The organism is Allorhizobium borbori, from assembly GCF_014196535.1.
Taxonomy (GTDB): domain Bacteria; phylum Pseudomonadota; class Alphaproteobacteria; order Rhizobiales; family Rhizobiaceae; genus Ectorhizobium; species Ectorhizobium borbori.
Genome location: NZ_JACIDU010000013.1, coordinates 56491 through 114161, shown reverse-complemented (window position 1 = coordinate 114161; position 57671 = coordinate 56491). Strand labels below are relative to the sequence as shown.

The 57671-nt window shown below is 61.2% G+C and carries 47 protein-coding genes, 1 tRNA gene and 1 pseudogene (2 of these 49 only partly in view); 15 read left to right on the top strand and 34 right to left on the bottom strand.

Annotated elements, in window-relative coordinates; genetic code table 11:
• Positions 1-52, bottom strand: the 5' end (the start) of a protein-coding gene (gene rirA / locus GGQ66_RS15950; protein ID WP_183793728.1) for an iron-responsive transcriptional regulator RirA. The gene continues 410 nt to the left of window position 1, outside the view; only the first 52 of its 462 coding nucleotides appear in the window; its start codon is at positions 50-52; its stop codon lies off the left edge, out of view.
• 219 nt (positions 53-271) lie between these two features.
• On the bottom strand, positions 272-1768 hold the full coding sequence (locus tag GGQ66_RS15945; protein ID WP_183793727.1) for a CoA-acylating methylmalonate-semialdehyde dehydrogenase: 1497 nt from the start codon (positions 1766-1768) through the stop codon (positions 272-274).
• A gap of 119 nt (positions 1769-1887) precedes the next feature.
• On the opposite strand from GGQ66_RS15945, the gene GGQ66_RS15940 reads away from it, so the two are divergent.
• Positions 1888-2769 (top strand): LysR family transcriptional regulator, encoded by an 882-nt coding sequence (locus GGQ66_RS15940; protein ID WP_183793726.1) that lies wholly within the window; start codon positions 1888-1890, stop codon positions 2767-2769.
• Between the two features lie 3 nt (positions 2770-2772).
• Here the strand turns inward: GGQ66_RS15940 and bcsN are convergent, their stop codons facing one another.
• The 5 genes from bcsN to GGQ66_RS15915 all read right to left on the bottom strand — a co-directional run bounded on the left by bcsN (position 2773) and on the right by GGQ66_RS15915 (position 11052).
• On the bottom strand, positions 2773-3822 hold the full coding sequence (gene bcsN, locus GGQ66_RS15935) for a cellulose biosynthesis protein BcsN (protein WP_183793725.1): 1050 nt from the start codon (positions 3820-3822) through the stop codon (positions 2773-2775).
• A 47-nt stretch (positions 3823-3869) separates the two neighbouring features.
• The gene (locus GGQ66_RS15930; protein ID WP_183793724.1) at positions 3870-6041 is read right to left on the bottom strand and encodes a tetratricopeptide repeat protein; all 2172 of its coding nucleotides are present in this window, start codon (positions 6039-6041) and stop codon (positions 3870-3872) included.
• Positions 6038-8392, bottom strand: coding sequence for a cellulose biosynthesis cyclic di-GMP-binding regulatory protein BcsB (locus GGQ66_RS15925; RefSeq protein ID WP_183793723.1), 2355 nt, complete (start codon positions 8390-8392; stop codon positions 6038-6040). Before GGQ66_RS15925 ends, GGQ66_RS15930 begins: the two co-directional genes overlap by 4 nt.
• Positions 8385-10643: a UDP-forming cellulose synthase catalytic subunit gene (bcsA, locus tag GGQ66_RS15920; RefSeq protein WP_183793722.1), complete on the bottom strand. Its 2259-nt coding sequence runs from the start codon at positions 10641-10643 to the stop codon at positions 8385-8387. The genes GGQ66_RS15925 and bcsA overlap by 8 nt, the downstream gene beginning before the upstream one ends.
• 332 nt (positions 10644-10975) lie before the next feature.
• Positions 10976-11052 (bottom strand) — tRNA-His (locus GGQ66_RS15915).
• 223 nt (positions 11053-11275) lie between these two features.
• Between GGQ66_RS15915 and GGQ66_RS15910 the strand changes: the two genes are divergently transcribed.
• From GGQ66_RS15910 to GGQ66_RS15900, 3 genes are all read left to right on the top strand, one after another.
• On the top strand, positions 11276-14887 hold the full coding sequence (locus GGQ66_RS15910) for an ATP-binding protein (RefSeq protein ID WP_183793721.1): 3612 nt from the start codon (positions 11276-11278) through the stop codon (positions 14885-14887).
• A 390-nt stretch (positions 14888-15277) separates the two neighbouring features.
• Positions 15278-17089, top strand: coding sequence for an AsmA family protein (locus tag GGQ66_RS15905; protein WP_183793720.1), 1812 nt, complete (start codon positions 15278-15280; stop codon positions 17087-17089).
• Positions 17090-17202: 113 nt separating this feature from the next.
• Positions 17203-17451: a DUF6460 domain-containing protein gene (locus GGQ66_RS15900; RefSeq protein ID WP_183793719.1), complete on the top strand. Its 249-nt coding sequence runs from the start codon at positions 17203-17205 to the stop codon at positions 17449-17451.
• Positions 17452-17483: 32 nt separating this feature from the next.
• Here the strand turns inward: GGQ66_RS15900 and GGQ66_RS15895 are convergent, their stop codons facing one another.
• From GGQ66_RS15895 to GGQ66_RS15875, 5 genes are all read right to left on the bottom strand, one after another.
• Positions 17484-18302 (bottom strand): ABC transporter permease, encoded by an 819-nt coding sequence (locus GGQ66_RS15895; RefSeq protein ID WP_183793718.1) that lies wholly within the window; start codon positions 18300-18302, stop codon positions 17484-17486.
• A 10-nt stretch (positions 18303-18312) separates the two neighbouring features.
• On the bottom strand, positions 18313-19224 hold the full coding sequence (locus GGQ66_RS15890; protein WP_183793717.1) for an ABC transporter permease subunit: 912 nt from the start codon (positions 19222-19224) through the stop codon (positions 18313-18315).
• Positions 19225-19236: 12 nt separating this feature from the next.
• Positions 19237-20379 (bottom strand): ABC transporter ATP-binding protein, encoded by a 1143-nt coding sequence (locus tag GGQ66_RS15885; RefSeq protein ID WP_183793716.1) that lies wholly within the window; start codon positions 20377-20379, stop codon positions 19237-19239.
• A gap of 61 nt (positions 20380-20440) precedes the next feature.
• Positions 20441-21535 (bottom strand): polyamine ABC transporter substrate-binding protein, encoded by a 1095-nt coding sequence (locus GGQ66_RS15880; RefSeq protein WP_183793715.1) that lies wholly within the window; start codon positions 21533-21535, stop codon positions 20441-20443.
• A 121-nt stretch (positions 21536-21656) separates the two neighbouring features.
• A complete protein-coding gene (locus GGQ66_RS15875) occupies positions 21657-23066 on the bottom strand; it encodes a helix-turn-helix domain-containing protein (protein WP_183793714.1) in 1410 nt (469 codons plus the stop codon).
• Positions 23067-23371: 305 nt separating this feature from the next.
• Here GGQ66_RS15875 and GGQ66_RS15870 point away from each other — a divergent pair, with 305 nt between their 5' ends.
• Positions 23372-23623 carry an SMc00767 family acetate metabolism repressor gene (locus GGQ66_RS15870; protein ID WP_183793713.1) on the top strand — a complete coding sequence of 84 codons (252 nt, stop codon included), beginning with the start codon at positions 23372-23374 and terminating at the stop codon, positions 23621-23623.
• 310 nt (positions 23624-23933) lie between these two features.
• Here GGQ66_RS15870 and GGQ66_RS15865 read toward each other — a convergent pair whose 3' ends face one another.
• Both GGQ66_RS15865 and GGQ66_RS15860 read right to left on the bottom strand, forming a co-directional pair.
• A complete protein-coding gene (locus tag GGQ66_RS15865) occupies positions 23934-24077 on the bottom strand; it encodes a hypothetical protein (protein WP_183793712.1) in 144 nt (47 codons plus the stop codon).
• 200 nt (positions 24078-24277) lie between these two features.
• Complete coding sequence (locus GGQ66_RS15860; RefSeq protein ID WP_210287293.1) at positions 24278-25411, bottom strand: BaiN/RdsA family NAD(P)/FAD-dependent oxidoreductase; 1134 nt, start codon at positions 25409-25411, stop codon at positions 24278-24280.
• Positions 25412-25559: 148 nt separating this feature from the next.
• Between GGQ66_RS15860 and GGQ66_RS15855 the strand changes: the two genes are divergently transcribed.
• The 5 genes from GGQ66_RS15855 to edd all read left to right on the top strand — a co-directional run bounded on the left by GGQ66_RS15855 (position 25560) and on the right by edd (position 32639).
• The gene (locus tag GGQ66_RS15855; RefSeq protein ID WP_183793710.1) at positions 25560-26999 is read left to right on the top strand and encodes a glutamine synthetase family protein; all 1440 of its coding nucleotides are present in this window, start codon (positions 25560-25562) and stop codon (positions 26997-26999) included.
• Between the two features lie 9 nt (positions 27000-27008).
• Positions 27009-28295, top strand: a complete 1287-nt coding sequence (locus GGQ66_RS15850) for an NAD(P)/FAD-dependent oxidoreductase (protein WP_183793709.1) — start codon at positions 27009-27011, stop codon at positions 28293-28295.
• A 234-nt stretch (positions 28296-28529) separates the two neighbouring features.
• Complete coding sequence (gene zwf / locus GGQ66_RS15845; RefSeq protein ID WP_183793708.1) at positions 28530-30005, top strand: glucose-6-phosphate dehydrogenase; 1476 nt, start codon at positions 28530-28532, stop codon at positions 30003-30005.
• A 23-nt stretch (positions 30006-30028) separates the two neighbouring features.
• A complete protein-coding gene (gene pgl, locus GGQ66_RS15840; RefSeq protein WP_183793707.1) occupies positions 30029-30724 on the top strand; it encodes a 6-phosphogluconolactonase in 696 nt (231 codons plus the stop codon).
• Positions 30725-30818: 94 nt separating this feature from the next.
• On the top strand, positions 30819-32639 hold the full coding sequence (gene edd / locus GGQ66_RS15835) for a phosphogluconate dehydratase (protein ID WP_183793706.1): 1821 nt from the start codon (positions 30819-30821) through the stop codon (positions 32637-32639).
• A gap of 72 nt (positions 32640-32711) precedes the next feature.
• Here edd and GGQ66_RS15830 read toward each other — a convergent pair whose 3' ends face one another.
• Together GGQ66_RS15830 and GGQ66_RS15825 are read right to left on the bottom strand one after the other, a co-directional pair.
• The gene (locus GGQ66_RS15830) at positions 32712-33125 is read right to left on the bottom strand and encodes a hypothetical protein (RefSeq protein WP_183793705.1); all 414 of its coding nucleotides are present in this window, start codon (positions 33123-33125) and stop codon (positions 32712-32714) included.
• An 82-nt stretch (positions 33126-33207) separates the two neighbouring features.
• Entirely contained in the window at positions 33208-34230 is a 1023-nt protein-coding gene (locus tag GGQ66_RS15825; RefSeq protein ID WP_183793704.1) for a LacI family DNA-binding transcriptional regulator, read from the bottom strand.
• Positions 34231-34515: 285 nt separating this feature from the next.
• Between GGQ66_RS15825 and GGQ66_RS15820 the strand changes: the two genes are divergently transcribed.
• The 5 genes from GGQ66_RS15820 (at position 34516) to GGQ66_RS15800 (ending at position 40903) form a co-directional block, all read left to right on the top strand.
• Entirely contained in the window at positions 34516-35877 is a 1362-nt protein-coding gene (locus tag GGQ66_RS15820) for an ABC transporter substrate-binding protein (RefSeq protein WP_183793703.1), read from the top strand.
• Between the two features lie 63 nt (positions 35878-35940).
• Positions 35941-36951 (top strand): carbohydrate ABC transporter permease, encoded by a 1011-nt coding sequence (locus GGQ66_RS15815; RefSeq protein ID WP_183793702.1) that lies wholly within the window; start codon positions 35941-35943, stop codon positions 36949-36951.
• Between the two features lies 1 nt (position 36952).
• On the top strand, positions 36953-38107 hold the full coding sequence (locus GGQ66_RS15810) for a carbohydrate ABC transporter permease (protein ID WP_183793701.1): 1155 nt from the start codon (positions 36953-36955) through the stop codon (positions 38105-38107).
• Positions 38108-38131: 24 nt separating this feature from the next.
• Positions 38132-39778 (top strand): beta-galactosidase BglA, encoded by a 1647-nt coding sequence (bglA, locus tag GGQ66_RS15805; protein WP_183793700.1) that lies wholly within the window; start codon positions 38132-38134, stop codon positions 39776-39778.
• A 21-nt stretch (positions 39779-39799) separates the two neighbouring features.
• Complete coding sequence (locus GGQ66_RS15800; protein ID WP_183793699.1) at positions 39800-40903, top strand: ABC transporter ATP-binding protein; 1104 nt, start codon at positions 39800-39802, stop codon at positions 40901-40903.
• Positions 40904-40959: 56 nt separating this feature from the next.
• Here GGQ66_RS15800 and GGQ66_RS15795 read toward each other — a convergent pair whose 3' ends face one another.
• From GGQ66_RS15795 to rem, 18 genes and pseudogenes are all read right to left on the bottom strand, one after another.
• On the bottom strand, positions 40960-42063 hold the full coding sequence (locus tag GGQ66_RS15795; protein ID WP_183793698.1) for a metallophosphoesterase: 1104 nt from the start codon (positions 42061-42063) through the stop codon (positions 40960-40962).
• Positions 42064-42116: 53 nt separating this feature from the next.
• Positions 42117-43016, bottom strand: coding sequence for a bifunctional methylenetetrahydrofolate dehydrogenase/methenyltetrahydrofolate cyclohydrolase FolD (gene folD / locus GGQ66_RS15790; RefSeq protein ID WP_183793697.1), 900 nt, complete (start codon positions 43014-43016; stop codon positions 42117-42119).
• Between the two features lie 81 nt (positions 43017-43097).
• Entirely contained in the window at positions 43098-44801 is a 1704-nt protein-coding gene (locus GGQ66_RS15785; protein WP_183793696.1) for a GumC domain-containing protein, read from the bottom strand.
• A gap of 93 nt (positions 44802-44894) precedes the next feature.
• The gene (locus tag GGQ66_RS15780; protein ID WP_183793695.1) at positions 44895-45779 is read right to left on the bottom strand and encodes a WecB/TagA/CpsF family glycosyltransferase; all 885 of its coding nucleotides are present in this window, start codon (positions 45777-45779) and stop codon (positions 44895-44897) included.
• 326 nt (positions 45780-46105) lie between these two features.
• Positions 46106-46639, bottom strand: a complete 534-nt coding sequence (locus tag GGQ66_RS15775; protein WP_183793694.1) for a flagellar basal body-associated FliL family protein — start codon at positions 46637-46639, stop codon at positions 46106-46108.
• A complete protein-coding gene (locus GGQ66_RS15770) occupies positions 46639-47004 on the bottom strand; it encodes a hypothetical protein (RefSeq protein WP_183793693.1) in 366 nt (121 codons plus the stop codon). Before GGQ66_RS15770 ends, GGQ66_RS15775 begins: the two co-directional genes overlap by 1 nt.
• Before the next feature lie 109 nt (positions 47005-47113).
• Complete coding sequence (locus GGQ66_RS15765) at positions 47114-47680, bottom strand: rod-binding protein (RefSeq protein ID WP_183793692.1); 567 nt, start codon at positions 47678-47680, stop codon at positions 47114-47116.
• 120 nt (positions 47681-47800) lie between these two features.
• Positions 47801-48220: a hypothetical protein gene (locus GGQ66_RS15760; RefSeq protein WP_183793691.1), complete on the bottom strand. Its 420-nt coding sequence runs from the start codon at positions 48218-48220 to the stop codon at positions 47801-47803.
• A gap of 15 nt (positions 48221-48235) precedes the next feature.
• A complete protein-coding gene (gene fliR, locus GGQ66_RS15755; protein ID WP_183793690.1) occupies positions 48236-48991 on the bottom strand; it encodes a flagellar biosynthetic protein FliR in 756 nt (251 codons plus the stop codon).
• Positions 48988-51075: a flagellar biosynthesis protein FlhA gene (flhA, locus tag GGQ66_RS15750; protein WP_183793689.1), complete on the bottom strand. Its 2088-nt coding sequence runs from the start codon at positions 51073-51075 to the stop codon at positions 48988-48990. The genes fliR and flhA overlap by 4 nt, the downstream gene beginning before the upstream one ends.
• Positions 51076-51199: 124 nt before the next feature.
• A complete protein-coding gene (gene fliQ / locus GGQ66_RS15745) occupies positions 51200-51466 on the bottom strand; it encodes a flagellar biosynthesis protein FliQ (RefSeq protein ID WP_183793688.1) in 267 nt (88 codons plus the stop codon).
• Positions 51467-51840: 374 nt separating this feature from the next.
• Positions 51841-52287, bottom strand: a pseudogene (gene flgD / locus GGQ66_RS23105) (flagellar hook assembly protein FlgD); the annotation flags it as partial.
• Entirely contained in the window at positions 52278-52727 is a 450-nt protein-coding gene (gene flbT / locus GGQ66_RS15735) for a flagellar biosynthesis repressor FlbT (RefSeq protein ID WP_183793686.1), read from the bottom strand. The gene flbT and the pseudogene flgD, both read right to left, overlap by 10 nt.
• A complete protein-coding gene (flaF, locus tag GGQ66_RS15730; protein WP_183793685.1) occupies positions 52724-53071 on the bottom strand; it encodes a flagellar biosynthesis regulator FlaF in 348 nt (115 codons plus the stop codon). The genes flbT and flaF overlap by 4 nt, the downstream gene beginning before the upstream one ends.
• 56 nt (positions 53072-53127) lie before the next feature.
• Positions 53128-54183, bottom strand: a complete 1056-nt coding sequence (locus tag GGQ66_RS15725) for a flagellar hook-associated family protein (RefSeq protein WP_183793684.1) — start codon at positions 54181-54183, stop codon at positions 53128-53130.
• 2 nt (positions 54184-54185) lie between these two features.
• Positions 54186-55622 carry a flagellar hook-associated protein FlgK gene (flgK, locus tag GGQ66_RS15720; protein WP_183793683.1) on the bottom strand — a complete coding sequence of 479 codons (1437 nt, stop codon included), beginning with the start codon at positions 55620-55622 and terminating at the stop codon, positions 54186-54188.
• Between the two features lie 23 nt (positions 55623-55645).
• Complete coding sequence (locus GGQ66_RS15715) at positions 55646-56887, bottom strand: flagellar hook protein FlgE (RefSeq protein WP_183793682.1); 1242 nt, start codon at positions 56885-56887, stop codon at positions 55646-55648.
• 380 nt (positions 56888-57267) lie between these two features.
• Positions 57268-57671, bottom strand: partial view of a transcriptional activator Rem gene (rem, locus tag GGQ66_RS15710; RefSeq protein ID WP_183793681.1) — the 3' portion only. It continues 268 nt past the right edge of the window; only the last 404 of its 672 coding nucleotides appear in the window; the start codon falls outside the window, past its right edge; the stop codon is at positions 57268-57270.

Below are 57671 nucleotides of genomic sequence, written 5' to 3'. Positions count from 1 at the left end.
CGCAGTACATCAACATGCGAACGGCATAATTCGTCTGCTTCGTCAGGCGCATTGCGCACTCCCTTTTCAACGGTTGGGCAATATATAGTCGCTTCCCTTGTTTGGAACAATTCCAAAATACAAAAAAGCGCCATAATGCACGGGCGCATTGTCGCGGCTGGGCTAATCGAAGCCCCGCACCATCTTCCCCCGACCACCATAATCGGCAAACGGCGCATAGGAAAAGGGCCGGTCGCCCGGCCCTTTCCGCCTTTATCCACGCGGATGACGTTTATTTCATGACCGGGATGGAGAATTCAGCACCATCCTTGATACCCGAGGGCCAGCGAGCCGTGATCGTCTTGGTGCGGGTCCAGAACTTGATGGAGTCCGCGCCGTGCTGGTTCAGGTCACCGAAGGAGGAGGCCTTCCAGCCGCCGAAGGAATGGTAGGCGAGCGGAACCGGGATCGGAACGTTGATGCCGATCATGCCGATGTTGATGCGGGCGGCGAAGTCGCGGGCGGCATCGCCGTCGCGGGTGAAGATGGCGACGCCGTTGCCGTATTCATGCTTCATCGGCAGGGAGAGCGCTTCTTCATAGTTCTTGGCACGCACGACCGAGAGCACCGGCCCGAAGATTTCGGTCTTGTAGATGTCCATGTCCGGGGTCACATGGTCAAACAGCGAACCGCCGACGAAGAAGCCGTCTTCATAACCCTGAAGCTTGAAGCCGCGGCCATCGACCGCAAGCGTCGCGCCCTGGGCAACGCCCGATTCCACCAGAGCCTCGATGCGGGCCTTGGCTTCCTTGGTCACGACCGGGCCGAGATCGGCCTTCTCGTCGTTATAGGGACCGATGCGCAGGGCCTCGACCTTCGGGATGAGCTTTTCAACGAGGCGGTTGGCGGTTTCCTCACCGACCGGAACGGCCACCGAAATCGCCATGCAGCGCTCGCCAGCCGAACCGTAACCGGCACCGATGAGGGCGTTGGCAGCCTGATCGAGATCGGCATCGGGCATGATGATCATGTGGTTCTTCGCGCCGCCGAAGCACTGGGCGCGCTTGCCGTTCATGGCAGCCGTGCCATAGACGTAACGGGCGATCGGCGTCGAGCCGACGAAGGAGACAGCGCCGATATCCGGATCGGTCAGAATGGCGTCGACCGCGCTCTTGTCGCCGTTGACGACGTTGAGGATGCCTGCCGGCAGGCCGGCCTCGATCATCATTTCGGCCAGCAGAAGCGGCAGGGACGGATCGCGCTCGGAGGGTTTGAGGATGAAGGCGTTACCGCAGGCAATGGCCGGGGCGAACATCCACATCGGGATCATGCCGGGGAAGTTGAAGGGCGTGATGCCCGCGCCGACGCCAATCGGCTGGCGCATGGAATACATATCAATGGCCGGGCCTGCGCCTTCGGTGAATTCGCCCTTCTGGAGATGGGGAATGCCGCAGACGAATTCGCAGACTTCGAGGCCGCGAATGATGTCGCCCTTGGAGTCTTCGACCGTTTTGCCGTGTTCGCGCGACAGGACGTTGGCCAGTTCGTCCATACGTTCGTTAAGCAGGGCGACGAACTTGAAGAACACGCGGGCGCGGCGCTGCGGGTTCATGGCTGCCCAGGCCGGCTGGGCCGCCTTGGCGTTTTCGACGGCAGCGCGCAGTTCTGCGTCAGACGCCAGCGCGACCTTCGATTCAACTTCGCCGGTTGCCGGATTGTAAACATCCGCAAAGCGACCGCTGGTGCCGGCAACGTGCTTGCCGCCGATAAAATGACCGATTTCCCTCATGGCTCCTCACCTTCTCCGTTGGTGTTTTTTAAACTGGAGGGAAGGTGCACTTCAATTTGCGCCAAATCAATGACCTGCTATAAGCAACCATTGTGTAAATTTCGACATTTGAGGGCGCCATGAACTGGGATGACGTTCGCCTGTTTCTGGCTGTGGCGCGCAGCGGCCAGTTTCTGGCCGCCGCCCGGCGACTGGGTGTCAACCATGCCACGCTGGCGCGGCGGGTTTCGGCACTGGAAGCCGCGCTCGGCACCCGGCTTTTCGTACGCCGGCCGCAGGGCTGCGAGATGACCGAGGAAGGCGAACGGTTTCTGGCCGCCGCCGAGCGCATGGAAACGGAAATGCTGGCAGCGCAGGCGAGCCTCGGGCGCACGGACGCCGCCATTTCCGGCACCGTCCGCATCGGCGCGCCGGACGGGTTCGGCGTGTCGTTTCTGGCGCCGCGCCTCGGCAAGCTCTCCGAACGCCACCCGGAACTGAAGCTGCAACTCGTGCCGGTGCCGCGCTCCTTCTCGCTGTCGCGGCGCGAAGCCGATATAGCGATCACCATCGACCGGCCCGATCAAGGGCGGCTCGTTTCCTCAAAGCTCACGGATTATTCGCTCGGGCTTTATGCCGCCAAACGCTATCTCGACGGGCGGGAGCGGCCGGACAGCGTCGAGGCGCTACGGGATCATCGCCGCATCGGCTATGTGGAGGACCTGCTCTATTCCGCCTCGCTGGATTTTACCGGGGAGATCATGCGCAACTGGGATGCGGCGCTCGAAATCTCCTCCGCCACCGGCCAGTTCGAGGCGGTGCTTTCGGGCGCCGGCATCGGCATCCTGCACAATTACATCGCCCGCCACGTGCCGGCCCTGACACGCCTTCTGCCGGAGGTCGCCATCCAGCGGGCCTACTGGATCACCTACCACGAAAGCGCCCGCGAGCTTGCCCGCGTGCGCGCCGTGGCGGCTTTCATCCAGGAACTGGTGACGGCCGAGCGGAAGATCTTCCTTTAAGCCTTACCGGGTCTGTTCATCCGGGCCGGAAATGCGGTTGCGCGCCGCGGTCCAGGCATCCGCCGCCTTCTGCTTCAGGGCGGCCATGGTTTCCGTCGACTGCGTGGCCGAGGCCGTTTCCGTTGCGGCCACCTGCTCGCCCGGCAACGGCACCTTTGCCGCATTGAGAATGACAGGAGCAGGCTTTTCGGGCTGAAGCGGGGCCTGTGCGCGCAGCACCGGCGGCTCCGCCACGGTAACGGCCCTGCGCGGAGCGACCGGACGCGGTGCCGGCTGCTCCACCTGAACCCTGCGTGGCTCGGCAACGGGCGGCGCATAGGCCGCAGACAGGCTGCGCTCGGCCGGTACATCGAACAACATGTCATTGCCATAAAGCGGCGACCCGTTGGCAATCGTCGAACCGCGGAGATTGCGCAGCATGGCGATGGTGTCATTGGTCACCGGCTTCAGCGACAGGCTCTGCATGAGGAGCGGAATGCGCTCTTCGGAAATGCGCGCATCGCAAAAGCGCAGTCGCACCTGTGCCGGATAGGCTCCACCCAGCAGACGCCCGGCGGTGTAGCCCGTGCCGCTGGTGTTGGCGGCCTGCCAGCCATAGATGCAGGCGCCGCCATTGTAAGGGCCGGTAGCGTAGCCATAAACGCCATAGGGGTTCTCGCCGATAACAGGCGAAATCCGCATCGGCACACCCGGAAGCGCCCGGTTCATTTCGGCGACCAACTGGTTGCGGCTGGGCGCGCGGCGATAGCGACCGTCCACGCCCTTGCCACCCTCGACCACGATGACATTCTCGCCGGCGAGCTTTGTGGTGTTTGCGTAGACGATAACCTGACGGATCGTGTTCTCGCCGCCAGGCGCTGTCTGGCGCACCGAACGCGGAGCGCCCACCGCCGGGGCAAGCCCGGCCAGCGCATAGGAGGACGAGACTTCCTGCGTCAGCGCCGGGGCGGACGGACTGATCCCCCCCGATACCGATCCGGTGAGAAACGGATCTTCAACCGACGCACATCCGGCAAGTGTGGCCATCATGGCCGTGGTGATTGCCCAACGCATTGATTTTGCCCCTGTTCTGTTCATTTATTCTTGTTTTCATTTTTATTTCAGCGTCCGAGATCGTTGCCCAGCGCCGTCGTTTCCATCGCCTGGCGTGCTGCCGGGTTGCCGATGTATTGGGAAAGCCGCGTGAAGATCGCACGAGCTTCCCCGGTATGGCCGAGGTGGTAGTGCGCCCAGCCGCGCAGCATCGAGAGGTCCGCCGGTTCGGCGGCCACCTTCAGGCGGGCATTGAGGGCATCCAGCGTGCGCTGGTAGAGCTTGTGGTCGAAGGCCGAACGGGCACGCTGGAAGTAGATTTCCGCCCGCACTTCCCGGTCGCGGGTCGCACTCAGCGGATAGAGTGAAACGATGGATTCCGCATCGTCCGTCAGCTTGCCGCGCAGAAGCGTCAGCGCCATGCCATAGGCCGCATCGTGACGCACCTCGCCGCCACCGCGCAGACCGCGGGCGAAGGCATCGCGTGCCTCGGCCAGACGGTCGAGCCCGAGCATGCACCAACCCTTGACCAGCGATGCCTCGTTGTTCAGCGGCTGGCGGGCCTCAAGGCTTTGCAGATCCTGCACGCAGGCCTGATAGCGCTTGGCCTTGAAAGCCGCATAGTAGCTGGTCTGATTTTCTCCACCGGTCGTTCTGTCGGCCCGCACCGGGGCGGGAGCCGCTGCCATCGTAACCGCCGGTTTGGTCACGATGGCCGCCGGACGCGCTTTCGGCGTCTCGGCCACTTTTATATCTTCCCATATTTCGGGCCAGAGCGGTTCGAATTCCTGGCGCAGGACCGCCACTTCCGCCTTCTTGCCAAGCTGGGTCTTGGCGAGGACCAGACCCTTGAGGCGCGCAGGCGCCTGTTCCCATTCCATCGCCTTCTGGAACCAGGCTTCGGCGGCCTCGAACTGGCGCGAATTGTAGGCGTACCAGCCGAGAATTTCGGAATGGGGCGCCGACTTCATTTCGGTGATCGTGGCGCTGTAGCTTGCCACCACGTCGGCATCGATCTTGCCGATCTCGGGACGCGAGAAACGCAGCGACAGCGCGTTCATCAGGAATTCCGGATCGGACGACAGGTCCTTGATATGCTCAGCCGCTACCGCATAGGCTTCCTCGTCCAGCTTCTGCTCGGCGAGACTGAGGTAAAGACCCTTGGCATTGTCGGCATTGGCTTCGGCGTTGAGCGCCTGCTTGAACCAGCGCGCGCTTTCCACCGGTTGCTTGAGCTTGAGGTAATACCAGCCAAGCAGCGACAGGTCGGCAGGCGACTTCTGGCCATCGGCCACTGCGCGCATCTTCATGATGTCGGCTTCCGGCAGAGGGTCCTGGCGGGTCTTGTCGGCATTGAAGTCGCCAACCTCCCTGCGCAGCAGACCGAGCGCCACCGGCTGAAGCTTCGCCATCATGGCAGGCGTCGTGCCGATGCGGGTGACGGCGGCGCGGATTTCATCGGCGCTGAAGTCACGGGTCGCTTTCTGCAGGGTGGCGACGAGAATATCGTCGGGCAGCCGCTGGTCGCCCTCGCGGGTCAGGATGCCGCGATAGAGCGTCAGCAGACCGTCGGAGATACCGGTCTCGCGATAGGCATCAATCATCATCCACATGAGATCGGCTTCGGTTTCGCGGGCAGGATCAAGGCTGTTGCCGGCGTCGATGACCGCCGCCCAGTCCTTGCGCTCATAGGCGCTGGTCATGGCGACGCGCTGCTTGCGGCGGGTCATGGTATCGCGGAAATTGGCCGAGGGCTGCCAGCCGGCGAAAACCCGCGACATGCGCTGGATTTCGCGATCGATACCTTCGAAATCGTCCTTGTCGTAAAGCGCCCAGAGCGGGGCCTCATCGACATTGCGGACCGTGGGATCGGCATAGAGATCGGCGGGAAGCTGAAAGTCGGGATATTTCTGCTTCAGTCGCGCCGCTTCCTTTTCCACGCGGTCGCGCTGCTTCTGCTCCGCGTAGTAATAAAGCGCCGCCAGATCGACCTCATCGGGCTGGGCAACGGGTGTGCTGGCCGTGATCAGCTTGTCCGCATCCGGCATGGCGGTCGAAACCGGCTGCGCCCAGAGCACACCGCCATCGCGACCATTGTCGAACATGGTATCGACGGCGCGCAGCGTCATGGCCGAGTTGGTCAGAAGCTTGACGCTATCCTGCGCGACGGCAGGATCGATGGCGAAAGGAATGAGCAGCGACGAAGCGGCAAGAACTTTGAAAATGGTCGTCTTCTTCATTTTTCTGTCCTCACGCCCATCCGCGGCACGATGCGGCCCAGCCAGAGCGCGACCCCGGTCATCAGCCCGATCAGCAGCACGATGTAGAACTGGAAATTATCGGAGAACCACGCCGCAACGATGCGACGCAGGTTCAGGAAGCCCATGTCGGACAGGTCATAGACATACCGCGCGCCGGCGGCATGGGTGACCAGTTCGAGGTTTTCGGCGCCAATGGTGGCTGTGCCACCTTCCAGCGCCTGCCAGGCAGCGGGCGCCGTGAGACGGACAACGCCCTTTTCCAGATCCGCCGGATTGGCGGCCTTGACCACCGTCCAGGTGGCCGAGCCAAGCGGCGAACGGCTCTGGGTCAGCGTGGCCAGGGCGCCGCTCGTATCGTCGGCGGAGTGGGTGCCATTGCCATAATGCAGCCATTGACCGAAGCGGCCCGCTGCCCGACGGGCCCAGTCCGAAAGCTTGTCCGTGATGGACAGGTTTTCACGTTCCAGCGCGGTCGATGAGTGAAAGGCCTCGAGCAGCGAGCGGGAATCGCCTGCTGCCGTGGCCGTTGCCAGCGCGACATCCGCCACCGAAGCGGTCGTGACAGGATCGAGCCCGCCGGGACCCGACTGCGCCATTGCCACACGCGCGCCCTTGGCCGGAGCAAGCGCCGCCAGCGACAGGCCGGAGGAAATGACCAGCGCATCGCGGTGACGCCCTTCTTCCGGCTGCGAGAAGGTGATCTCGCCCGAAAGCGGCGCGCGGGCCGACTGGCTGAGCCGCGCCATCATGGTCATCGCGGCCCCCAGTGTGCGGGGATCGGAATTGTCGAGGAAAATGTCGAACGGCTTGCCAGCCGTGAAGGGATAGGCCGAGCCGGAGAAGGCGGCCAGATCCGGCAGGCGACCGATGCGGGCAAGAGCCGGAACGTGCAGTTCGGATTCATCCAGCAGGATGAAACGCGGACGGCTGTCGTCACGGGCCTGCGGCGCGCAGGCCGCATCGCTTTCGACCGGCAACTCGGCGATGATTTCAACCCGGTTCACGCCCGGATGGAAGGCCCGCAGCGGCAGTTCCAGCCGCTTGCCATTAAACTCCTCGCCGCGTGCATCGCGGAACGGATAGGAGCGCACGGCGTTGCCATTGACCCTGACCAGAAGCTGCGCGCCCGGCTTGAGGCCCGGTGCGGTTGCCCCCTTGAGAGCGAAATCAATGGCGCCATATTCCGCCGGATAGAAATCCGCCGGCATTTCGATGTCGAAATGCAGGTTGGACAGACGACCGGCGAAGGGCTGGGTGCGATAGCCCGTGTCCTTCAGCGTATAGCGGCTGGAGGGTTCGGCCACGAGCCGGCGGAAGCTTGCCGCATGCACACCGCTGTCGAAGCCTGCGCGCATCGGTCCGCTGACGGCATCGACCAGCTTGGCCTCGATATCTTCCCGACCCGTGCCGACAAGCAGAAGTGCCGCGCGGCCAGCGGCAGCATCGCGCACCGAAAGCCCGTCCGGGGCATTGTCGAGCATCGCCGCGATCGCGGGTGAGGCCCGATAGGTTTCCGGCGATCCGACATAGATGTCGATGCCCGCTCCCTGCCCCGGTTCGGAGCCGACGGAGACCGCGATGTCGGGACGGTTGAGATAAAGCGCCAGCGACTGGATGAGCGCCAGGCTTTCATTGGCGGCCAAAGCCGTTGCCTTGTCCCCCATGACGAGGCGGATATCGGTCACGCCGCCTTCAGAACGCCCGACGGACAGGAGATCCGCCACTGTGCGGAAGCCGCCAGCCGTCTGGGCGATGAAGCCGCTCGTCACCGGGTCGAATTCGGTCCACAGTTCGTAGGACGCCTCCAGCGAGCAATCGACGCGATGATGCTGGCGAACGCGGATGCGCGCCTCGTTGCGGCCTTCACGCAGAAGGTCGGCGGAAACCGCCACCGTTTCCGGCGCGAAGCCGTTCGGGGAGCGGATGGCGAAGGAGCCAAGAGCCTTGCCGTTGACCTCCACATCGACCACACCGCTTTCCGGCAGAACGGAAACCGCGTTGCGATAGCTGAGCTGCAACTGCCCGCCCGCCGCGCGCTGGGCGCCCGTCAGGCTGAAGGTGAGAACCGCACTGTCATCCTCGCCCGCAAGCCGCATGGCGCTCGTTGCCTGTTCGAAGGGAACAAGCGTCGTGCGGGTATTGGCGGCACGCGGCTCGCCCGGAAAGGGCTGCAGCAGTGGCAGGATGCTCGTCACGGGCTGCTGCCGGGATGCGGGTACATCGGCTGTGGCAAAGAGCTTGAGATCGGCGGCGATTGCTGCCGGACCTGCGAGCGCTGTGGAGGCGGCAAACACCGCCGCAGCAAGCGACATGCGTTTGATATCAGCCATAGATCTGGCCCTCCCTGAACATCGGATGCGCGTCCGGAAACTCTGTGACGATGGAGGTGCCGGCTTTTTCTCGGATGGTGATCGGAGCATCAGGGCGGGAAACGACCGGCTGTTCATGGATGAGGCCGAGCGCATAGCGCGTGCAGCGCAGCGTTTCGGTGAAGGACCACAGCGCAAAACGAGCCGTACCCTTGAAGAAGCCGATCGGCACCTGGCGGCGGGTCATGCGTTCCTGCAGGACGGCCTGTTCCGAGTACATCAGATCGGCGATGGCCATGAAGACCTCCGGCGTGCGTTCCTCGTAGGCAAAGCCGAAGACTTCCCCCTGCTCCAGATGGCGGCGCGACCGGGCGACGACATCGAAGGTCAGAGCGCGACCGTTCCGGCGCAGTTCGACAGTGGCCTTCGTTTCCTCGTTGAGATTGACGGGAAGCTGCTGGCCATCGAAGCGCAGGGCAATGCCACCGTTGGACACATCCTCGATGATGGCGGTGTAGACCGTGCCATCCCTGTGCAGCAGCGCCCGGCGCTTGATCTTGAGACGCTGGTTGCGACGCAGTTCGCGGCGTTCGGCAACGACACCGAGGGCGGCGCCGGCGAGGCCGAGATTGATGACGTTCCAGCCAGCCACGATCATCAGCAGATCGCCGGCCAACGGTTCCGTCATGTAGCGCCAGACGGAGTAGACAGCGCCGGCCAGAAGCACGAGGAAGATCGCGATATAGGGACCGGCAATCGGCGACAGGCCGCTCTTGTCCAGCGTCTGGCCCTTGGCCGTAACGTTGAAGGTCGGCTTGCGCGGATTGCGCACGACGCTGACGATGGCGCCGGCCAGCATGACCGACTGCACATATTCGTAGAGTTCCGACACCCACGGCCAGCGGACGCGACCGAAGAGGTAGCTTTGCATCGCCATGGACGCGACCATGTAGGTGACGGCGTAGGAGGCGAATTCGTAGATGTTCGACTCGTAGATCTCCAGCGAGAAGAAGATATAGAGCAGCGGCGCGAACATGAAGGTGAGGCGCGACAGCGGAAACAGCCAGAATAGGTTGATGCCGGCATAGGCGAAGCGCTGCGGCACCGTCAGGCCATGGGCCATGAACGGACGCTTGAGCAGCAGGATCTGCAACATGCCCTGACACCAGCGAATGCGCTGACCGATGAAGGACACCAGCGTTTCCGGCTGCAGGCCCGAGATCAGCGGCTTGTCGATATAGATGGAATGCCAGCCGTTGCAGTGGAGCGCGAGCGCGGTTTCGCAGTCTTCGGTAATGGATTCACCGGCAAAGCCGTTGGTGGTCTCCAGCGCCGAGCGGCGCAGAACGGCAGCCGAACCGCAGAAGAAGGACGCATTCCACTTGTCGAGACCGCGCTGCATGATCGAGTAGAACATTTCGTTCTCCGAGGGCATGCGGGCATAGGTGCGCAGGTTCTTTTCCAGCGGGTCCGGGTTCAGGAAGTTGTGGGGCGACTGGGCCAGGAAGAGCTTTTCGTCTTCCATGAAGTAGCCGACAGTTTCCTGCAAAAAGGTGCGGACCGGCGCGTGGTCGGCATCGAACACAACGACGAGATCGCCCTTCGAGACCTTCAGTCCTTCATTGAGATTGCCGGCCTTGGCGTGCTCGTTCTTCGCGCGGGTGGAGTAGATCGCCCCCATCGCCTCGCACAGCGCCTTGAGCTGGTCGTGACGGCGCAGGGCTTCGAGCGCCTTCTCAGGGTCGGCCTGATTGCGCTTGGCCTCGGTGCCGCCATCGTCCAGCAGATAGACGGTCAACTTGTCGGTCGGGTAGATCATCGACTTGGCGGCGGCAAGCGTTGCAGCAAGCAGTTCCGGCTCTTCATTATAGGTCGGGATGAAGACGTCGACGCTCGGCAGGTCGTCGCGACCGGAAAGCTTCGGCGCGGTGCGGCGCAGCGGATCGGCCAGCATGAAGAAGCTGACAGCCAGCATCAGCAGGCAGTACATTTCCGCGACGTAAAGCACGATGCCGGGAATGAAATTGAGCGGTTCATCGATGCTGGGCAGCGTCTCGGTGGTACGCCAGTAGGCGTAGCGCATCGCAAGGATGCCAGCGAATACGAACGTCGCCAGACGGAACGACGTGTTGTCCGGGCGGCTCATGGCGATGAACATGAAGCCAAGAACTGCAAAGCTCATTACAAGCTGGGCCTGCAAGCTGAGCGGTAGCCACAGCATGAACAGGCCTGTCACACCGGCAGTAATTGCCGGCCACTTAGCGCACTTCATGTGCCTCATTCCCCATTTTGTACGGAACGCTCTGCATCGAGCGCCATTCCACCATCGGAACGCACAAGAATTAGGGATCAAAGAGTCAATGAATCGCTAAGATTGCATCGCCTGCCCCGGAACCACGCAGGCGTGGTGAATGGCCGGTTAAACCGTATCGACGATATTTAACCATGAGGTCGGCCACCCGCCTTCAAACGGGCTCCGTCACAGCCGCAAAGCCGATGGAAGGCTTAGGGGAAGCCATTGAGGGAAAAGCGCATTCAGGACAGCGCGAACACAGGCCAGGGGTAAAGACCCTGTACCGCACATCTTTATGAAAGAGAGAATAATGGTACGGTTGGGGGGTCTCGAACCTCCGACCTCAGGTGCCACAAACCTGCGCTCTAACCAACTGAGCTACAACCGCACATTAACGCCAAAACCGCGTTACGGGCCGTCACATACGAGGTGTTCGGCGCTTTTGCAAGCCTTGACGATCGGTATTCTACAAAAAAACACAGACGCCAGGAAGACCCTTGGGCAATTAACCGTGTTACCCGATAGGCTTGCGCAGAGAATGGACCCTGAAGGCGTGCAAGGCTATTAATAATCTGTTAATAAGTCTTGCAGGAACGTCAATGGATCGCCCCATGGTCGACGCTTACTATCCGTTCATCGATATTGCCGTGCACGAGAAGGTGCGCGCACATTATGCCGCCGGTGATGCCCTTGCGCTGTTTTCCGCGGGTATGGAGCGCGTGTTGTGGGCCAATGGTGCGGGCGCCGCGCTGTTCGGCTTTTCGTCGGTCTATGATTTCATCGAACAGGGGCCGGACCGCCTGTCGGTTTTCTTCCGCCAGTTTCAGGCTTCCGCCGGCCGGCTGCGCGAACCGGGTGAAAGCCGCAGTTTCCTGATGCGCGCTTCGAGCGGTTTCCGCAGTACCACCGTCAGCGCCTCGGCCGAGGTTATCACCCTTGTGGATGGCGCGACCGCGCTTCTGCTTTCGACCCCCGCCGCGACGGCTGGAGGCACTCTGGCCAGCCGCGCGGGCGAGATGCTGGCCGGCCTCGATGACCCCGACACACATATGGCCGTTCTCGACGCCGATGGCGCGCTCGTCGCCGCCTCTTCCGGTTTCGAAGCGCTGGGCGTGACACCGCAGACGGCGCGCATGTTTGTCACTCTGGCTGCCAGCGACGCCGCCGGGCTGGTCAAGCGTCCCATTCCCACCCTGCGCGGTTATCTGCCCGCCGCCATTGCCCGTGTTTCTCACGATCTCAACCTGATCCTGACCGTGGAGCCGGAACCGGCAAGCGACGAGACCCGGCTGGATGTTGCCGATACCGCCACGCTGACGGAAGGCGCACCGACGATTATCGAGCCTGCACAGGACGTCGTGGAAGCGCTGCAGCCAGCCGCGGAAACGGCGTTGCCCGTGGCATTGCCCGAGCCGGCACCGGCAAGTCTGCCACTGCCGGATTACGAAGCTACGCTTGCCGCCATCGCCAAGATCGAGGAAATCGAAACGCAGCCCGCCGAAGACGAGGCCGATGCGGTTATGGACATGGCGGAAGAACCGACGCTGGAGATCGAGCAGGCTCCGGCTGCGCCTGTGAGCGATGCGCCTGCCGCCGATGTGCAAGCCACCCTCTCCTCGTTCCGGTTCGATCCGGACCGCCGCACCTTCCGCTTCGTGTGGAAGACGGATGCCGAAGGCCGTTTCAGCGATATTTCGGGCGAGTTCGCCGAGGCCGTCGGACCGCATGCCGCTGACGTCAAGGGGCAGTTCTTCACCGCTCTGGCCGAGCGCTATGGCCTTGATCCGGACGGTAAGGTGATCGAAGCGTTGGCCCGCCGCGACACCTGGTCCGGCAAAACAGTCTACTGGCCGGTGGAAGGCAGCCGCCTCAAGGTGCCGGTCGATCTCGCCGCCCTGCCCGCCTATGACCGCTCGCGGGAGTTCGATGGCTTCCGGGGCTTCGGCATCGTGCGCCCCGGCGATGCGGTGGAAGACGCCAACGGTGTCGGACTGACCATCGGTGTTACCGAGATTGCGGCCGAGAAAATGCCGGTGGACGTCGTTCCAGCCGTAGAAGATCCGACCCCGGATAGCGCCGACGCCCCCTTGGATGCGCCCATCGAGGCTGAGGAAACGACCTTCGACGCTGCTGATGACGTGCAGATGCCGGTTGCGGAAGTATCGGTCTTCTCCATGCCCGACGACGAGGCAACCGAGAACCTGCATCCGGAGATCGAGGCGGTCGAGGTCGGGTCCGAAGTGGCCGACGATCTTGCCCCGATGGATGGTCCCGATGCGGACATTGCTGTTGAAGAGACGATCGCGGCCTCGGATGAAGCCTCCGAAAAGCCTTCCCTGCAAGAAAGCATCAACGCCATAGATCCGTCCGAATGGCCGGAAGGTGAACCGCCAGCCCTGCGTTTTGTTGAACCGCCTGCGCCGGTGCAGTCCGACAAGATCGTCAGCCTGGAACAGCACCGCGCCAAGGCCTTTGAAAGCCTGACACCCGGCGAACAGGCGGCCTTCCGCGAGATCGGTCGCAAGCTCGAATCCTTCCGTCAGGCGGATGAGCCAGCCAACGAGACGGTTGAGGACCAATCGATCACCCCTGACGAGGTGGCGGCTGTAAACGATACCCCTGCCCCGACCGTCGAGGCAACGCAACCGGAAGAAGCGGTGATGGAGCCCGAGGCCGAAGCGCCTGCGGACATGATCGAGGCCCCGGCCACGCCTGCCGATGGCCTGACGCCAGCCGTTCTGGCGCAAATGCCCGTCGCGCTTCTGGTTCTGGCCGGCGATGTGCTTTACCACGCCAATCCGGAGTTCCTGCGCCTGACCGGTTACGACGACCTTGACGCGGTGCGCGATGTCGGTGGGCTCGATGCGCTCCTTCAACGCGGCGACCTCTCCGGCAAGGATCTGGCACCGGGGACCATGATGGTGGTGCGGGCCGATGACGAGATCGTGCCGGTAACGGCAAAGCTGCAATCCATTCGCTGGGAAGGCGCCACCGCGCTGATGCTGGCTTTGATGCCGCTCGAAGCGGGGCAGACGGCAAAGGCCGAGCCACCCGCCCCTGTGGCAGCCGTTGCAACGGATACGACCGCTGCGGACATGGCGCAATTGCGCGTTGAAGCGGACGAACTGCGCTCGATCCTCGAAACGGCGACCGATGGCGTCGTCATTCTCAGCCATGATGGTGAAATCCGCTCGATGAACCGTTCGGCCAGCGCGCTGTTCAACTATGACAACGACGAAACGCGCGGAAAGCCCTTCGTCATGCTGTTTGCCCACGAGAGCCAGCGGGCGGTTGCCGACTATCTTTCCGGCCTTTCCGGCAATGGCGTGATGAGCGTGCTGAATGACGGACGCGAAGTGATCGGCCGCGAAGCATCCGGCGGCTTCCTGCCCCTGTTCATGACCATCGGGCGATTGACGTCCTCCAACGGCTATTGCGCCGTGATGCGCGACATTACCCAGTGGAAGCGCTCCGAGGAAGAATTACGCAACGCCAAGCGGGCTGCGGAAACCGCCAATGCCCACAAGACGGACTTCCTGGCTCGCGTCAGCCACGAAATCCGCACGCCGCTCAACGCCATCATCGGTTTTTCCGACCTGCTGGCCTCCGAGCATTTCGGCCCCATCGGCCATCCGCGCTATGTGGAATATGCCAATGATATCGGCCGTTCGGGCCGGCACGTGCTCGACATCGTCAACGACCTGCTCGACATTTCCAAGATCGAGGCGGGCGAGATGGATCTCGAATTCACCGCCGTCAGCCTGAACGAGACGATTGCCGAGGCTGTTTCTCTGGTACAACCGCAGGCGAACGGCCAGCGCGTGATCATCCGCACCGCGCTTTCGCAATCCGTCCCAGCCGTTGTAGCCGATCTCCGTTCGATCAAGCAGATCGTCCTCAATATTCTTGCGAATTCGATCCGCTTCACGCCATCGGGCGGGCAGATCGTGGTTTCGACCTCCTATGAGGCCAGTGGCGGTGTTTCATTGCGCATTCGCGACACCGGCATCGGCATGACACGGGCGGAGCTGGAACAGGCGATGAAGCCTTTCCGGCAGGTTACCTCGGGACAACAGAAACGGGGTGAAGGCACAGGACTAGGGCTGCCATTGACGAAGGCCATGACCGAGGCCAATCGTGCGGCCTTCGTCATCCAGTCCTCGCCGAATGAGGGAACCCTTGTGGAAATCCTGTTTCCGCCGCAGCGGGTTCTGGCAAACTGACATTGCGGGTGACACCAAAAAAAAAGGCAGCAAGACGCTGCCTTTAAAGTCGAATGCTGTCAAACGAGGGGGCGAGGCGTCAACATCATGTCATGTTCCGGGGCGTGATCGGCCCCAAGTCATCCTTTCATGGGATGACCCCAAGTTGACTATAGAATTCGCAAATTCGTTTTAAAAAACAGTTAAGATCGGGCGATCGACCCCGAATAAGATGCCGTTTTCGAAGGATTCTTTCTGTTCGTGCGCAATCTGCGACGATGCGGGGGGATTTGCCACAACGCGACAAATCCTGTATCGGCTTGCGCAGGGACCGCGACGGGCAGCATTCAGACATCAGCCCCCTGCGAGGCGCATTGTCTCTTTCGCAACGGCTCAGGGAACAGGCATCACATGCGCGCAATGGCATGGGAACGGCAAGGCGAACGGCTGAAGCGCATCGGGCGCATCAGCCTGCGACTTGTTGCCATTCTGGCGGCGTTTGGCCTTCTTCTGTGGCTTGCCCTTCCCGTGCTGGTGTCCACCGAACGGCTTGATGCGGCCTTGCAAGCGGATATCAAGGCCCGCAACCGGGTGGATATCGGGGCGGAAACCCCGCCCGAACTCACCCTGTGGCCTTCGCCGTCGCTGACCTACCGGAACGTAACCGTACGGCAGGGTGATGGCTCGACCTTCTTTGAAGCCGAGCAGCTTTCGGCCGAGTTTTCCGTGCTCGAGGCGTTGTCGGGCACACTCGATTTTTCCAATTTCAGGCTTTACCGGCCACACTTTCACCTCGACGATAGCTGGCGCGACCGACTGCCCGAAACCGGCGGCGACTTCATCGACGCGGCCCGGCAGCTGGCCGATGGTTTCCGGCCTGGTCCCTGGCCCTTCGCCCAGCGAACATTCGGCAAGCTGACGATCCGTGAAGGATCTCTCGTCATCGAACAGGATGCCAGCGAACAGACTGTCATTGCGAATATCAATGCGACACTGTCCTGGCCCGACGCGGGTGAACCCTTCATGGGCTCGATCAGCGCGGATATCGCGGGCAAGCCGGTAAGAGCGGACCTGACGGCCCCCCAGTTCCGCCGGTTGATTGCCGGTGGCGACGCGCCTATGACCCTTTCACTGACGCTTCCGGGTGCCACCATCACGGCGGAAGGTTCGGCCAGTCTGGCCTTGTCCGGTTTCTTCACCGGCGGCTTCTCGCTTGAAGCGAAGGACCTGCCTGCGCTGCTGGCCTGGTACGGGCGGGCGCCGAAGGGCATGGAAGCCATGCAGACAGCACGCGCCACGGCCCAGCTCAGCGCCACCAGCCGCCTGTTGCGGTTCGAACAGCTTGCCTTTTCCATCAACGATACCTCCGCCACCGGCATTCTGGATCTGGCGCTCAAGCCGGACAGCCTGCCGAAATTTACGGGCACACTCGCTTTTGCCGATTTCGATGTCGGCGACATCAATAATCTTCTGCCGTTGATGAACCAGTTCGTGACATCACGCGGAAATGCCCGGCCGGCGCCGGTCGCCGCTTTCGATCTGCGTCTTTCGGTCGGGCAGGTACGGCTTGGCGAGGTCCACCTCAGCGACGTTGCCGCCAGCATGCTGATCAGTCAGGATCACGCCCTGATCGACATCGGCGACAGCGAATTTGAGGATGGTCGTCTGAGCGGGCGGCTGAGTTCAGGGCCCAAGGGAATAGGACAGGACATGCGGGTTCAGCTTTCGATCCGCGACATCGACCTGGCCCGGCTTGGCGAACGGCTCAGGCTTTCCGAACTCTGGCCGAGCGGACCCGGTTCACTCGACATCAGCCTGGCCAGCGAACGCCCCTTCATCGAAACGCGGCGCCCCGATCTTTCCGGCAAAGCAACCATCACAGCCAACAAGGGGCATCTGGACCGCCTGGCCGCCTCTTCGCTGCGTGCGCTTGCCGGGCTCGCCGTTCCCTTTCCCTTGACCGCTGCCGGTGATTCCGACTTCGATTTCGATCGCCTGGACGCCCGCCTCGATGTGGACAAAGGGGCGGTGACCGTCGACAGTGCCGTACTGGAAAATGACACTGACCGGCTCAGCCTCTCCGGCACGTTTTCAGAAAGTGACGAGGTTGCGATCCGCGCTCACCTCTCGCCTCTGTCCGCGGGGGCCGGTACCGATGTTTCCATGATGATCGAGGGGCCAGATGCCAGCCCGATGGTAACGGCCATCGGTAATGGCCCCTGAAAAGACGAGGCTTCCGTGCGCAAACGGTTCCGCTTGCCGCCAGACCATTTCCGGTTAAGACGGACGGAAATGCTCTAGAATAGCGCAATCGAATCGGCGTGGGGACAGACACGATGCGGAAATTTCTGATCGGGCTCTTCAAGATCGCGCTTGCCTCGCTGATCGCGGGCGTCGGCCTATCGTTCTTTGGAATCACCGCCCAATCCATTCTGGCGATGATCGGCATGACGCCGGAAAGCCTGTGGCTGAAAGCCACCGCGCTGGTGAACTGGGCACTGCCGAACATCGCGCTTGGCGCCATTATCGTCGTGCCCGTCTGGCTTGTTGCCTACGTCTTTCTTCCGCCCCGCACCGGGGATTGACCCCGCTGCGGAACGAGCAACGCCTGGATGCGTCAGCCCACCGCCCGGAAGGCGGCGCGCTCGTCGCGCTGGCGCTGAAGCTCGCGGCTTTTGGCCGTCAGCGAGGCAGCAATGACGCCAAGGGTCACGATACCGACGAGGATCGTGCTGATGGCGTTGATTTCCGGGGTTACCCCGAGACGCACCTGTGAATAGATCTTGATCGGCAGCGTCGTTGCGCCCGGTCCGGTGGTGAAGCTTGCGATCACCAGATCATCCAGCGACAGGGTGAAGGCCAGCATCCAGCCCGAGATCACCGCCGGCAGAATGAGCGGCAGGGTGATGACGAAGAAGGTCTTGACCGGCGGGCAACCGAGATCGAGCGCGGCCTCTTCCAGACTGCGATCGAAGGTCACGAGACGGGACTGCACGACGATGGCCACGTAGCACATGGTGAAGGTCGTGTGCGCGATGATGACCGTCCAGAAGCCGCGATCGATGCCGAGCGCCACGAAGAGCAGGAGCAGCGACAGGCCGGTGATAACCTCCGGCATGACGAGCGGCGCATAGATCATGCCGGAAAACAGCAGCCGCCCCCTGAACCGGGTAAACCGTGTCATGGCAAGTGCCGCCAGTGTCCCGAGTATCGTGCCGAGCGTAGCTGACAGAACGCCGACGCGCGCCGTGATCCACGCGGCATCCATGAGTCCCTGGTTCGACCACATATCGCGATACCAGCGCAGCGAGAAACCGCCCCAGACGGTAACCAGCTTGGATTCATTGAACGAATAGACGATCAGGATGAGGATCGGGATATAGAGGAAGGCGAAGCAGAAGGTGAGAACCGTTGCGTCGAGGCGGGTAAATTTCATATCGGCCTCCTCACGCTTTCTGCTGCTGGTTCTGGAAGATGGCGATGGGCACCACCAGCGCCAGAAGCAGGAGGACGGCAACGGCGGAGGCGAGCGGCCAGTCACGGTTGCCGAAGAATTCCGTCCACAGCGTCTTGCCGATCATCAGCGTGCCGGCACCGCCAAGCAGGTCGGGGATCACGAATTCGCCGGTGATCGGAATGAAGCAGATCATCGCGCCGGCGATGACACCGGGAATGGAAAGCGGGAAGGTGATGAGCCAGAAGCTTTTCCACGGCGGGCAACCGAGGTCGCTTGCCGCTTCCAGCAGGGTTCCATCCAGTTTTTCCAGCGCCGAATAGAGCGGCAGCACCATGAAGGGCAGGTAGGAATAGACGATGCCGATGAAGACAGCCGCTTCCGTGCGGAAAATCTGCACCTGCTCGTCCGGCCCGAGGAAGCCGACCGTCTGAAGAATGAGTGTCAGCAGCCCCTCCGGCTTCAGGATGCCGATCCACGCATAGACGCGGATGAGGAACGAGGTCCAGAACGGCAGGATGACGAGCATCACCAGCGTCGGACGGATGGTTGTTGGCGCCCGCGCCATGCCGAGCGCCATCGGATAACCGATGAGGAGCAGCAGGATCGTCGAGATGATCGCAATCCGGAGCGAGGACAGATACGCATCCATGTAGAGCGGATCTTCGGTGAGGAAGACATAGTTGTCGAAATCCAGCCCTGAAAGGAAGGTGCCGAACGACGCAAAGCCGTCGAAAACCGGCGTATAGGGCGGCATGGCAATCGCCGTGTCGGACAGCGAGATCTTCAGGATGATGAGGAATGGCGCAAGAAAGAACAGCAGGAGCCAGACATAGGGCACCAGCACCACCAGCCAGCGGGCCGGGTTGGGTTTCGAACTCAGTTCGGCTTCGGTGACGGCCATCGGAATTCTCCCTCAGCGGGTCAGGACAAGGCCGGATTCGGCCTTCCATGACAGCCACACCATGTCGCCATAGGTGATCGGACGATCGACCAGACGGGCGATGTTGGCCTGGGCGGCGCGCATCGTGCGTCCATTTTCATCCCGAACGATGAAGACCGAGAAATCGCCGAGATAGCCGATGTCCCAGACTTCGCCGTGGAAGGTATTGACCGATGTATCCGCCGGGGCATCCAGCGAAATCGCAACCTTTTCAGGCCGGATGGCGAAGGCAATGCTGTCGCCTGCCGTGCATGGCGCTTCGTCGGCAACCGCAATTGCAAGGCCATCGCAATCGAGCTTCGTCAGGCCGCCGCCCACAGCGGTCGCCTTGCCTTCGAGAATGTTGATGTCACCGATGAAATCGGCAACGTAGCGGCTGTTCGGCGCCTCGTAGATTTCCGCCGGCGTCGCCACCTGCATCACCACGCCCTTGTCCATCACCGCGATGCGGTCGGAAACGGTCATCGCCTCTTCCTGATCGTGCGTCACGATGAGGAAGGTCAGACCAAGCTTGGTCTGGATATCCATCAATTCGAACTGGGTTTCCTCGCGCAGCTTCTTGTCGAGCGCGCCGAGCGGTTCATCGAGCAGCAGCACCTTCGGCTTCTTGGCCAGCGAACGGGCAAGCGCGACGCGCTGACGCTGGCCGCCGGAAAGCTGGCTGGGCTTGCGCGAGGCGAATTGCGAAAGCTGCACCAGCTTGAGCATTTCCGCCACGCGCGCCGTCACCTCGTCCTTGGGCAGACCATCCTGCTTCAGGCCGAAAGCGATGTTCTTCTCCACCGACATATGCGGGAAGAGCGCGTAGGACTGGAACATCATGTTGGTGGGGCGGCGATAGGGCGGCACGCCGGAAATATCCTTGCCCTGCAACAGGATGCGGCCGGATGTCGGCTCCTCGAAGCCGGCGAGCATGCGCATCAGCGTTGTCTTGCCGCAGCCGGAAGGACCGAGCAGGGAGAAGAACTCACGCTCGTAAATATCGAGCGTCAGATTGTCGATGGCGGTGTAGTCGCCAAAGGTCTTGGTGATGTTTTCAAAGCGAATGAAGGGCTTTTCATTCGGGTCGGTCCAGGGAGAAAACTTGCGTTTGACGGGTCCAAGCGATTTTGCCATGTCGTGCTCCGGCTCTGCGGCATCATAGAAAAAGCGGCGTTACCGCCGCTTTTTCCTGTTCTCAGCTACCGGTCTTGACCGCGGTCCAGACCCTGTTCAGCACGCGCTGTTCTTTCGGGCCGTAGGGCGAAATGGTGAAGAGTTTCTTCATCGTCGCATCGTCCGGATAGACGGAAGGGTTCTTGAACACGGACTCATCCAGCAATGGCTGGCTGGCGAGGTTGCCGTTGGCGTATTGCACGTAGTTCGAGGCCTTGGCGATGACCTCCGGCTTCATCAGGAAGTTGATGAATTCATGCGCTTCGGCAACGTTCTTGGCATCCGCGGGGATGGCCAGGTTGTCGAACCACATATAGGTGCCTTCCTTCGGGATGACATATTCCACGGCAACGCCATTGCCAGCTTCCTCGGCACGCGACTTGGCCTGCAGGATGTCGCCCGACCAGCCGATGGTGATGCAGATGTCGCCATTGGCGAGGTCATCGATATAGGCGGAGGAGTTGAACGTCTTCACCGAGGGGCGGATGGCCTTATAGACTTCGCCGCCGGCTTCCAGATCGGCCGCATTCTTGCTGTCCGGGTCCTTGCCGATATAGTTCATGGAGATGGCGAAGGTTTCATCCGACGCATCGAGAATGTTGATGCCGCAGGATTTCAGCTTGGCTGCGTTTTCCGGCTTGAAGATCACGTCGAGGCTATCGACCGGCACATCGCCCAGCGCCGCCTTGACCTTGGCCACGTTGTAACCGATGCCGGTGGTGCCCCACATATAATTGACGGCATATTCGTTGCCGGGGTCGTATTTCGCGAGACGCTCGGAAACGAGCGGCCACATGTTCTTCAGGTTCGGCAGCTTGGACTTGTCGAGCTTCTGGAACACGCCGGCCGAAATCTGGCGGGCAAGGAATGGACCGGTCGGAACGACGACATCATAGCCGGAACCACCGGCCAGAAGCTTGGTTTCAAGCAGCTCATTGCTGTCGAACACGTCGTAGACAACCTTGATGCCGGTTTCCTTGGTGAACTCCTCAAGCACCGTCTCATCAATATAATCGGACCAGTTGTAAACGTGGACCACCCGCTCCTGCGCGAGAGCGGAGGTTGCGAGCAGGACCGTAGCGAAGGCCGCAACGAAACCGGAAATGCTGGATTTCATGATGACTCCTGTACTTATCTCAACGACTGGGGGTGTCGTCGTTCCCCTTTTGGTAAGAGACTAGAAAGGATTTGCACGCCCCACAAGAGGAGATTTGCAGCGCGGCAGAAATCGGTAAACGTCACTGGAAATCGAAGGCGGAGAGTCCCGTCACCATCTCGTCGAGACCGAGCGGGCGCGTCAGCGGCGGCTCGGCGCGGGACAGGCAGCCACGACGCTCGCACAACCGGCAGGCCGTACCGACAGGGATGGTTGCGGTGGCGGCCGCGCCGTAAACCACCTCGTCGCGGTGAGCGATATCGCAACCGATGAGCACCGCAGAGCGGCGCACCCTTTCGCTGAACGGCATTTGCGGCCCTTTGAGCGTGCGCGACACCGTGAGAAAACCACCGCCATCCGGCATTTCCACCCGATCGACCAGAAGCTGCGCCGGCTGGGCAAAGGCGGAGTGGATATTCAGTTTAGGACAGAGCCCACCGAAGCGGGTGCGCGGAAAGCCTTGCGCACCAGCCAGCCGCAGCACATTGCCGGCATGGTCCATTTCAACGAGGAAGAAGGGCACGCCGGTGCTGCCGGGCCGCGCAAGCGTCGTCAGCCGATTGGCGGCCTGCTCGAAGGACACGGCGAACCGGCTGCGCAGGAGATCGATGTCGTAGCGATTACGCAGCGCGGCGGAAAGGAAGGCGCCGTAAGGCATCATCAGCGCATGGGCCGCATAGCGCGCCAGCTCGAAACGGGCGATACGCCGGGCCTCGTCACCATCGAGCCCCAGGCCGTCCAGTTCGGTGGCAATATCCGCCCCGATGGAAAGAAGGACGGCTTCCATCGCCAGCTCGCGTGTCTGGTCGAAGGGGGACAGCCGGTCGGACAGGAACAGGCGCATCGAGTGACGGTCGTAACGGCGGCGCAGGTTCGGCATGGCCTCGACCGGCAAGAGACGAACGGCGATGCCGTGTTCGCTGCGCAGCCATGCCTTCAACGCGCCCGAGAGATCGTCACCGGGCGCAAGCCTGGCATGGAAAGCCTCCGCGGCATCCTCGATACGGGCGAAGAAATTCGCCCGGCGCTCCAGCGTGCCGCGCACCTCGTCCATCGGCAGGCGGGCGCCGGAGAGCGTCGTCTCGTGCCCCTCCTGCGCCAGAAGAGCAGCAAGGTCGGACAGCCGCGCCGTCTGCTCCTTATAGGCGCGGTAGAGCTTGACGAGCGCGGTGGCAGCATTCGGCGCGGCATCGGCCAGTTCCACCAGTTCATGCTCGCCCGGCACCTCACCAGCCAGAAGCGGATCGGCAAAGATCTCGCGCAGATGGCCGACAGCGCCTGCCGCCTCGCCCTGCAATTCATCGAGGTCGACCTTGTAGACGGTGGCCAGTTTCAGCAGAAGCTGCACCGTCAGCGGGCGCTGGTTGCGCTCGATGAGATTGAGATAGGACGGCGAAATGCCGAGCGCCTCGGCCATGGCCGTCTGGGTGAGATCGAGACTGGCGCGGATGCGCTTGACACGCGGGCCGGCAAAGATCTTCTTTTCCGCCATTTTTACAGCCTTTTGACAAAATTTTCGACAGAAAGGCGCACGGTCGCCTTTACAAGATTTACAATTTTACATTCGTCTTTTGTCAAAGACAAGACATCCTGACCCTTTTCAAGCCGTTGTTTTTACGTTTTTTCTAGCGCTTCCATCCGATGTTTTGTAAAACCAGTCACATCAGAACCGGGCAAGACAGCTCACGGAGGAGGAGCGTCCGGGACGAGAGACAGAAATACAGGATGTCGTGACCGGTTTTTACAAACCGCCATGGCGAAAGATCAAGAACCCCGGATCACAAGAGGAGAAATGCCATGACCCCGCAGACCCGAGTCAAGGAACGCGCCGAAGAACAGGCTTCCGCGATGAACACCGATCAGCAGGCGATGATCCGCATGGTTGCCAACGACCTGCACCGCCTGAACCAGTCGATCATGAAGGCAGTCGATGCCGGCGTGTCGGTTGAGCTGGTCCGCTCGGCGCGTCACCACGGCGGCAATGGCAACTGGGGCGATCTTCTGATCCCCGTTATCCTGGCCAACGCGCCCCGCAGCGAAGTGGCTTGAGACAATTCCCCATTGGCGGCTGCCATGAGCCGCCATGTCCCAGGGGCGAATTCATGAAGAACCCTTTGGAAACTCTCCCGGTTTCCATGGAATTCGTCCCGCTTACACATCGGCCCGGCCCCGTAACCGGGCCGATGTTGCCCTTTCGGAACCGTAACCGCCAGGCTCAGCCGGTTCCCGTGATTTCCTGAGGAGGAAAAAAAGAGACCGCCGATGGCCCAAGCCGTCGCGGTTTCTTGCGTTTGGGAAAAGGATGCGCGCGCAGTGTGACGCGTCGCTGCCGCGATACGACCGCTGCGTCAGAGGGCTTTCAGACCACCGAAAGCGGCGGCAGCAGATACCAGGCCGCCAGGGCGGCGAGACCAAGTCCCGTCAGGCGCCAGAAAAGAAGCGCGTTCTGGTAGCGGGTTTCGGCAAGGGCAATGGCGCGGGCACGGTGGCGCAGTCTGGTCATGGACAGGCATCCCGGAAACGGGTGAAGTCTATCATGCCACGAGGGCAGGTCGGCCAATCATCATGATGCGGCTTCGTTCCGGAGGCCGGGCAGACCAGCGGGACGGCTACACCATCCCGGAGGGAGAGCATCCCACCTGACTCTTTAAGATCGGATGAATCGACCACCCCGAAAAATGGTGCGATTTCCTGCGGGTCGTGTCAGACCGCCTCCCCCGCCGCATGACCCGATGCCCAGGCCCACTGAAAATTATAGCCACCAAGCCAACCGGTCACATCCACACATTCACCGATGAAATAGAGGCCGGGCACGGCCTTCGCCTGCATGGTGCGGGAATCGAGCCCGCCCGTATCGACGCCACCAAGCGTCACTTCCGCCGTTCGGTAGCCTTCGGAACCGGCCGGACGAATGCGCCAGTCCCGTAACCGATCCACCACCGCGGCCTGCGCCTTGCCGGAGAGTTCGGCGAGCGGCCTTTCCGTGCCCGTTTCGGTTACGAAGAATTGCGCCAGCCGCTTCGGCAGAGCGGCGGCAAGCGCCGTCGCCACGGATTGCCGCCCGTTTTCGCGCCGGGCCGCATCGAACAGCGCGGCGAAATCCTTATCGGGTTCGATGCGGATCGAAATCTCGTCGCCTTCCCGCCAATAGGAGGAGATTTGCAGGATGGCAGGGCCGGACAGCCCGCGATGGGTGAAAAGCAGCGCCTCGCGGAAGGCTGTCTTGCCATGACGCACCTCGGCATCAACCGAAATGCCGGCCAGCGGCGCGATCTTTTCCAGAAATGCCGGATCAAGCGTCAGCGGCACGAGGCCGGGGCGGGTTTCAAGCACGTTCAGGCCGAACTCACCGGCAATCCGGTAGGCAAGCCCGGTCGCACCCATTTTGGGAATCGACTTGCCGCCGGAGGCCACGACCAGCGCCGGCGCCTCGAATACATCCGTCTCCGTCTTCACCCGGAAGGTGTCGCCGTTCCTTTCGACGGAAACGACCGACTGTTTCAGGTGAAGCCGTGCGCCCGCCGCCGCAAGCTCCTTCAGGAAAAGGCCGATGATATCCTTGGCGCTGCCATCGCAGAAGAGCTGGCCCAGCGTCTTCTCATGCCAGGAAATGCCGTGGGCATCCACCATGGCGATGAAATCCGCCGGCTTGAAGCGGGCGAGCGCCGACTTGGCGAAATGCGGATTGGCGGAGAGATAGTTCTTCGGTCCGGCATGGATATTGGTGAAATTGCAGCGCCCACCGCCGGAAATGCGGATCTTTTCGCCTGGTGCTGCGGCATGGTCCAGAATGGCGACCCGCCGGCCGCGGCGGGCTGCCGTCAGCGCGCACATCATGCCGGCTGCTCCGGCACCGATCACGATCACATCCTGCTTGTGAACCACGACTTGTCCTTCCCGGCGAAAGCTTCGCCGTTTTTCCTCTCGCCAAACGCGTCAAGCCGCGTCTATCATGGCTCAGACCGAAACATCAAACCGGTGATCCATGCCCGCCAAACGCAAATCAGGCGCCTCTTCCAGCAAACCCCAGACGAAAGCGGCCGTGCCGCAACCAAGCTTCGACCAGCCCAAGGGGGTGGCCAACTGGAAGGAAGCCGCCCTTTGGCTGCGCGCCCGAGGCATCGAGGACATCGAGTGCATCACGCCCGACTTTGCCGGTGTGCCGCGCGGCAAGATGATGCCGACCTCCAAATTCACCGGCAACACCTCGCTTGCCCTGCCTTCGGCGCTCTACCGCCACACCATTTCCGGCGAATATCCCGATGAGACGGCAAACTTCCGCTACGAGCCGCGCGACAGCGACCTCAAGCTGATGCCGGACCTCTCCACCCTTTCCGCCGTGCCGTGGGAAACCGATCCGACCGCGCAGGTGATCTGCGATGTGGTCGGCGCCGATGGCAAGGAAGCGCCTTATACCCCCCGCAACGTGCTGAAGCGCGTGCTGAGCCTTTACACCGAGCGCGGCTGGAAGCCGATCGTCGCGCCGGAAATCGAGTTCTACCTCGTCGCCAAGAACGAAGATCCGGATTATCCGCTCTATCCGCCGAAGGGCCGTTCGGGCCGCTCCATCGTCGGCGGTCAGGGCTATTCGATCGCCGGCATCAACGAATTCGACGAGCTGATCGATGACATCTACCACTTCTCCGAGGGGCAGGGTCTCGAAATCGATACGCTCATTCACGAGGAAGGCCCGGCCCAGCTCGAGATCAACCTGCGCCACGGCGATCCCATTGCGCTTGCCGATCAGGTGTTCCTGTTCAAGCGCACCATTCGCGAAGCGGCGATGAAGCACGGCATCTATGCCACCTTCATGGCCAAGCCCATGCAGGGCCAGCCCGGTTCGGCCATGCATATCCACCAGTCCGTGGTCGACGCAAAGACCGGCAAGAACATCTTCTCCCTGCCGAACGGCGATGCTTCACCGGAATTCTTCCACTTCATTGGCGGCATGCAGAAATATGTGCCGGCCGGTCTGGTGATGATGGCGCCCTATGTGAATTCCTATCGCCGCCTGACACCGGATATGGCGGCCCCGGTGAACACCGCCTGGGGCTATGACAACCGCACCACGGCCTTCCGCGTGCCGGTTTCGGATGCGGCGGCGCGGCGTGTGGAAAACCGCCTGCCCTCCTCCGATGCAAACCCCTATCTGGCGCTTGCCGCATCGCTTGCCGCCGGCTGGCTCGGCATGGTCAACAAGGTGGAGCCGACCGCCCCGACCGAGGACACCGCCAACGAAGGCCTCATCGAACTGCCGCGCGGCCTGCTGGAAGCCGTGGCGCTTCTGGAAGATGCCCCGGATCTGGCCGACGTGCTGGGCGCGGAATTCATCGGCCTCTACGCCGGGGTGAAGCGGGCGGAGTTTGAAACTTTCATGCAGGTGATCAGCCCGTGGGAGCGGGAATTCCTGCTTCTCAACGTCTAAGGGGACATCATGCTGTGGCAGAGCCCCATTGCGCCGGGCATTTCCTGGTATCAGGCCGATGCGGGCGCGCGCCCGGATTTTGCCGCGCTCGACGGTTCGCGCACCGTTGACGTCGCCATTGTCGGCGGTGGCTTCACTGGCCTTCAGGCCGCCTATGCGCTGGCGAAGGCCGGCGTCTCCGTTGCCCTCATCGAGGCGCATCATCTGGGCGATGGCGCTTCCGGCCGCAATGGCGGCCAGTTCGGCACCGGCCAGCGCTGGTGGCCGGAAGAGATGGAGGCGAAGCTCGGCTTTACGCGATCCAAGGCGCTGTTCGATCTTGCCGAAAGCGCCAAGAAGCATGTGATGGATTTTGCCGCCGAACACGGCATCGACATGGATTACCTGCCGGGCCAGATGAATGTGGCGCACAAGCCGGGTTATGAGCGCGATTATCAGGCCAATGCCGAGATTGCCGCCGCGCGCTACAACTACCCCCACTCCACCTTCATGGACCGCAAGGAAACGGCGGAACGGCTAGGTTCGACCCGTTACTATTGCGGCGTGCGCGACACGGGCACCGGCCATATCCAGCCGATGAAGCTTCTGATCGGACTGGCCAACGCGGCGCGCGCCGCCGGTGCCGCGATTTTCGAGAATACGCCGGCCACGGCCATCCGTTCGGGCGGCGGCAAGGTGGAAATCGACACGGCGACCGGTACGATCACCGCCGGCAAGGCGCTGATCGCCACGAATGCCTATATTGGCGGACTGGAACCGGTGACGGCGGCGCATGTCATGCCAATCCGTTCCTTCATCGGCGCCACAGTGCCACTCGATGATTTTCCGAATGTGATCCCCGGCAAGGAGGCGGTGGCCGATTCGCGCTTCGTCGTGCGCTATTTCCGCAAAACGAAGGATAACCGTCTGCTGTTTGGCGGGCGCGAGGCCTATACCGCCGATCATCCGACGGATATTTCCGCCCACATTCACCGGCAGGTGACGGAAATCTATCCGGCACTGAAGGATATTGCCTTTACCCACGCCTGGGGTGGTTCGGTGGGCATTACCCTGCCGCGACAACCCTTCGCGCGGGAGGTAATGCCGAATGTCGTCTCCATCGGCGGCTATTCCGGCCACGGCGTCATGCTTTCCAACTATTGCGGGCGGCTTTATGCCGAAGCGGTGCTGGGCCGCAGCCCGGATCTGGAGCTTCTGAAAGAGCTGAATGTCCGGGCGTTTCCGGGTGGCGCAAGCCTTCGGGCGCCGCTGCTCTTCCTCGCCCTTTCCTGGTACGCGCTGAAGGACAGGCTGTGACAAGCCTGTTTTGTCAATTTCGCAGTGCATGACTTGCGCAGGCTTGTCCGTTCTTCGTGAAGCCGTTGCGTAAACAGAACGATAGTGTTTCCCCAACGTCCGGCCGCACCCCTCTTTCGCCGGCGAGCGGGGGCGTCGGGCATGGCTGCCCGATTTTTGTTGCGTTGCACACTGGCGTATTTAAATCGATTAGATTATGATGCCCGTCATTCTTTCGCGGAGAAGAGAAATCGCATGTCCATCCAGATCATCCCCGTCGAACCCTTCGATTGCGTCGTTTTCGGCGGCACGGGCGACCTTGCCGAACGCAAGCTTCTGCCGGCGCTTTATCACCGTCAGCTCGCCGACCAGTTCACCGAACCGACACGAATCATCGGTGCTTCGCGCTCGGCGATGACGCATGATGATTATCGCACCTTCGCCCAGAATGCGCTGAAGGAACACCTCAAGCAGGGCGAATATGACGAGGTGCAGGTCGCGAAATTCTGCGCGCGGCTGTTCTATGTGCAGGTCGATGCCAAATCGACCGAAGGCTGGGCCGACCTGAAGGCGCTGCTGGAAGAGGGCAAGGAGCGCATCCGTGCCTTTTATCTCGCCGTCGCACCCGCAATCTTCGGCGATATTTCCGAACGCATCCGCGATTTCAAGCTCATCACCCGGCAGACACGTATCGTTGTCGAAAAGCCGATCGGCCGCGATCTGGCCTCGGCGCAAGAGCTGAACGACACGATCGGCAAGGTGTTCAAGGAAGAACAGATCTATCGCATCGACCACTATCTCGGGAAGGAGACGGTGCAGAACCTAATGGTGCTGCGCTTTGCCAACGCGCTCTACGAGCCGCTGTGGAATTCCGCCCATATCGACCATGTGCAGATTACCGTGGCGGAATCTGTCGGCCTTGAAGGTCGCGCCGGCTATTATGACAAGGCAGGTGCGCTGCGCGACATGGTGCAGAACCACATTCTCCAGCTTCTTTGTCTGGTGGCGATGGAACCGCCCGCCTCGATGGATTCGGAAGCGGTGCGCGACGAAAAGCTCAAGGTTCTGCGCGCATTGAAGCCGATCACCGCCGCCAATGCCGAGCGACTGACGGTGCGTGGTCAATACCGCGCCGGCGCTTCCGCCGGCGGCCCGGTCAAGGGCTATCTGGACGAGCTCGAAGGCGGCGTTTCCAACAACGAGACCTTCGTCGCCATCAAGGCCGAGATCGGCAACTGGCGCTGGGCCGGCGTTCCCTTCTACATCCGCACCGGCAAGCGGCTGGCAACGCGCATGTCGGAAATCGTCGTGCAGTTCAAGCCGATCCCACACTCGATCTTCACCGATTCCACCGGCCGGATCGAGGCTAACACACTGGTCATCCGTCTGCAGCCGGATGAAGGTGTGAAGCAATGGCTGATGATCAAGGAGCCGGGTCCGGGCGGCATGCGCTTCAAGCACATCTCGCTTGACATGAGCTTCGCGCAGGCCTTCGACGTCCGCAATCCCGATGCCTATGAGCGCCTGCTGATGGATATGGTGCGCGCCAACCAGACGCTATTCATGCGCCGCGACGAAGTGGAAGCCGCGTGGCAGTGGGTCGATCCCATTCTCAAGGGCTGGGAAGAGACGGGTCAGGTGGCGCAGGGTTACACCTCGGGCACCTGGGGTCCGAGTGGCTCCATCGCGCTCATCGAACGCGACGGCCGCACCTGGCACGAAGTCGACTGATGCCCATGCCGGAAGGAACCGAAATGGCGCATATCCATAGCTATGAAACACGGCTGGCGCTGGCAGAAGCGCTGGCGGACGCCGTGAGTGAAACCCTGAACGCCGCCGTGGCGGAGCGGGGCGCGGCCAGCCTTGCCGTTTCCGGCGGCTCCACGCCGAAACTTTTCTTCGACGTGCTGTCGAAACGCGTCCTGCCCTGGGACCGGATTACCGTGACGCTGGTTGACGAGCGCTTCGTGCCGCCGGAAAGCGATCGCTCCAATCACCAGCTCGTGGCGACCCACCTTTTAAAGGACAAGGCGGCGGATGCGAACTTCGTGCCGCTCTTCCACGCTGACAAGACGGCGGAAGAAGCCGCGACAATTGCCAGTCAGGAAACCTGTGGTATCGACGAGCCCTTCGACGTGGTGATCCTCGGCATGGGAACGGATGGCCACACGGCCTCCTTCTTCCCCGGTGGCGACAATCTGGCGGAAGCGCTGGATGCCGCTTCCACCCGCGGCGTCATGACGATGCGGGCGCAAGGTGCGGGCGAGCCGCGGCTGACCTTCACCTTCAGCGCGTTGCGCGATGCGCGGCTTCTGGCGCTGCATATCGAGGGCGCGGAGAAGAAGCAGGTGCTGGACACAGCGCTTGGCGACGGCCCCGAAGAGGACATGCCGATCCGCGCCGCATTGCGCCGGGCCCAGACGCCGCTGACGATTTTCTGGGCACCGTAACACGCCCGACCTGAACCGATGAAACGACCGCGCACCGTGCCGGAAGGGCTTCCCCCTGCCCTTTTGGCCAGTGACTTGAACAAAGGACGCCGTCATGACCGCCGATAACCGCATCCTGACCATTACCAAGCGCATCGTCGAGCGCTCCAAACCGACCCGTGAAATCTATCTCGACCGCGTTCGCTCCGCCGCCGGCAAGCGCGTGCAGCGTTCCGTTCTCGGCTGCGCCAACCTGGCGCATGGCTTTGCCGTCTGTTCCCCCGCCGGGAAAGAGGCGCTGGCCGGCGACACCGTGCCCAATCTCGGCATCATCACGTCCTATAACGACATGCTTTCCGCCCACCAGCCATTCGAAACCTATCCGGCGCTGATCCGTCAGGCGGCGGAGGAAGCGGGGGGCGTGGCGCAGGTGGCAGGCGGTGTGCCCGCCATGTGCGATGGCGTGACCCAGGGCCAGCCGGGCATGGAAATGTCGCTGTTCTCGCGCGATCTCATTGCCATGGCCGCAGCCATCGGCCTTACTCACAATATGTTCGATTCGACCGTCTATCTCGGCGTTTGCGACAAGATCGTGCCGGGCCTGACCATTGCCGCGCTGACCTTCGGCCACCTGCCAGCCGTTTTCATTCCGGCAGGACCGATGACGTCGGGCCTGCCCAATGACGAAAAGGGTCGTATCCGCCAGCTTTATGCCGAGGGCAAGGTGGGCCGCGCCGAGCTTCTGGAAGCGGAATCCAAGTCCTATCACGGGCCGGGCACCTGCACCTTCTACGGCACCGCCAATTCCAACCAGATGCTGATGGAAATCATGGGCTTCCATCTGCCCGGCGCCTCCTTCATCAATCCCGGCACACCGCTGCGCGATGCCCTGACGAAGGAAGCCGCCAAGCGGGCGCTGGCAATCACTGCGCTTGGCAACGAGTTCACGCCCGCCGGCGAGATGATCGACGAACGCTCCATCGTCAATGGCGTCATCGGCCTGCATGCCACGGGTGGTTCCACCAACCACACGCTGCACCTGCTTGCCATGGCGCGCGCGGCCGGCATCAAGCTGACCTGGGAAGATATTTCCGAGCTTTCGGATGTCATTCCGCTGCTCGCCCGCGTCTATCCGAACGGGCTGGCCGATGTGAACCACTTTCACGCGGCGGGCGGCATGGGCTTCCTCATTTCCCAGCTTTTGAAGAAGGGCCTGCTGCACGACGATGTACGAACGGTTTTCGGCCACGGCATGGAGGCCTATGCCATCGACGTGAAGCTTGGCGAAAACGGCACGGTGAAACGCGAGCCGATCCCGGAAAAGAGCGCCGATCCCAAGGTACTGGCCCATATCGAAACCCCCTTCCAGGCGAATGGCGGCCTCAAGATGCTGACCGGCAATCTCGGCAGCTCCGTCATCAAGATTTCCGCCGTGAAGGCCGAGCGCCACATCATCGAGGCGCCCGCCATCGTCTTCCACGACCAGCAGGAAATTCAGGATGCTTTCAAGGCCGGCAAGCTGGAGAAGGACTTCATCGCCGTCGTGCGCTTCCAGGGGCCAAAGGCGAACGGCATGCCGGAACTGCACAAGCTGACGCCGCCGCTCGGCGTGCTCCAGGATCGAGGCTTCAAGGTGGCGCTCGTTACCGACGGGCGCATGTCCGGTGCATCCGGCAAGGTGCCGGCGGCGATCCACGTTACGCCGGAAGCCGTGGACGGCGGCGCCATCGCCAAAATCCGCGATGGTGACATTATCCGTCTTGACGCTGTGGCGGGCACGCTGGAGGTGCTGGTGGATGCCGCCGAATTTGCCGGCCGTGAACTGGTGGAGGCCGATCTCTCCGCCAACGAGTTCGGCCTCGGGCGTGAACTCTTCGCCTCCTTCCGCCGCATCGCCGGCCCGGCCGATCAGGGCGCGAGCGTGTTCTTCAACTGAAACGCCTGCGCAAAAATCAGAAAAGCCGCCGTATCGCTCCGGCGGCTTTTTCCTTGCGTGCCTTTCCAGCCCTTACCATGCGCGCACGTCGAGAACATGGTTCCGGTGGGCGGGATGCGTGCTGTACACGAAGACGCGGTTCAGCTCCTTGTCGGACAGTTGCCGCAGGAAACGCACCTCGATCAGATTTTTCGGCAGGGTCTTCATCAGGACGCAACCGATCTTCTTGATGCGGGCATCCGGGAGATCCAGATAGAACTGGCGCGGCACATGATATTGGGTCAGCAGGCTCAGGATCGCCGCGCTTTGGGAGATGCGGACGATGTCGCAGCGACGCGCCGCCATGTGCATGACGCCCTTTTCGGTGTACTCAATTCGGGCAGCATTACAGGTGTCCTGCATGGGAAACCGCGCTTCGCGGTCATACATGAAAGACTCTTCCTTGCTCAGGTATGACGGACCGCCGACCACTCCTACGTTACGCATTACTTGTTCCCCGTTTTCTTCGCAGGGACAATAGCATTCAGCTTTTAACAGAGGGTTTGGCCATAGCCTTAATAGACTTGTATCAATTCGGAGCAGGTCCGGTCGAGGCACGCACGATAAGTTCCGCTCGCCAGATTTCCTGATCGGGATAGTGCCTGTCGCCCTCGATCACGCCAATCAGGCGTTCGGCGATGCGGATGCCGGCCGCACGCAACGACGAGCGTGTGGTGGTCAGCGGTATCGAGAAATTCTCGGGCTTGAGAAGCGGCAGATCATCATCATGGGTGGTCAGCGAAATGTCACGGCCGAGCTTCAGACCCCGCGCATTGATGGCCCGCACGGCCCCCAGCGCCTGCGTGGTCGAGGAACAGAGCACAGCCGTCGGCCGTTCCGGTCGGTCGAGAAGCGCGCTCATAGCCTGATAGCCTTCACTATCGGTCATGGGAACAGCGAGGCAGACAGCAGGATCGAGCATAATGCCAGCCTTGGCCAGACGATCCTCCGCCCCCTTGCGTCGCCGCAGGGCGAAGTCATATTCCTCCGGACCGTTGATCAGGCCGAAGCGACGATGTCCGAGCGAGAGCATGTGATCGACGGCATCGCGGAACACGGCCTCATTGTCGATGTCGAGCAACGGATAGTCGAGCGGAAGACCGAGCGAGCGGCCATGCGCAATGAAGGGCAGGCCGAGCGACCGGGCCATGGCAATGCGCGGATCATTGGCGCGCAGATAGCCGACATAGAACCCGTCAACGCTGCCGGAAGAGGCGAGCCGCCGGATGGCTTTTTCCTCGTCACGCGGGTCGGCGGGCATGATGACGAAATGGAAATCGTGCTTCAGCGAAATTTCGCCGACACCGCTTACAAATTCGCCGAAGTGAACATCGAAATGGTGGTCCGGCGAGGTGGGCATGACAAGGCCGAGCGAACGGGCACGGCCCGTCGCCAGTCGCTGGGCGGCTTTGTTGGGCCGATAACCCGTCTTTTCCGCAGCCTCCAGAACCCGTCGCCGGGTAATCTCGCTCACTTCCGGAAATCCGTTCAGGGCACGACTGACGGTTGTTTGTGACAGGCCGAGCATCTCCGACAACTGCTTCAGATTCATAGCTGTTTTCTCCCCCCAACCCGACCGTGCAGCCGTCTTGCGACTCAGTGCGCCAAAGCACTGTCACAGACTGGATTTATCTATCATCCCGCCCAATCTTCACAATAAGCAACAAGCATAGCCCACCGGACGAGGGCAAGACCGGCGGGCCCTGTCCGAAAGGGCTTGACTTCCATGCTACAGGAATGTGAATAAATATGTCAAAGCGCTTTGAGCGGGAGACATTGCGTAAAAAGTGAATTACGGTAACGTTACAGTACGGAAAACGACTGGGAGGTCATCCATATGAAGATTTACCTTTGTGCGGGCGCTGCTGCACTTGCGCTTCTCGCCACGACGGCATCGGCAGCCGAACTGAAATTCAAGCCGGGTGAAGACAAGCGCCTGAACTGGGCCAGCTACGAGGACTTCAAGAAGGCGCATGGCGACCTCAAGGGCCAGACGCTGAATATTTTCGGCCCCTGGCGTGGCGATGACGAGGTGCTTTTCCAGTCCGTTCTCGCCTATTTCGCCGATGCCACCGGCATCAACGTGAAGTATGCCTCCTCCGAAAACTACGAGCAGCAGATCGTCATCGATACGCAGGCCGGTTCGCCGCCCGATATCGCCATCCTGCCGCAGCCCGGCCTTTATGCCGACCTTGCTGCCAAGGGCTTCCTTGTGCCGCTGGGCGATGAAACCGCCAAGTGGGTGAAGGACAATTACGGCGCCGGCGAAAGCTGGGTGGGTTACGGCACCTACAAGGGCAAGGATGGCGCGAGCGCCTATTTCGCCTTCCCCTACAAGGCCGACCTGAAGTCGATGGTCTGGTACGTGCCGGAAAACTTCGAGGAAGCGGGTTACAAGGTTCCCGAGACGATGGAGGACCTGTTCAAGCTCTCCGACCAGATCGTCAAGGACGGTAGCACGCCATGGTGCATCGGCCTCGGTTCCGGCGGCGCGACCGGCTGGCCGGCCACCGACTGGGTGGAAGACCTGATGCTGCGCCTCAACACGCCGGAAACCTACGACAAGTGGGTTTCGAACGAGATCAAGTTCAACGATCCCAAGGTCGTGGCTGCCATCGAGGAATTCGGCAAATTCGCCAAGAACGGCAAGTATGTCGATGGCGGCGTGGCGGCCGTGGCCTCCACCGACTTCCGCGACAGCCCGAAGGGCCTCTTCGGCATTCCGCCGAAGTGCTACATGCACCGTCAGGCTTCCTTCGTGCCATCCTTCTTCCCGGAAGGCACCAAGCTCGGCACGGATGCCGACTTCTTCTACCTCCCGACTTATGCGTCGAAGCCCGAACTTGGCAAACCGGTCCTCGGTGCCGGCACGCTGGTGTCGCTCACCAAGGACACCAAGCCAGCACGCGCCTTCCTCGAATTCCTCAAGACGCCCATCGCGCATGAGGTGTGGATGGCGCAGTCGAGCTTCCTGACGCCCTACAAGGCGGCGAAACCGGAAGCCTATGCCAATGACACGATGCGCCGCGAAGGCGAGATCCTGACGACGGCGACCTCGTTCCGCTTCGACGGTTCCGACCTGATGCCCGGCAAGATCGGCGCTGGCGCCTTCTGGACCGGCATGGTGGATTACGTGGGCGGCAAGTCGGGTGAGGCGGTCGCCACCGATATCCAGAAGGCCTGGGACGGCCTGAAGTAAGCACCGGAAACGGGCAGAGGGGTGTGGCTTGCCGCGCCCCTTCTTATTCCAAGGGGGAGGAACATGGCAGGACAGATCGTTTCCGCCGTCGGCATCATGATTGCAGGGGTATTTGCCTGCGCGGCCTATTACTGGCTCTCCGACCGTCTGCTCAACATGGCGCTGCCGGTGCGCGGTCGCGATATCGTGACGGCCTCGCGCAATCTCAACCGGCGTTCGGTCATCCGGCCCTGGCTGTTTCTCGGCCCGGCCCTCCTCCTGCTCGCGATCTATCTGGTCTATCCGGTCATCGCGACCCTCATCCTCTCCTTCTACGACCGGGCTGGCACCACTTTCGTCGGGTTAGACAACTACCGCTGGGCGCTGTTCGACCGCGAATTCCGCCAGTCGATCTTCAACAACGTGCTTTGGCTTGCCGTCGTGCCCGCCGCCTGCACCTTCCTCGGCCTTGTGATCGCGGTTCTCACCGACCGCATCTGGTGGGGCAACATCGCCAAGTCCATCGTCTTCATGCCCATGGCGATTTCCTTCGTGGGCGCCTCGGTCATCTGGAAATTCATCTATGAGTACCGCGGCACCGGCACCCAGATCGGCCTGCTCAACGCCGTCGTGACCTTTTTCGGCGGCGATCCGCAGGTGTGGATCGCCCTGCCCTTCTGGAACAATTTCGCCCTGATGGTGATCCTCATCTGGATTCAGACCGGCTTTGCCATGGTCATTCTCTCGGCTGCACTCCGCGGCATTCCCGAAGAAACCATCGAGGCCGCCGTTATCGACGGCGCCAATGGCTGGCAGATCTTCTGGAAGATCATGGTGCCGCAGATCTGGGGCACCATCGCCGTGGTGTGGACCACCATCACCATTCTCGTTCTCAAGGTGTTCGACATCGTGCTGACAATGACCAACGGCCAATGGGACACGATGGTTCTGGCCAACCTGATGTTCGACTGGATGTTCCGCGGCGGCGGCGACAGTGGCCGTGCGGCGGTGATCGCGCTGGTCATCATGGCCGCCGTGACGCCGATCATGGTCTGGAACATTCGCCAGGCAAACCGCGAGAACGGAGGCCATTGAGATGAACATCGCCCAATCCATTCGCCGCACCGGCTTCCCGCGCCTTTTCGTCCATGCTGCGGTGCTCGTCATCGCAATCCTCTGGCTTCTGCCGACGCTCGGCATCCTCGTCAGCTCGCTGCGCGACAAGGACCAGATCACCGTTTCCGGCTGGTGGACCGCCTTTTCCGGTTCGGCCCAGACAGAAGCCGTGCGCCTTGGCGATGCATCGTCCCAGAAGCAGGACGGCACCGGCTTCGTCATTGCCGGTTCGCTGTTCGATGGCGGCAAGACCGTGACGGGCTTCGGCACGCGCGTTCAGGAACCGAACGCCTATCCGGCTGGCGAGGCTGTCGATATCGGCAATGGCGAGACGCTGAAGATCCTCGGTGACGGCACCTATGAATACCGCAAGGCGACGAGCTTCGAGGGCGATCGCGGCAAACGCGTCTATCTGACAGTGATGACGCCACCAGCCTTCACGCTCGACAACTATCGCACGGTGGTGAATGCCGAGGGCATCGGCAAGGCGTTCATCAATTCGCTGACGGTGACGATCCCGGCCACCATCATTCCCATCCTGATTGCCGCCTTCGCGGCCTATGCACTGGCATGGATGGAGTTTCCGGGACGCGCCATCCTGATTGCCGTCGTGGTCGGCCTCATCGTCGTGCCGCTACAGATGTCGCTCATCCCGCTTCTGAAGATGTATAACCAGATCGGCATGTTCTTCGGCGTGCCATCCAAGACCTATGCCGGCATCTGGCTGGCGCACACCGCCTTCGGCATGCCGCTGGCCATCTACCTGCTGCGCAACTACATTGCCGGCCTGCCCAAGGAAATCATCGAATCCGCCCGCGTCGATGGCGCGACCGATTTCGAGATCTTCATCAAGATCGTGTTGCCGCTCTCCTTCCCGGCACTCGCCTCCTTTGCCATCTTCCAGTTCCTCTGGGTGTGGAACGACCTTCTGATCGCCATGGTCTTCCTCGGCACAGCCAAGGACCAGCTCGTGCTGACGGGGGCGCTGAACGCGCTGCTCGGTTCACGCGGCGGCAATTGGGAAATCCTCACCGCTTCCGCCTTCATCACCATTCTCGTTCCGCTCTTCGTCTTCTTCGCCCTGCAGCGCTATCTCGTGCGCGGCCTCCTGGCAGGGTCGGTGAAGGGCGGTTGACCATTCGCATATAGGAAAAGCTTCATGACCACTTCCATTCTGACGGCCGACAAGGACTGGTGGCGCGGCGCAGTGATCTACCAGATCTACCCGCGTTCCTTTCAGGACTCGAACGGCGACGGCATCGGCGATCTCAAGGGCATTACAGCCCGCCTCTCCCATGTGGCGGAACTGGGCGCCGACGCCATCTGGATCTCGCCCTTCTTCACCTCGCCCATGCGCGACTTCGGCTACGACGTTTCCGATTACTGCGACGTCGATCCGATCTTCGGCACGCTTGGTGATTTCGACGCGCTGATTGCCGAAGCCCACCGGCTCGGCATCCGGGTGATGATCGACCTCGTGATCTCGCACACCTCCAGCGATCACCCGTGGTTCAGGGAAAGCCAGTCCAGCCGCGACAATGCCAAGGCGGACTGGTATGTCTGGTCCGATCCGAAGCCGGACGGCACGCCGCCCAACAACTGGCTGTCCATTTTCGGCGGTTCGGCCTGGCAGTGGCACCCCGGTCGCATGCAGTATTTCCTGCACAACTTCCTGACGACCCAGCCGGACCTTAACCTGCATAACCCCGAGGTTCAGGACGCCGTGCTGGACGCCACGCGCTTCTGGCTGAAGCGGGGCGTGGACGGGTTCCGTCTCGACACCATCAACTTCTACTTCCACGACCGCAAGCTGCGCGACAACCCGGCGCTGGCGCCCGAGCGACGCAATGCAAACACCGCGCCGGCCGTGAACCCCTATAACTTCCAGGAACACCTCTACGACAAGAACCAGCCAGAAAACCTCGCGTTTCTGAAGCGCTTCCGCGCCGTTCTGGACGAGTTCCCGGCGATTGCCGCCGTGGGTGAAGTGGGCGACAGCCAGCGCGGCCTTGAAATCGTCGGAGAATACACCTCCGGCGGCGACAAGATGCACATGTGCTACGCCTTCGAATTCCTGGCGCCTGAACGTCCGACGCCGGTAACGGTGGCCGAAGTGCTGCACGCCTTCGCCGCCGCTGCGCCGGAAGGCTGGGCCTGCTGGGCGTTTTCGAACCACGACGTCGTGCGCCACGTCTCGCGCTGGGGTGCCGGTGTCGAGGATACCGACGGTTTCGCAAAGCTTTATGCCTCGGTGCTGATGAGCCTGCGCGGTTCGATCTGCATCTATGAGGGCGAGGAACTGGCGCTGCCGGAAGCCGAGATCGCCTTCGAAGACCTGCAGGACCCCTACGGCATCGAATTCTGGCCGGAATTCAAGGGCCGTGACGGCTGCCGCACGCCAATGGTGTGGGAAGGCAACAATCCGAATGGCGGCTTCTCCACGGCGGAAAAGACCTGGCTGCCGGTGCCGACCGAGCATCTTTCCCGCGCTGTCGACCGGCAGAAGGGCGCGCAGGGCTCTGTCATGGAGCATTACCGGACCTTCCTCGCTTTCCGCAAAACGCAGCCGGTGCTTGCCAAGGGCGAAATTCGCTTCCTGCCCGTAACCGGCAACGTTCTGGCCTTCACGCGTACCCAGGGCGAGGACAAGCTTCTTTGCCTGTTCAACATGGGTGAAACGATGGAGCGCTCCGCCCTGCCGCCGGGTGACTGGACCGTTCTGTCCGGCCACGGGCTGGCCGGCAATCTGGAAGGCGGCATTGTCGAACTTCCGGCCTGGGGCGGTTTCATCGCCCGGCATGTGTGAGAAAAAGAGAGGGAGGGTGACATGACCGGGCTGGTATTGAAGGACATCCGCAAATCCTACGGACCCGTGAAGGTGCTGCACGGCATCGATCTTCAGATCGAAAAGGGCGAGTTCATCGTCTTTGTCGGGCCATCGGGCTGCGGCAAGTCCACGCTTCTGCGCATGATTGCCGGACTGGAGGACATCACCTCCGGCGAGATGCAGATCGAGGGCGAGCGCGTCAACGAGGTGCCGCCGTCAAAGCGCGGCATCGCCATGGTGTTCCAGTCCTATGCGCTCTATCCGCATATGACGGTCTACGACAACATGGCCTTCGGCATGCGCATTGCCGGCGAGGACAAGGCCGAGATCGACCGCCGCGTCCGGGCCGCCGCCGAGAAGCTGCAACTGACCGCCTATCTGGAGCGCTTGCCCAAGGCGCTTTCGGGCGGCCAGCGCCAGCGCGTTGCCATCGGTCGCGCCATCTGCCGCAATCCGAAGGTCTTCCTGTTCGATGAGCCGCTTTCGAACCTTGATGCGGCGCTGCGCGTCGCAACCCGGTTGGAGATTGCCAAGCTCAACGAATCCATGCCCGATACGACGATGATCTATGTGACGCACGATCAGGTGGAAGCCATGACGCTGGCCGATCGCATCGTCGTTTTGTCTGCCGGTCGCGTCGAACAGGTCGGCGCACCACTCGAACTTTACGAGCGCCCGGCCAACCTGTTCGTGGCGAAGTTCATCGGCTCGCCGGCCATGAACATCGTACCGGTGACGATCACAGAGGCCGGTCGAAGGACGACGGTTTCGCTGGGTTCTGCCGGAGGCACCCGCGAAGTCGTCATCGACGTCGCCACGCCCAGCGATCACGTCGGCAAGAAGGCCTGGTTCGGCGTCCGCCCCGAAGATTTGCGGATCGCGACGGAAGGGGAAAAGAACCTCTTCTCCGGCGTCGTCGGCATCGTCGAGGCGCTCGGCGAAGTGACGCTGCTCCATCTGGAAGAACTGGCGGGCGACGAGCCCGTTGTCGTCAAGCTTCCCGGCATCGTGCGCGATGTGAAGGGGCAGACGCTCGCCTTCACCGCCGACCCCGCCAAGCTGCATCTCTTCGATGCGGATGGCCACAGCTACCGCAAATCATGAACCTCCTCCCAAGACCATGATCCTGCGATGGGCGGCCCTGCGGGCCGCCCGTTTTTTCAGACCGCCAGCGACTTCGAAAAGGCGTTGGTGAAGGTGACCTCACCTGTATCGCCCACGGCCTCGCCAATGGCGACATCCATGGCCGTGCTGGTGACGCGCACGAGGCAGAACCCGCCGAGATAGGCTGCCTTCGCCTTGAAGATATCGAGCGCGCCCACCCTGTAGGCCATCGGCACATCATGTTCATGGCCGTGGAACAGACCGACGACGTTGTAGCCCGAGAGAAGCGAAAGCAATGCTTCGCGGCTTGCGTCGGTCCACCAGTGCGCCTGACCGGTCCCATCCGGCGCGAAGGTCTTGCGGGCCGGATCCCAGCGCTCGGTCGAGAACGGGTCCCAGCCGTAATGCTGGAAGATGATGACCGGGCGGCCGTCGGCGGCGTAGGTCTGAAGATCGCGCTTCAGCCAGTCGATATTGCTCGGCATGTGCTTTTCGGTATCGCCGATATAGCGATGCGCCTGCACGAGGTGCAGGCCACCCCAGTTCCAGGAATAGCTGTCGGAGGCGGAATCGTAATTGTCGACCGGCACCGGCGCCTTGAAGAAGGCACTCGGCTTGTGGTTCACCTGTACATAGTCGCGAAGCTGGTCGCGGTAGAGATCGACCCGAGGGGGCTTGGCGTCCATGTCGAGATCGTGGTTTCCGAGCCCGACATAGACGGGATAGTGGATACGCTCCGGCCCACTGCCTTCCTGATAGCGGCTCGAGAATTGCAGGATCTGCGGACCGATGCGAAAATCGGGGGCCTGTCCGCCGCCGTAATCGGTGACATCGCCGCACACCACGACGCCGGCGGGGCGGCTGATCGGCTGGCCAGCCGCGCTCAACCCGCTCGGCTTGCCGGCGATATCGGCGGGCCATTTGCGCTCGATGAGGCCGTTCAGCGCCCTTATGTGCCGAAGAAGATTCTCGTCCGTCTTGCCCTGATCGAGGCAATGGGGACCGAGCCCGTCGCCGATACGGCAGGCATGAACGTCGTTTATGACGAGGAATGTGACATCGACGGGCGGTCGATCCGCCCCCGTTGCGGCAACGGCCGGCCATGTCGCGGCCACGCCAGCCCCAAGACCGAATTTCAGGAATTGTCGTCGCGCAACCATCGGCTCCCCTTCTGCTTTTCGGGGAGCATATACGGGTCGCGCTTAACAGGTCATCAAAACTTCGGGCGCGGACGACCGAGTGCCATCGCAGCGGCGATGACCGTATTGGCCATCAGCATGGCGATCGTCATCGGGCCGACGCCGCCGGGAACCGGAGTGATGGCGCCGGCAACGGCAGAGGCTTCCGCATAGGCGACATCGCCCACCAGCTTGGTCTTGCCCTCGCCCTTTTCAGGCGCGGGAACGCGGTTGATGCCGACATCGATGACCGTCGCGCCGGGCTTCACCCAATCCGCCTTGACCATTTCAGGCCGACCAACAGCCGCAACCAGAATATCCGCCGTGCGGCAGATACCGGCAAGGTCCTTCGTGCGGGAATGCGCCATGGTCACCGTGGCATTGGCGTTGAGCAGAAGCTGGCCCATCGGCTTGCCGAACAGGTTCGAGCGACCGATGACGACGGCGTTCAAGCCCGATAGATCCGCGCCGTGGACGGTGCGCACCAGGAGCATGGAGCCCGCCGGCGTGCAGGAGATAAGGCCGGTTTCAAGATCACCGGTCGCCAGCTTGCCGGCATTGACGACGTGGAGACCATCGACATCCTTTTCCGGCAGAATGGACTGGATCACGGCTTCGCTGTCGAAGTGCTTGGGCAGCGGAAGCTGGACCAGCACGCCGTGGATTGACGCATCGGCATTCAGTTCGGCCACCAGCTTCAGCAGGTCTTCCTGCGTCGTCTCTTCCGGCAGTGTGTGCTGCACCGAATGGAACCCGCACTGCTTGGCCATGCGCCCCTTGGCGCCGACATAGGCGTGGCTGGCCGGATCATCACCCACGATGATGACGGCAAGACCGGGCTTGACGCCGGTATCCTGTTCCAGAGCCGCCGAAGCGGCCGTTACGGCCTCAATGACCGAAGCCGAAATAGTCTTGCCATCGATGATCGTTGCCATGGGCTTTTTCTCCTGCGGTTGGGGCTTCAGGACCCCTCTTATGCAGCGCCTATGGTCTCAAATGACACGAAATGCAAGGTCTTAGTGGCGGCCCGAAGCGCGCCGCGCATTGTAGGCTTCAACACGGCTGCGCAGCGAAGCCATACGCAGGCGGATTTCCTCAAGTTCGGCCTGACGATCCGATCCCGACGCCCGCATCGCCTCGCGCTGATCCATTTCGGCGCTCCGCCGCAGAACGGCGCGCAGGCGCTCCGCCAGCGGTTGATCATCATTGTGGGCCGGCGGCGGCAGCCAGTCGTCATCTTCGTCGCCAGTCGTATAGGCTGCATAACGCTCTTCAACATCGTGGTGACGAGCAGGCGCTTCACGGTGATGGTATCGGTCAAGCTGATGCTCCGCCGCGAAGAGACCATCCTCGGACTCATGGTCTTCTGGATCGGCTTCATCGACACGGGCACGGCCGGCGACGTAGAGCCAGGTGAAGGCGAGCAGGAGACCGATGCCAGCACCGGCAATGGACACGAAGAGCGGCGACGCACCGTTGGCAATGACCGCCTCCAACCGCGCAGGCGCAATGAGGTGCGCCGGCGCGGGTGGGCGAGGCGCCGCGGTGCTGATATCCATCTTGTCGAGATAGTCGGCGCGCAGGCGCTCGGCCTCGTGCTTCAGGCTCGCCAGCGTTTCGAGGTCGCCCTGATCGTTTGTCACGCCTGTATCCAGTCTGGCGCGGACCGTCTTGGCCTCGTCCAGTGCCCGGGTCGCGACCTTCACCTTGTCCTTGTAAGCCGTATCCAGCTTGCGCAATGCATCCTGTAACCGGTTACGGGCGTCTTCGGCGGCGCTGCGGGCAGCCAGCAGGCGCGGATGGCGGGGCCCGAGTTCGGCGGCCATGCGATCGAGTTCGAGTTTGGCGGTGATGTATTTCTGGCGGGTGTCGTCGAAGACAGGCGCATCGATGCCGAGTTCAGCAAGGCTGGAAACCGCATCGGTGATCTTCAATCCGGTAACACGGGCGCTGTCGCTTTTCAGGGTCGCAAGAGCGGCCTCTTTCGTCGCGATATCAGCATCACGGGCGGCAATCTCGGCCGCGCGACCGGATGCCTCGTCAATATCGGAACTGCCGTGCGAAGCCGTGAAGTCGCTCAATGCCCGTTCGGCCTCCTCGGCTGCCTTGCGGGCCGCGGTCAATCCAAGGGAATCGTCCAGTGCCTGCGCGGCGGCTTGTTCGATGCTATGTGTTGCGAAGGCATTGGCAATACGCACGGAAAGAACGGCGTCCGGTGTCGTGACGGCCAGCGACAGTTGCCCCGATGCGCTATCCGGCATGAGCGACAGCGTGCTGGCCAGTGCGCGTTGAACGGCAATGGCGGGCCGGGCCGCCGTACGCTCCGTGCCGGCCAGAAGATCGGTGGCAACGGCCAGCGGACCGGGCGCCGTCCCCACCAAGGCGGGCTCGCGGGCCAGATCGAGCGTCTGGACGATCTGCTCGAGCGTATCGCCCGCTTTCATGCGCTGCGCCATCGCGCTGACGGCCTCATGCTTTTCCAAACCGAGAACGGCCGTTGCCGTGAAGGAACGCGGAAACATTTCGCCGAACGCGAACGGCAGGGCCGCGCCACCCAGCATGGCTGCACCAATAAACAACAGCGAAAAGGCAAGTCCGCGCACCGGACGATAGCGCACATCATCGGTGTTGGCCGGCTGGAAGTGACGCGCTGCACCACGCGGGGCACGCGCCGATAAACGCCCCTCTTCGGGGTGTCTGCCGATTCTGCCTTGGTCCACCGGATGCCGCATAACCCTACCGCCTGGATTCGCCGCCGGACACAGCCGACGGTCATGATGAATCCAGAGTAAATTTTTACGGCAAAGATTTGGTTAACGGGTCACCGTCGTTCGCGTCGGGGCCGTATGCAACTGGCCAACCTGCGATCCGTTGCGCGTTTCCACCGCCACTCGTCGCTCCAGATAGGCCGGCAGCGCCCGCCTGTTGAGGCGGAAGCGCATGAGGTTGAAGAAGAACTGCGGAATGCCGACGAGATAGCGACCAGCCAGGCGACGCGGCTCGTTCCAGAAGCGGAAAGCCCATTCCAGCCGCAGGCGGCGCAGCATTTCAGAGGCGCGCGGAACCGTTCCCGAGATAAAATCGAACAGAGCGCCGCCAGTCATGACAAGACGCGCGTGCCCCGGGCGAATATACTGCGCCACCCAGCGCTCCTGACGCGGCGTACCCATGCACACGATCAGAACGTCGAGTTTGAGCGCCTCGATCTCGTCAACGACCCGTTTGCTCTTTTCATCATCGAGATAGCCATCGCTGATGGCGATAAACGTATGCCACGGACAGCGGCGCTGGAATTCCTCGCGCGCGGCATCAAGAATATTGCGCTTCGCGCCGATAAGGCCGATCCGTTTGCCGTCCTTCATATAGGTCATCAGAGCCGGAATGAAATCCGTGCCGTTGAGGTTCGCCGGAAACGCCTCGCCATGCAGCACCGTCGAAGCAATATCGACGCCGAACCCGTCCGGAAACACGAGCTGGCTTTGCAGCAACTCGTGATAATCCTCGAACTTCAACATCAGGTTCGCATTGTGGGCGTTGAGAAAGGCGATGATCGTCTGACCGTTCGGCAGATTGACCAGATCGTTGGAGAAGGCCAGTGCACTATCCCAATCGAGATCGCAAACCGGCACATCCAGGATCGTTCGCTTCGACGCCAGAATCCCGAAATTGACCGCGACATTGTTGACCGCGACGTTCATGCCCTCTCCCTGCTTCTGCCGCTCGCATGGCGACCTTATACGAAGACTGGAAAAGGATGTAAGGCCGATGCCGTCACAACCGGCTTAAGCCAGTTGCTAAAATACAACCTAACTATCAATTTTGGGGTTCCCGCGAGACGGGTCGGTCGAAAAATGATGCAGACGCGCACTCCGGGCGGGGAGATACGCGCCTGCAACCGTCTTGCGACGGATCAAAAGGGAAAGCTTCGGCCACGCGTTCGCCCTGCGACGCCTGTGTCCTGCCTCTTCCCAATCAGGTAAACTGAGCCATCGACCGGACCGCGGTTCCGGTCGATCCGCCTTCGTCAATGGCCGGCGGGCGCCTTCTCCGGAAGGGCTTCGCCGGGTGTGATCTGCACGCCCTTGCGCACCGGCTTCTGCGCGTCGGAATTGACACGGATATCGGCCTTCGACAGATAATCGAGCTGCTCGACCAGCACGTCTGAGACGACATCGCCACCGAACCGGGCGTTCAGGTCATCCTTGATCTTGGATTTGAAGTTCGCGAGGCTGAAACCTGCGGGATTCTTCAGATCGACGACCGGAGAGCCGACGAGGAGCGTGAAAAGCTCATCCGTCATCAGTTCCGTCATCGGCATCTTGCTGTCCTTGATCTTGACCTTGTCCACGATGAAGGAAACGCGCCCGATGAAGTACCCCTGCACGGCACCATCGGCGATCATCGGAATGGAGATCGACTCGCCCTTCAACAGTTCGGTCTCAACCTTTGGCGTGGCATCCGCGTGTTCCGCCGGCGCGGTTGCCCGGCTGATCGAGAACCAGACGGCTCCCAGCGTCACGATGCAGACCCAAAGGCCGGTCAGAATGAGCTTCAGCATCACATCTCGCTATAACGGAACTGTTCCTGAGAGTAGGTGCCGTCGCCATCGGCAGACTGTTCAGCGTTTTTCAGGAGGTCGGCAACCGCGCGGACGGCATGAAGATGGGCTTCGACACGCCGCGCGTTGAGCGCAAGCTTGCTTTTGAGACCATGCATCTGTTCGATGTAGGTATTGGCCAGTTCCTGCGGGTCGGTGTCGCGGAACAGCATCGTCAGTTCGTAGAGGCAACGGCTCTTGTGCGCGTTGGAAACCTTGAGATCGAACTCGGGGTCCTTGCCGATGCGCTGGTTCTCGTTGTCGACTATCGCTTCAAGTCGACCGAGAACGGTTTTGATGCGATAATCACCGGATACGATTTCCATATGTTCTGCCCTTTTCTGCATTTTCAGCGACGCGCCCGTCATGCGCCGCGCTTATCCGATCCTGTGCACAGGGCCGCACGACCCTGCCGCGATACCGTGTCCGGTATCCTCAAGTGTTTTCAGCAGCGGATTTGAAATCTTCACTGACGCCGAGCGTGCGACGCTGGAAGTCCATGATGGTGCCCTGCACCATCTTGCGATCGTTCTCATCTGTCTTGGCGTTGGGCGTGCCTGCCCGTGTCTTTTCAATCTGCTGATTGAAAAGCTGCTCGGCAATGCCGATGCCGCCGCGCTCGGATACGGCATTGGCCATCTGTTCGGCCATCATGCTCTTCCAGAAGTCACCGGCGGATCCCTTGCCGTAGACTTCCTCGCTCTCGGCCGGCAGCATGTTCTGAATGAAGGTGTTCAGAACCGAGGCCTCGAATTTCTTGTAGGTTTCCGGAATTGCCATGCCCTTGACCGTGGCATGCTGGATATTGCCGAGACCCGCCTTCGTTGCCGGACCGTCGAAGCTGCCGACAGCCTGCGCAAAACCCGTTCCCAGCGCGGCAAGCTGCGTTGCTTCCGTGCCCGCCGCACGGGTTCTCAGCTTCTCGCGCGCCGCCTGGATATCGCTCGGTTCCGCCGCCTTGACTACATCAAGCACGAGGTCGCTCGGAGGAGAAATCGCCATCTCGTTTTCCTTGCATGGGACATGGTTCGGCTAACCGAACGGTGCGCCGGGGTCATGTTTACAGTCAGATTATTATCGATCCCGCAGGGCATTCGCCCGGTCATGCAGGTTATGGGAGGACTATGAAGTGCGAACCTTGCTGGAGGCTGGCGTTGTATTCGCCATCGTCATGTCAAGCAGGTCATAGACCGCTTCATCCTCTTCGGCCCGCTCCTCCAGGCCGCGGGCTTCCTTCATGCGATCTTCCAGACGATCGCCCTTGGTGCGTTCCTTGAGCATCTGCGCCTCGTGCGTCCGCTGAAGATTGCTCAATTGCTGGTCGCGGAACATGAGCCGCGAGAATCGTTCCGCGTAATTGCGCGCGAAGGGGCGGTGCAGCTCATTCAGCGAACTGATCGCATCCATCACCACGCCCATGGAGTTTCCGACTTCCTGGCGCTGGCGCACGGTGGAGGCCAGTTCGGTTTCCGCAACCTTTTCGAGATGGCGCTGCACCGAGACAAGGCGCTTCAACTTGTCGGATTTCCTGTCCTTCGCCATGCGATGCTCCCTTGTCTAATGTCCGATGAAGATTGGCCCGAAGCCATCGGCATAAAGGCGAAGCATCGCCGCAACGGCCAGATACATGAGGAAAATACCCGCCATCAGCGAGAATGGCGTTGCAATGAAGTAGATCGGAATGGCCGGCGCCAGCTTGCTGACGAGACCCACCGCGAAGTTGAACATGATGCTGAAGATCACGAAGGGACTGGCAAGGCGCAGCATCACCATGAAGATCTGGGAGAGCGTATCGGTCAGAGTGATCAGCAGCTTTTGACCGGTGACGAAATGGCCGAGCGGCATGGCGTCATAGGAATCGACCAGCGCCTTGATGACGACCTGATGGAAATCCAGAAGAAGAAGCACCATCAGGCCCGAAAAGGTGATGAAGGACGTCAGCGCGCTTTCCGATGTGTCTTCCAGAATGTCGACACCGCCCGGCATGGTCATCTGCATGGACGACCCGATGATCGCGCCGGCAAACTGCAGACCGACCACATAAAGACGGGCAATCAGCCCGAACATGATGCCGATCAGACTTTCCGAGAAAATCAGCACCACCATGGCGCCGGGATCGGCAGAGGTGACGCGCGGATAGACCGTGTCCCACATCAGCGGCAGCATGGAAAGCGTTACGGCCAGCGACACGAACAGGCGAACCGTCGGACTGACGCGCGCCGAGGACAGGCCCGGCAGCGTCATGAAGCAGGAACCGATGCGGCAGAAGAGAAGAAAGAGCGCCAGTACCGATCCCTGCGGGTCTGTTATCATGAAATCGATCCAAGTATCTTGATGTCGATCCCCTTCGCGAGTTCCACATGCGAGAGCACCGGAAGCGTGGCGAACAACCGTTCAACGATCATGCGGACATAGGAGCGCGTTTCGGGCGACGTGACAAGCACAAATGGCAGGCCGCGATCCATGAATTCACGGATAACCTTGCTTGCCTGTTCCGAAAACTCCTCGAGCTGACGCGGATCGATATCGAATTCCACGACCTCGCCCTTGGCATCGCGCTTGAGGGCCTGATGGAAGACGAGGTCCCACTTGGAACCGAGACGCAGAACCCGGAGCGTACCGTTGTCGGCCAGATCGCCGCAAAGCTGCTGGGCCATGCGTACGCGGACATGCTCGACGATCTGTTCGGTCTTGCGAACGTGCGGCGCCAGTTCGGCCACCGCTTCGAGAATGAGATGCAGGTTGCGGATCGACACACGCTCCGCCAGCAAGAGCTTCAGCACCGCCTGCAGGCCTGAATAGGACATATGCGAGGTGCAGATCTCGTCGGCCAGCTTCTTGTATTCCGGATCGAGGCGATCGATGAGGATCTTCACGTCCTTGTAGGACAGAAGCTGCGGCAGGTTGTTGCGGATGACCTCGCTGACATGGGTCAGTACCACCGAAACGTTGTCGATGGGATGGAAGCCTTCGCGCTTGAGATCTTCCACGAAGTTTTCCATGACCGACACCGCCGGCATGCCGAAAGCGGGTTCGCGGATCTCATCGCCCGGAACCGACGGCTTGCGACCCGAACCGGTCACGACCAGCACTTCGCCGACACGCAGCAGGTTGGAGGCGACCGTCGTGCCGTGAATGCGGATCTGATAGGATTTGTCGGGAATGGCGATGTCGTCGGTGACCTTGATTTCGGGCACCACGAAACCGTATTGCGCGGCGAACTTCTTGCGCATCTTGCCGACGCGGAAGGCGAGTTCCTGATGCGCGCCAAGAAGACGGGTCGACACCTGCTTGCCAAGCGCCAGTTCGATTTCCGTCGAACGGAGCACACTCTTGACCGAATCCTTCTCGGCTTCCTTGTTCTGGACGACCTTCTTTTCCTCGCTTTCGCGCAGCAGACGATTTTCACTCTCGATCTGACGGGGAATGAACCATGCGCCGAAAGCCATGATGGCACCGAGCATGGTGAAGGGCACGAAGGGCAAGCCGGGAACCAACGCCAGAACCACCATCAGGCCAGCCGCGACCGAGAGGGCGCGCGGATAACCGGAGAGCTGCCCAACAACGGCCTGGTCCGTCGAACCCTTGGTGCCGCCACGCGAGACGAGCAGGCCGGCTGCGAGCGACACGATGAGAGCGGGAACCTGCGAGACGATACCATCGCCAACCGAGAGCTTGACGAAAACGTCCGCAGCCTGGCCGACTTCCATGCCATGGCGGAAAACGCCGATCAGGATACCGCCGATGATGTTGATGGTGGTGATGATGAGACCGGCGACGGCATCGCCGCGCACGAACTTGGAGGCACCGTCCATCGCACCGAAGAAGGAGCTTTCCTCTTCCAGTTCCCGACGGCGGGCCTGGGCTTCCTTGTCATCGATGATGCCGGCGGACAGGTCGGCGTCGATCGACATCTGCTTGCCGGGGATGGCATCGAGGGTGAAGCGCGCACCGACTTCTGCGATACGCGTCGCACCCTTGGTGATGACGATGAAGTTCACCACGATCAGGATGAGGAAGACGATCAGACCGATCATGAAATCGCCGGACATGACCAGCGATGCAAAGCCGGCGATCACGCCACCCGCGGCATCGTGTCCCTCGTTGCCATGGGTCAGAATGACACGGGTCGTCGCGATGTTGAGCGCGAGACGCATCATGGTCGCGATCAGCAGAACCGTCGGGAAGGACGAGAAATCCAGAGGTTTCTGGATCCACAGGGAGACCATCAGGATCAGCACCGAGAAGGCGATCGAGAATGCCAGCCCCATGTCGATCATGAAGACCGGTATGGGCAGGAAGAGGATGCAAAGAATAAGAACGATGCCGGCTGCGAAGCCTAGGTCCCGACCGCTGGGAGCGGCTTTCGGTATGGAAATCGCGTCAGTCTGCGCCATTTTTTCCCCGTCTCTTCATGAGCGTCCACGGCGCATTCCACGCCATTCGACAACAGGGCTAAAGGTTCAAACTTGTGCGAGGATGGTCGAATGCGAAAACCGCCGGCAGGAAGCCGGCGGTTTTTCAGAAACCCGACTGGATTCGGGAAAAGACCATATTGGTAAAAATGGAAATCTGCCCGCCGATGAGAGGGGCCGAAATTCCAAGCGCCAGCATGACGGCGATGATCTTCGGAACGAAGGTCAGCGTCATTTCCTGAATCTGGGTGAGCGCCTGAAGGAAGGCGATGAAGACGCCCACCACCATGGCGGCCATGACCGCCGGACCGGATGCGACCAGAATGGTCCAAACGGCCGCCTGGACGATATCGAGAGCGTCGGCTTCGTTCATGGCTGGGCTACTTCCGAATCAGCGATTGATCAGGAGGTAGCATCGCCTAACGTGACACCTTTCTCAATGAGAATTCCCTCGCCTTTGGCCGTCAGACCGTACACGCCGGAAGCCGTCGCCGTCACAGCCGTGATCTTGCCCGAGACCGTTCCGTCAGCGCTGGTCAACGTCTTGCCGAGGAAGTAGGTGCCATCGTAGCCCGTCGTACTGATGGTGCTCTTGATCGTCACTTCCGCTCCGAGATCAACAAACTTGCCTTCAGCCGTCGTAGCGAATGCGCCTTCGTCGGTGAGCGTCACACCCGCGACCTTACCGATGGAGTTGCCATCCGTGTCAGTCAGGGTCTGGCCAAGAATATTGCTCACATCCGTCGGGGCCGCGGCCGCCGTATCACGAATGGTGACGCCTTCACCCAGCGTGATCTTCTTACCGTCCGTGGTCGTTGCGATAACGCCGTCGGAGGTCACCTTCACGGATGCCACCACGCCGGAGGTCGCGCCATCGAGGCTCGTCACCGTCTTGCCGATATAGGCGGCGGCGCTGTTCATCGCGGTCTGCGAAATCAGATCCTCAAGGTGCGAGTTCGCCTTGATCGACTGCTCCACCTGCGAGAAGGTCGCAAGCTGCGAAAGCTGCTCGGACGCATCCATCGGGTCGGTGGGATCCTGGTTCTTCATCTGGGCGATGAGGAGCTTCAGGAAGCTGTCATAGTCGACGGAGGCCGACTTGGCGTCCGATGTGGACGCCTTCGTGCTCGTCGAACTGGTCGAAGCGGTCTTGTAGGCCGCAACTCCGGTGATGCTGGACGTATCTACCGCCATGGTGCGATCTCCCTGCGGATATCCTCGATGATCGCCGGAGTGATTTCCTGGTTGGAAAGGACGCGTTCTTCAGCCGGATAAAGCGAGCGGATGGCCTTCAGTGCATCGAAGGGACGGCCCGAGGAAACCATGGCGTCGATGCGCTTCAGTTCCGCCAGGATTTCCTCGTTCTTGAAGCAGGTCAGCAGCATCATGATCGACTTGCGGAACAGCGTCATCGACTGTTCCTTGCCTTCCGGATTGATGAGCATCATCTGGGCGATGAAATAGAGCTGACGCAGCGGCGTCGTCGTATCTTCCGGCTGAAGAACGTGATTTTCCAGAAGGAAGGTCACATCGTTCAGGAATTCCAGCGCCACCTTGCGGTCGACACGGAGAACCGCGCCGTTGATGAAGATCTTTTCGCCGGATTTCAGCGAGATGCGGAGCGTACTTTTCATTTCAAGCCATCCCTAATGATGGTGGTTACGTCAATAATTCCCTGGTAGTTCGTCGATTCCCGCCGACGTATTCTCTCGCATTCCTTCATGATCCAGATTGCGATGGAAATCAGATTGGCGCGAAGCTCCACGCTCAGCGCATTATCCGGCTGTTTCAGGTCCTCGATGAAGCGAAGCCAGACGCGCCGGGTATAGAACAGCGCCTCGATGGATTCCCTTGAGAACCCTCCCCGGTCGCGTGCGGCGGCGAGCAGATCGATCGACCGGTCGAGGACCTGTCGTTCCCGCTCTTTGGCGTCGGCAACGTCATCTGCCATCACTTCGGCGTAAGAAAACTGAAACATCTATGTTTCCTTCATGTTTACGGCCATTCCCCCATTCATCGGGGGAAAGTCATGTCTCAGAGAAAGTTCACGAGACTGAGCTGCTGGATTTTTGCGGTGATCGTGTAAGAGGTTTCGAGCTGCGTCATCAGGGTCGCGAGGCGGGTCTTGGCCTCATACTGATCGACGCTGACAAGGTTCTTGTACTGCGTGTCGATAATGGTCTTCTGGGCGCTCAGTGTCTCGTTGGCTGTCTCGACACGGGCCTGCACCAGGCCAAGCTGGCTGCGTTCCGCGTTGATGCCCGAAACCGCGGCGCCAGCCGTCTCGACGACGTGGAACTTGACCCGCGCCAGCGCGTCGGTCTGCAAGCCTTCCTTGGCAAGCTGCGAGCCGATAAGCGTCGAAATGACGAGATCCTGAAACCCGTCGCCATTCAGCGAGGTCGAGGTCTTCACCGTTTCCGTCGTGCTGATGCGGCTCGACATCACCGTGCTGGATGCATCCGTCCAGCTCGACCAGTTGAAGCCGGCCTTGTAGCTCGCGACGAAGTCATCGACATCCGCGCCGGTCATCTTCGTGATATCCGGCACACCCGTCGTCGTGCCGTCATCCGTCAGACCGTTCGCCTGCAGGAATGTGTTGAGCTTCGTCTGGAAATCAGTCGTGACATCGCTCACGAAAGTACTCTGAAGCGTCGGGGCGTCCGTGTTGATACCGGAGAAAATGTATTCACCGTTGACCGACGTTACCGCCATGCCAGCGAAGTTTTCAAGTTCTGCCAGCGCCTTATCGGCGGCGACGGCTGTCGATGTGCCATCGCTTGCGCCGGTCACGCCGGTGAAGGTGTTGAGCACGGACTGGGCCGAAGCCGCCATGTTCTTCATGGTCAGCTGCGTCGTGTCCATCCGCTGTTCGGCAAGCGCATTCGACTTCGTGATCGCCTGCAGGCGCTCGCTTTCGCGGCTGAAATTCAGGCTTTGGGAGGTCTTCGCACCAAGTTGCAATCCGATATCGTAGTACGTACCGGTCACGGACTCGTTCTGCAGCTTCACGATTTCCTTCTGCGCCGTGGTGGCAACAAGCTGGATCGCGTTGGTAATCGAGAGAGATGAGATCGTTGATGTTTTCATGGTTACGTCGCCGCCATCAGGGCCTTGAGCATCTCGTCAATCGTTGAGAGAAGCTTGGAAGCCGCCTTGTAGGATTGTTCGATGTCGAGAAGCAGAATGAGTTCCTCGTCGAGATTAACGCCGGTGTTATTGGAATAAGCTTCCGAGGCGCGTGTCATCAGCGCTGAGGTGCTTTCGCCTGCCGTGCTCGCATTGCTGCGAAAATCTTCGGTCCAGCCGACCGCTTCCGTCGAAAAATTGAGCAAGGTGACGTTGGTGCCGAGCTTGGTATCGCCATCAAACGTCATGGGCGTGTCGAATGCCGAGAGATAGCCGCGAAGCAAGTCGGAATAGCCGCTGGCGTTGCCGGTATTCGTGCTGGTCCCGGCAATGTTGCCATCGCGAAGCTTGAAGGGCGAGGAGACGACGCTGCTTGCAACCGTGATCTGCGACGCAAGACCGGGAATGATATCGGTCGTGTCGAAGGCAACCGCGGCGCCCGTCTTCGTCGTAAACAGACCGGCAACCGCCGTGCCGCCGCTATCTTCCGCAAACAGGGCGATCACGCCGCGGGCGACTTCATCAAGCTGATCCTGCATCGTCGGCAGCACATCGTCGCGAAGCTGCAGCAGGGCCTGAAGGCTGCCCTTCGCGGTGGTGCTGGCACCTTGGCCGGCTTCGACCTTGACGCCGTCGATATAAAGGCTGGAGCCCGTGGAGCCGGCAGCAAAGGCGGCGGTGGGCGTGAAGCTGATCTTGCGGGGCACGGTCTCGAACAGCGTCGTGCCGTCGCTCGTGTAAAGCGCGATATCGTTGCCTTCGCGAGTGTAGGTGGAGACGCCGATGATCTCGGAAATCTGCTTTATCAGCCCTTCGCGCTTGTCGATGGCGTTGTTGGGGTCTTCCCCCATCGCAGTCTTCTTGATGACCTCGTTGTTGGCCGTCTCGAAGTCACTCAGAAGCTTGTTCAGCTTCGTCACCTGGGTGGCGATTTCCGCATCCGCTTCGCCGCGCAACTGCTGGATACCGTCGGCAGTGTTGTTGAGCGACGTGGCGACATCCTGGGCGGCGGAAACGACCGTCTGGGCGAGCGTGATGTCGCCAGGCGTTTCCGCATAGGTCTTCAGCTTGTCCCGGAGCGTTGCAAGATAGGTGGAAGGCGCCAGGGAATAGGAGTCACCGCCAAGAAGCGCGCTGACCGATTCCATGCCCCCAACCAGTTGCTGCTGGGCCGAGTTACTGGAAATCGCATTCAGTGTCTGCTTGAGGAGGGCGCTGTTCTGCGCCCTCTCCGTGGTCACCATCATGGCACCGCTGTAGATGTTTACAGTGGTGTTTGCCGACCGCTTGTTGTAGTCGGTGTTACTCGCATTTTGAATATTCGTCGAAACGACGGCGCTTTGCGCAGACGTATTGTTGAAGATACTCTTTGTCGTATTAAGCGTCGATGCGAGAGACATCCGTCAATCCTTACGTATTGAAATTATCTCTTCAGGTTGATCAGGACATCCATGACGTCAGCCCCGGTCTGAAATACCTTGGAGTTTGCGGTATAGCTGCGCTGAGCTTCGATCATTTCCGTCAGTTCGTTTGCGAGGTCGACGTTCGAGCTTTCGAGCGCGCCGGAAACGATGTCACCGAAGCCAGGCTCACCGGCAAAGCCGAAAACCGCAGCGCCCGACGAGCTGGTGACGGAGTAGACGTTGCCGGTACCCATGCGCAGGTTGTCCGGGCTGATGACCGTTGCCAGCGGGATCTGGGCGATGGCCATCTGCGTGCCGCTTTCATAGACGGCGTAGACGATACCTTCGTTGTCGATGGTGATCTTCTCGAGCGAGCTCGGCGCGCTGCCGTCAGCAGCAACCTTGGAGAAGCTGTCGGCGTTGAGCTGCGTCGTGGTCGTCATATCGACCTTGATGCCGTTGACCGTGATGGAGAGATCCGTCGAGCCATTGACAGTGCTGAGACCGTAGGTCGTGGGGTCGAAGGCGAGGGTTGCATTCGTCACCGGACCGCTCGCATAGGGGAAGCCCGTGGAACTGGAGCTGCTGGCGCCAGCCGAGTCGTAAACCGCCACTTCCCAGGTATTCGCCGCCGTCTTGGTGTAGAAGATGTCATACTGTATCTTCGTGCCGCCAGCGTCATAGGTGGTCATCGACGTCTTGAAGGTCGGGGTCGCCGATGCCGCGTTGGCCGAGGGAAGGTCCGCCGCAGCGACAGCCGTTGCCGACATCTTCAGGTTGGAGTTGGCCGTTGCCGTGGTGGACGGAACAGCGGTCAACTCGTAAGCCTTGATCTGGATCGGGGTCAGGTCATCGAAAGTGTTGACCGCCTCGCCGAGCGGCGCACCCATGACCATGAAACCGGCGGAGTTGACGAGATTGCCGTATTCGTTGAGCGCGAAGGAGCCGACGCGCGTCAGGTAGTTGGTGCCGCCGGCATCCTGCACCGGGAAGAAGCCCTCGCCCTGGATCGCCAGATCGGTATCCGAGGATGTCGAGGTCAGCATGCCCTGCTGGGAAATGGAGTTGATGACAGTCGTGTTGACGCCGCCGGAGTTATAGCTACCGGACGTGGACGGCAGGACGAAAGACGAGAAGGCGGTCGAGACCTTCTTGTAGGCCGTGGTGTTCACGTTGGCGATATTGTCGCCGACCGTGCTCAGGCGGTTCGCCTGGGCATTCATGCCCGACACGGCAGTCTTCATCGTTCCGTAGATGCTCATCTGGGACCTCGTTTAAGTCGTTGCATTCGAGACTATGCGGCGGGCCTTGCGTGAAGCTGTCTGTCTTGTGGAAAGAAGTACTTTCCGAAACAGTTTCAATTTTTCACAATCCGCCACCAAATGCGCAGGCAACCTTGACGGCCAACCTCGCGCCGCGACAACATTCTTTTTTTATTTCAGTTATTTGCGCTTCATGCGCGATTTAAAGTTCTGGAAATATCCGGAGCCCCGTCCGGCGGTCGTGAACCATTTCGGATCACTCTGCCAGCCCTGTGGCCGGCACCTCGAAGCCTGCCCGCTTCAGAGGATTTACAGAAGACATCCGCCACGACAGCGGATGTCGACATCAAGCTTGGCGCGGCCCGTGGGGCCGCCGCCGATTATTCCCAATTGATGCAATAACCGAGGAAGCGCTTGGAATCGACCGGGTCGAAGCCCAGCTTCTTGCGCAGCTTCTTGCGCAGCTTGCTGATGTGGCTTTCCACCACGTTCTCTTCGACTTCTTCGTCGAAGATGCCGTAGATTGCGTTGAAGATCTGCGTCTTGGAAACGCGACGACCACGGTTGGCAATCAAGTATTCCAGAATACGGCGCTCGCGGCGCGGCAGCGGGAATACGTCGCCGTTGATTTCCGGGTCGCGGCCATCCGAGAACACGCGGACAGGGCCGACATCGGTAAAGTTGGAAACGGCCTTCAACCGACGGCGGATCGCCGCGGCACGGGCCAGGATTTCGCGCGGGTGGACCGGCTTGCGGACGACATCGTCCACACCACAGTCAAACA

Excerpts from the sequence above, each read along its gene's own strand:
- GGQ66_RS15945 (WP_183793727.1), bottom strand. The coding sequence starts at position 1,768 with ATGAGGGAAATCGGTCATTTTATCGGCGGCAAGCACGTTGCCGGCACC.
- GGQ66_RS15940 (WP_183793726.1), top strand. The coding sequence starts at position 1,888 with ATGAACTGGGATGACGTTCGCCTGTTTCTGGCTGTGGCGCGCAGCGGC.
- bcsN (WP_183793725.1), bottom strand. The coding sequence starts at position 3,822 with ATGCGTTGGGCAATCACCACGGCCATGATGGCCACACTTGCCGGATGT.
- GGQ66_RS15930 (WP_183793724.1), bottom strand. The coding sequence starts at position 6,041 with ATGAAGAAGACGACCATTTTCAAAGTTCTTGCCGCTTCGTCGCTGCTC.
- GGQ66_RS15925 (WP_183793723.1), bottom strand. The coding sequence starts at position 8,392 with ATGGCTGATATCAAACGCATGTCGCTTGCTGCGGCGGTGTTTGCCGCC.
- bcsA (WP_183793722.1), bottom strand. The coding sequence starts at position 10,643 with ATGAAGTGCGCTAAGTGGCCGGCAATTACTGCCGGTGTGACAGGCCTG.
- GGQ66_RS15910 (WP_183793721.1), top strand. The coding sequence starts at position 11,276 with ATGGTCGACGCTTACTATCCGTTCATCGATATTGCCGTGCACGAGAAG.
- GGQ66_RS15905 (WP_183793720.1), top strand. The coding sequence starts at position 15,278 with ATGCGCGCAATGGCATGGGAACGGCAAGGCGAACGGCTGAAGCGCATC.
- GGQ66_RS15900 (WP_183793719.1), top strand. The coding sequence starts at position 17,203 with ATGCGGAAATTTCTGATCGGGCTCTTCAAGATCGCGCTTGCCTCGCTG.
- GGQ66_RS15895 (WP_183793718.1), bottom strand. The coding sequence starts at position 18,302 with ATGAAATTTACCCGCCTCGACGCAACGGTTCTCACCTTCTGCTTCGCC.
- GGQ66_RS15890 (WP_183793717.1), bottom strand. The coding sequence starts at position 19,224 with ATGGCCGTCACCGAAGCCGAACTGAGTTCGAAACCCAACCCGGCCCGC.
- GGQ66_RS15885 (WP_183793716.1), bottom strand. The coding sequence starts at position 20,379 with ATGGCAAAATCGCTTGGACCCGTCAAACGCAAGTTTTCTCCCTGGACC.
- GGQ66_RS15880 (WP_183793715.1), bottom strand. The coding sequence starts at position 21,535 with ATGAAATCCAGCATTTCCGGTTTCGTTGCGGCCTTCGCTACGGTCCTG.
- GGQ66_RS15875 (WP_183793714.1), bottom strand. The coding sequence starts at position 23,066 with ATGGCGGAAAAGAAGATCTTTGCCGGCCCGCGTGTCAAGCGCATCCGC.
- GGQ66_RS15870 (WP_183793713.1), top strand. The coding sequence starts at position 23,372 with ATGACCCCGCAGACCCGAGTCAAGGAACGCGCCGAAGAACAGGCTTCC.
- GGQ66_RS15865 (WP_183793712.1), bottom strand. The coding sequence starts at position 24,077 with ATGACCAGACTGCGCCACCGTGCCCGCGCCATTGCCCTTGCCGAAACC.
- GGQ66_RS15860 (WP_210287293.1), bottom strand. The coding sequence starts at position 25,411 with ATGATGTGCGCGCTGACGGCAGCCCGCCGCGGCCGGCGGGTCGCCATT.
- GGQ66_RS15855 (WP_183793710.1), top strand. The coding sequence starts at position 25,560 with ATGCCCGCCAAACGCAAATCAGGCGCCTCTTCCAGCAAACCCCAGACG.
- GGQ66_RS15850 (WP_183793709.1), top strand. The coding sequence starts at position 27,009 with ATGCTGTGGCAGAGCCCCATTGCGCCGGGCATTTCCTGGTATCAGGCC.
- zwf (WP_183793708.1), top strand. The coding sequence starts at position 28,530 with ATGTCCATCCAGATCATCCCCGTCGAACCCTTCGATTGCGTCGTTTTC.
- pgl (WP_183793707.1), top strand. The coding sequence starts at position 30,029 with ATGGCGCATATCCATAGCTATGAAACACGGCTGGCGCTGGCAGAAGCG.
- edd (WP_183793706.1), top strand. The coding sequence starts at position 30,819 with ATGACCGCCGATAACCGCATCCTGACCATTACCAAGCGCATCGTCGAG.
- GGQ66_RS15830 (WP_183793705.1), bottom strand. The coding sequence starts at position 33,125 with ATGCGTAACGTAGGAGTGGTCGGCGGTCCGTCATACCTGAGCAAGGAA.
- GGQ66_RS15825 (WP_183793704.1), bottom strand. The coding sequence starts at position 34,230 with ATGAATCTGAAGCAGTTGTCGGAGATGCTCGGCCTGTCACAAACAACC.
- GGQ66_RS15820 (WP_183793703.1), top strand. The coding sequence starts at position 34,516 with ATGAAGATTTACCTTTGTGCGGGCGCTGCTGCACTTGCGCTTCTCGCC.
- GGQ66_RS15815 (WP_183793702.1), top strand. The coding sequence starts at position 35,941 with ATGGCAGGACAGATCGTTTCCGCCGTCGGCATCATGATTGCAGGGGTA.
- GGQ66_RS15810 (WP_183793701.1), top strand. The coding sequence starts at position 36,953 with ATGAACATCGCCCAATCCATTCGCCGCACCGGCTTCCCGCGCCTTTTC.
- bglA (WP_183793700.1), top strand. The coding sequence starts at position 38,132 with ATGACCACTTCCATTCTGACGGCCGACAAGGACTGGTGGCGCGGCGCA.
- GGQ66_RS15800 (WP_183793699.1), top strand. The coding sequence starts at position 39,800 with ATGACCGGGCTGGTATTGAAGGACATCCGCAAATCCTACGGACCCGTG.
- GGQ66_RS15795 (WP_183793698.1), bottom strand. The coding sequence starts at position 42,063 with ATGGTTGCGCGACGACAATTCCTGAAATTCGGTCTTGGGGCTGGCGTG.
- folD (WP_183793697.1), bottom strand. The coding sequence starts at position 43,016 with ATGGCAACGATCATCGATGGCAAGACTATTTCGGCTTCGGTCATTGAG.
- GGQ66_RS15780 (WP_183793695.1), bottom strand. The coding sequence starts at position 45,779 with ATGAACGTCGCGGTCAACAATGTCGCGGTCAATTTCGGGATTCTGGCG.
- GGQ66_RS15775 (WP_183793694.1), bottom strand. The coding sequence starts at position 46,639 with ATGCTGAAGCTCATTCTGACCGGCCTTTGGGTCTGCATCGTGACGCTG.
- GGQ66_RS15770 (WP_183793693.1), bottom strand. The coding sequence starts at position 47,004 with ATGGAAATCGTATCCGGTGATTATCGCATCAAAACCGTTCTCGGTCGA.
- GGQ66_RS15765 (WP_183793692.1), bottom strand. The coding sequence starts at position 47,680 with ATGGCGATTTCTCCTCCGAGCGACCTCGTGCTTGATGTAGTCAAGGCG.
- GGQ66_RS15760 (WP_183793691.1), bottom strand. The coding sequence starts at position 48,220 with ATGGCGAAGGACAGGAAATCCGACAAGTTGAAGCGCCTTGTCTCGGTG.
- fliR (WP_183793690.1), bottom strand. The coding sequence starts at position 48,991 with ATGATAACAGACCCGCAGGGATCGGTACTGGCGCTCTTTCTTCTCTTC.
- flhA (WP_183793689.1), bottom strand. The coding sequence starts at position 51,075 with ATGGCGCAGACTGACGCGATTTCCATACCGAAAGCCGCTCCCAGCGGT.
- fliQ (WP_183793688.1), bottom strand. The coding sequence starts at position 51,466 with ATGAACGAAGCCGACGCTCTCGATATCGTCCAGGCGGCCGTTTGGACC.
- flbT (WP_183793686.1), bottom strand. The coding sequence starts at position 52,727 with ATGAAAAGTACGCTCCGCATCTCGCTGAAATCCGGCGAAAAGATCTTC.
- flaF (WP_183793685.1), bottom strand. The coding sequence starts at position 53,071 with ATGTTTCAGTTTTCTTACGCCGAAGTGATGGCAGATGACGTTGCCGAC.
- GGQ66_RS15725 (WP_183793684.1), bottom strand. The coding sequence starts at position 54,183 with ATGAAAACATCAACGATCTCATCTCTCTCGATTACCAACGCGATCCAG.
- flgK (WP_183793683.1), bottom strand. The coding sequence starts at position 55,622 with ATGTCTCTCGCATCGACGCTTAATACGACAAAGAGTATCTTCAACAAT.
- GGQ66_RS15715 (WP_183793682.1), bottom strand. The coding sequence starts at position 56,887 with ATGAGCATCTACGGAACGATGAAGACTGCCGTGTCGGGCATGAATGCC.